Annotated in this window: 55 protein-coding genes and 8 tRNA genes (2 of these 63 only partly in view); 55 read left to right on the top strand and 8 right to left on the bottom strand. The window is 71.3% G+C overall.

The genetic code is table 11. The features are described from left to right. Window positions 1-370, bottom strand: the 5' portion of a protein-coding gene (locus tag IVW53_02695; protein ID MBF6604473.1) for a hypothetical protein. The gene continues 23 nt to the left of window position 1, outside the view; the window shows 370 of its 393 coding nt (coding positions 1-370); it begins with the start codon at window positions 368-370; the stop codon falls past the left edge of the window. 191 nt (window positions 371-561) lie between these two features. Here IVW53_02695 and IVW53_02690 point away from each other — a divergent pair, with 191 nt between their 5' ends. Further along, window positions 562-1,152: a hypothetical protein gene (locus IVW53_02690; protein MBF6604472.1), complete on the top strand. Its 591-nt coding sequence runs from the start codon at window positions 562-564 to the stop codon at window positions 1,150-1,152. Between the two features lie 181 nt (window positions 1,153-1,333). Next, window positions 1,334-1,840: a zinc-ribbon domain-containing protein gene (locus IVW53_02685; GenBank protein MBF6604471.1), complete on the top strand. Its 507-nt coding sequence runs from the start codon at window positions 1,334-1,336 to the stop codon at window positions 1,838-1,840. A 626-nt stretch (window positions 1,841-2,466) separates the two neighbouring features. Here the strand turns inward: IVW53_02685 and IVW53_02680 are convergent. From IVW53_02680 to IVW53_02665, 4 genes are all read right to left on the bottom strand, one after another. Continuing rightward, complete coding sequence (locus tag IVW53_02680) at window positions 2,467-4,536, bottom strand: winged helix-turn-helix transcriptional regulator (GenBank protein ID MBF6604470.1); 2,070 nt, start codon at window positions 4,534-4,536, stop codon at window positions 2,467-2,469. A gap of 663 nt (window positions 4,537-5,199) precedes the next feature. Further along, on the bottom strand, window positions 5,200-5,781 hold the full coding sequence (locus IVW53_02675) for a hypothetical protein (GenBank protein MBF6604469.1): 582 nt from the start codon (window positions 5,779-5,781) through the stop codon (window positions 5,200-5,202). A 46-nt stretch (window positions 5,782-5,827) separates the two neighbouring features. Continuing rightward, entirely contained in the window at window positions 5,828-7,243 is a 1,416-nt protein-coding gene (locus tag IVW53_02670) for a recombinase family protein (protein MBF6604468.1), read from the bottom strand. A 10-nt stretch (window positions 7,244-7,253) separates the two neighbouring features. Continuing rightward, window positions 7,254-7,397, bottom strand: a complete 144-nt coding sequence (locus tag IVW53_02665; protein ID MBF6604467.1) for a hypothetical protein — start codon at window positions 7,395-7,397, stop codon at window positions 7,254-7,256. A gap of 342 nt (window positions 7,398-7,739) precedes the next feature. Here IVW53_02665 and IVW53_02660 point away from each other — a divergent pair, with 342 nt between their 5' ends. The 26 genes from IVW53_02660 to IVW53_02535 all read left to right on the top strand — a co-directional run bounded on the left by IVW53_02660 (window position 7,740) and on the right by IVW53_02535 (window position 27,740). Further along, window positions 7,740-8,117, top strand: a complete 378-nt coding sequence (locus tag IVW53_02660; protein ID MBF6604466.1) for a hypothetical protein — start codon at window positions 7,740-7,742, stop codon at window positions 8,115-8,117. Window positions 8,118-8,163: 46 nt separating this feature from the next. Further along, window positions 8,164-10,014 carry an excinuclease ABC subunit UvrC gene (uvrC, locus tag IVW53_02655; protein ID MBF6604465.1) on the top strand — a complete coding sequence of 617 codons (1,851 nt, stop codon included), beginning with the start codon at window positions 8,164-8,166 and terminating at the stop codon, window positions 10,012-10,014. Window positions 10,015-10,103: 89 nt separating this feature from the next. Continuing rightward, entirely contained in the window at window positions 10,104-11,504 is a 1,401-nt protein-coding gene (gene secD / locus IVW53_02650) for a protein translocase subunit SecD (protein MBF6604464.1), read from the top strand. Beyond that, a complete protein-coding gene (gene secF, locus IVW53_02645) occupies window positions 11,476-12,690 on the top strand; it encodes a protein translocase subunit SecF (GenBank protein ID MBF6604463.1) in 1,215 nt (404 codons plus the stop codon). The genes secD and secF overlap by 29 nt, the downstream gene beginning before the upstream one ends. A gap of 60 nt (window positions 12,691-12,750) precedes the next feature. Further along, window positions 12,751-14,565, top strand: a complete 1,815-nt coding sequence (gene recJ, locus IVW53_02640) for a single-stranded-DNA-specific exonuclease RecJ (protein MBF6604462.1) — start codon at window positions 12,751-12,753, stop codon at window positions 14,563-14,565. Further along, the gene (locus IVW53_02635; GenBank protein ID MBF6604461.1) at window positions 14,562-15,809 is read left to right on the top strand and encodes a PD40 domain-containing protein; all 1,248 of its coding nucleotides are present in this window, start codon (window positions 14,562-14,564) and stop codon (window positions 15,807-15,809) included. The genes recJ and IVW53_02635 overlap by 4 nt, the downstream gene beginning before the upstream one ends. A 50-nt stretch (window positions 15,810-15,859) precedes the next feature. Beyond that, window positions 15,860-16,687 (top strand): orotidine-5'-phosphate decarboxylase, encoded by an 828-nt coding sequence (gene pyrF / locus IVW53_02630; GenBank protein MBF6604460.1) that lies wholly within the window; start codon window positions 15,860-15,862, stop codon window positions 16,685-16,687. Between the two features lie 64 nt (window positions 16,688-16,751). After that, entirely contained in the window at window positions 16,752-17,045 is a 294-nt protein-coding gene (locus tag IVW53_02625; protein MBF6604459.1) for a twin-arginine translocase TatA/TatE family subunit, read from the top strand. Window positions 17,046-17,066: 21 nt separating this feature from the next. Further along, window positions 17,067-17,855, top strand: a complete 789-nt coding sequence (tatC, locus tag IVW53_02620; GenBank protein ID MBF6604458.1) for a twin-arginine translocase subunit TatC — start codon at window positions 17,067-17,069, stop codon at window positions 17,853-17,855. 37 nt (window positions 17,856-17,892) lie between these two features. Beyond that, window positions 17,893-18,819: an RNase adapter RapZ gene (gene rapZ / locus IVW53_02615; GenBank protein ID MBF6604457.1), complete on the top strand. Its 927-nt coding sequence runs from the start codon at window positions 17,893-17,895 to the stop codon at window positions 18,817-18,819. Beyond that, a complete protein-coding gene (locus IVW53_02610) occupies window positions 18,816-20,195 on the top strand; it encodes a YvcK family protein (GenBank protein MBF6604456.1) in 1,380 nt (459 codons plus the stop codon). The genes rapZ and IVW53_02610 overlap by 4 nt, the downstream gene beginning before the upstream one ends. Continuing rightward, window positions 20,192-20,962 carry a DNA-binding protein WhiA gene (whiA, locus tag IVW53_02605; protein MBF6604455.1) on the top strand — a complete coding sequence of 257 codons (771 nt, stop codon included), beginning with the start codon at window positions 20,192-20,194 and terminating at the stop codon, window positions 20,960-20,962. The genes IVW53_02610 and whiA overlap by 4 nt, the downstream gene beginning before the upstream one ends. 8 nt (window positions 20,963-20,970) lie before the next feature. Further along, window positions 20,971-21,777, top strand: a complete 807-nt coding sequence (locus IVW53_02600) for a triose-phosphate isomerase (GenBank protein ID MBF6604454.1) — start codon at window positions 20,971-20,973, stop codon at window positions 21,775-21,777. A 17-nt stretch (window positions 21,778-21,794) separates the two neighbouring features. Then, window positions 21,795-22,568, top strand: a complete 774-nt coding sequence (gene gpmA / locus IVW53_02595; GenBank protein MBF6604453.1) for a 2,3-diphosphoglycerate-dependent phosphoglycerate mutase — start codon at window positions 21,795-21,797, stop codon at window positions 22,566-22,568. Between the two features lie 53 nt (window positions 22,569-22,621). Next, the gene (gene secG, locus IVW53_02590; protein ID MBF6604452.1) at window positions 22,622-22,861 is read left to right on the top strand and encodes a preprotein translocase subunit SecG; all 240 of its coding nucleotides are present in this window, start codon (window positions 22,622-22,624) and stop codon (window positions 22,859-22,861) included. Window positions 22,862-22,917: 56 nt separating this feature from the next. Then, window positions 22,918-24,738 (top strand): peptide ABC transporter substrate-binding protein, encoded by a 1,821-nt coding sequence (locus IVW53_02585; protein ID MBF6604451.1) that lies wholly within the window; start codon window positions 22,918-22,920, stop codon window positions 24,736-24,738. A gap of 30 nt (window positions 24,739-24,768) precedes the next feature. Further along, a tRNA-Leu gene (locus IVW53_02580) sits at window positions 24,769-24,855 on the top strand. 32 nt (window positions 24,856-24,887) lie between these two features. Then, window positions 24,888-24,972: transfer RNA gene (locus tag IVW53_02575), tRNA-Leu, on the top strand. Between the two features lie 370 nt (window positions 24,973-25,342). Beyond that, window positions 25,343-25,419, top strand: a tRNA-Val gene (locus tag IVW53_02570). Between the two features lie 65 nt (window positions 25,420-25,484). Then, window positions 25,485-26,045 (top strand): LemA family protein, encoded by a 561-nt coding sequence (locus IVW53_02565; protein ID MBF6604450.1) that lies wholly within the window; start codon window positions 25,485-25,487, stop codon window positions 26,043-26,045. A 46-nt stretch (window positions 26,046-26,091) separates the two neighbouring features. After that, window positions 26,092-27,075 carry a M48 family metalloprotease gene (locus IVW53_02560; protein ID MBF6604449.1) on the top strand — a complete coding sequence of 328 codons (984 nt, stop codon included), beginning with the start codon at window positions 26,092-26,094 and terminating at the stop codon, window positions 27,073-27,075. 98 nt (window positions 27,076-27,173) lie between these two features. Continuing rightward, window positions 27,174-27,249 (top strand) — tRNA-Phe (locus IVW53_02555). 26 nt (window positions 27,250-27,275) lie between these two features. Beyond that, window positions 27,276-27,351, top strand: a tRNA-Gly gene (locus tag IVW53_02550). Between the two features lie 43 nt (window positions 27,352-27,394). Beyond that, window positions 27,395-27,468, top strand: a tRNA-Gln gene (locus IVW53_02545). Window positions 27,469-27,522: 54 nt separating this feature from the next. Beyond that, a tRNA-Cys gene (locus tag IVW53_02540) sits at window positions 27,523-27,599 on the top strand. Window positions 27,600-27,653: 54 nt separating this feature from the next. After that, a tRNA-Leu gene (locus IVW53_02535) sits at window positions 27,654-27,740 on the top strand. A 16-nt stretch (window positions 27,741-27,756) separates the two neighbouring features. Here the strand turns inward: IVW53_02535 and IVW53_02530 are convergent. Further along, on the bottom strand, window positions 27,757-28,986 hold the full coding sequence (locus IVW53_02530) for an AAA family ATPase (protein MBF6604448.1): 1,230 nt from the start codon (window positions 28,984-28,986) through the stop codon (window positions 27,757-27,759). Between the two features lie 191 nt (window positions 28,987-29,177). On the opposite strand from IVW53_02530, the gene rpsF reads away from it, so the two are divergent. From rpsF to IVW53_02505, 5 genes are all read left to right on the top strand, one after another. Further along, entirely contained in the window at window positions 29,178-29,600 is a 423-nt protein-coding gene (gene rpsF / locus IVW53_02525) for a 30S ribosomal protein S6 (protein ID MBF6604447.1), read from the top strand. A 15-nt stretch (window positions 29,601-29,615) separates the two neighbouring features. Next, the gene (locus IVW53_02520) at window positions 29,616-30,122 is read left to right on the top strand and encodes a single-stranded DNA-binding protein (protein ID MBF6604446.1); all 507 of its coding nucleotides are present in this window, start codon (window positions 29,616-29,618) and stop codon (window positions 30,120-30,122) included. A gap of 25 nt (window positions 30,123-30,147) precedes the next feature. Further along, the gene (locus IVW53_02515) at window positions 30,148-30,417 is read left to right on the top strand and encodes a 30S ribosomal protein S18 (protein ID MBF6604445.1); all 270 of its coding nucleotides are present in this window, start codon (window positions 30,148-30,150) and stop codon (window positions 30,415-30,417) included. 46 nt (window positions 30,418-30,463) lie between these two features. After that, window positions 30,464-31,510: a sodium:calcium antiporter gene (locus tag IVW53_02510; GenBank protein ID MBF6604444.1), complete on the top strand. Its 1,047-nt coding sequence runs from the start codon at window positions 30,464-30,466 to the stop codon at window positions 31,508-31,510. 100 nt (window positions 31,511-31,610) lie between these two features. Beyond that, the gene (locus IVW53_02505) at window positions 31,611-32,609 is read left to right on the top strand and encodes a branched-chain amino acid transaminase (protein MBF6604443.1); all 999 of its coding nucleotides are present in this window, start codon (window positions 31,611-31,613) and stop codon (window positions 32,607-32,609) included. A 7-nt stretch (window positions 32,610-32,616) separates the two neighbouring features. Here the strand turns inward: IVW53_02505 and IVW53_02500 are convergent, their stop codons facing one another. After that, the gene (locus IVW53_02500) at window positions 32,617-34,422 is read right to left on the bottom strand and encodes an LCP family protein (GenBank protein MBF6604442.1); all 1,806 of its coding nucleotides are present in this window, start codon (window positions 34,420-34,422) and stop codon (window positions 32,617-32,619) included. Window positions 34,423-34,489: 67 nt separating this feature from the next. On the opposite strand from IVW53_02500, the gene IVW53_02495 reads away from it, so the two are divergent. The 9 genes from IVW53_02495 to IVW53_02455 all read left to right on the top strand — a co-directional run bounded on the left by IVW53_02495 (window position 34,490) and on the right by IVW53_02455 (window position 46,581). Next, entirely contained in the window at window positions 34,490-37,858 is a 3,369-nt protein-coding gene (locus IVW53_02495; GenBank protein MBF6604441.1) for a class I tRNA ligase family protein, read from the top strand. Beyond that, window positions 37,855-38,358, top strand: a complete 504-nt coding sequence (gene lspA / locus IVW53_02490; GenBank protein MBF6604440.1) for a signal peptidase II — start codon at window positions 37,855-37,857, stop codon at window positions 38,356-38,358. Before IVW53_02495 ends, lspA begins: the two co-directional genes overlap by 4 nt. 17 nt (window positions 38,359-38,375) lie before the next feature. Then, a complete protein-coding gene (locus IVW53_02485; GenBank protein MBF6604439.1) occupies window positions 38,376-39,308 on the top strand; it encodes an RluA family pseudouridine synthase in 933 nt (310 codons plus the stop codon). Next, entirely contained in the window at window positions 39,305-39,913 is a 609-nt protein-coding gene (gene gmk, locus IVW53_02480) for a guanylate kinase (GenBank protein ID MBF6604438.1), read from the top strand. The genes IVW53_02485 and gmk overlap by 4 nt, the downstream gene beginning before the upstream one ends. Window positions 39,914-39,923: 10 nt before the next feature. Next, entirely contained in the window at window positions 39,924-42,440 is a 2,517-nt protein-coding gene (gene priA / locus IVW53_02475) for a primosomal protein N' (protein ID MBF6604437.1), read from the top strand. A 64-nt stretch (window positions 42,441-42,504) separates the two neighbouring features. Next, entirely contained in the window at window positions 42,505-43,017 is a 513-nt protein-coding gene (def, locus tag IVW53_02470) for a peptide deformylase (protein MBF6604436.1), read from the top strand. Then, window positions 43,014-43,964, top strand: coding sequence for a methionyl-tRNA formyltransferase (gene fmt / locus IVW53_02465; protein MBF6604435.1), 951 nt, complete (start codon window positions 43,014-43,016; stop codon window positions 43,962-43,964). Before def ends, fmt begins: the two co-directional genes overlap by 4 nt. A 398-nt stretch (window positions 43,965-44,362) precedes the next feature. Continuing rightward, a complete protein-coding gene (gene rlmN / locus IVW53_02460; protein ID MBF6604434.1) occupies window positions 44,363-45,625 on the top strand; it encodes a 23S rRNA (adenine(2503)-C(2))-methyltransferase RlmN in 1,263 nt (420 codons plus the stop codon). Further along, window positions 45,625-46,581 carry a ribulose-phosphate 3-epimerase gene (locus IVW53_02455; protein ID MBF6604433.1) on the top strand — a complete coding sequence of 319 codons (957 nt, stop codon included), beginning with the start codon at window positions 45,625-45,627 and terminating at the stop codon, window positions 46,579-46,581. The genes rlmN and IVW53_02455 overlap by 1 nt, the downstream gene beginning before the upstream one ends. A 54-nt stretch (window positions 46,582-46,635) precedes the next feature. Here the strand turns inward: IVW53_02455 and IVW53_02450 are convergent, their stop codons facing one another. After that, complete coding sequence (locus IVW53_02450; GenBank protein ID MBF6604432.1) at window positions 46,636-46,845, bottom strand: 50S ribosomal protein L28; 210 nt, start codon at window positions 46,843-46,845, stop codon at window positions 46,636-46,638. A gap of 37 nt (window positions 46,846-46,882) precedes the next feature. On the opposite strand from IVW53_02450, the gene IVW53_02445 reads away from it, so the two are divergent. The 13 genes from IVW53_02445 to rnc all read left to right on the top strand — a co-directional run. Continuing rightward, entirely contained in the window at window positions 46,883-47,386 is a 504-nt protein-coding gene (locus tag IVW53_02445) for an Asp23/Gls24 family envelope stress response protein (GenBank protein MBF6604431.1), read from the top strand. After that, window positions 47,383-49,167 carry a DAK2 domain-containing protein gene (locus IVW53_02440; protein MBF6604430.1) on the top strand — a complete coding sequence of 595 codons (1,785 nt, stop codon included), beginning with the start codon at window positions 47,383-47,385 and terminating at the stop codon, window positions 49,165-49,167. The genes IVW53_02445 and IVW53_02440 overlap by 4 nt, the downstream gene beginning before the upstream one ends. Then, window positions 49,161-51,431, top strand: coding sequence for an ATP-dependent DNA helicase RecG (locus IVW53_02435; GenBank protein ID MBF6604429.1), 2,271 nt, complete (start codon window positions 49,161-49,163; stop codon window positions 51,429-51,431). The genes IVW53_02440 and IVW53_02435 overlap by 7 nt, the downstream gene beginning before the upstream one ends. Before the next feature lie 41 nt (window positions 51,432-51,472). Continuing rightward, entirely contained in the window at window positions 51,473-52,051 is a 579-nt protein-coding gene (gene rsmD, locus IVW53_02430) for a 16S rRNA (guanine(966)-N(2))-methyltransferase RsmD (GenBank protein ID MBF6604428.1), read from the top strand. Continuing rightward, window positions 52,048-52,563 (top strand): pantetheine-phosphate adenylyltransferase, encoded by a 516-nt coding sequence (coaD, locus tag IVW53_02425; protein ID MBF6604427.1) that lies wholly within the window; start codon window positions 52,048-52,050, stop codon window positions 52,561-52,563. Before rsmD ends, coaD begins: the two co-directional genes overlap by 4 nt. A gap of 191 nt (window positions 52,564-52,754) precedes the next feature. Next, a complete protein-coding gene (locus IVW53_02420) occupies window positions 52,755-53,174 on the top strand; it encodes a hypothetical protein (GenBank protein MBF6604426.1) in 420 nt (139 codons plus the stop codon). After that, window positions 53,171-53,746, top strand: a complete 576-nt coding sequence (locus IVW53_02415; GenBank protein ID MBF6604425.1) for a DUF177 domain-containing protein — start codon at window positions 53,171-53,173, stop codon at window positions 53,744-53,746. Before IVW53_02420 ends, IVW53_02415 begins: the two co-directional genes overlap by 4 nt. Window positions 53,747-53,939: 193 nt before the next feature. After that, window positions 53,940-54,143: a 50S ribosomal protein L32 gene (rpmF, locus tag IVW53_02410; protein ID MBF6604424.1), complete on the top strand. Its 204-nt coding sequence runs from the start codon at window positions 53,940-53,942 to the stop codon at window positions 54,141-54,143. Window positions 54,144-54,176: 33 nt separating this feature from the next. Next, window positions 54,177-55,244 (top strand): phosphate acyltransferase PlsX, encoded by a 1,068-nt coding sequence (gene plsX / locus IVW53_02405; protein MBF6604423.1) that lies wholly within the window; start codon window positions 54,177-54,179, stop codon window positions 55,242-55,244. After that, window positions 55,241-55,555, top strand: a complete 315-nt coding sequence (locus tag IVW53_02400; GenBank protein ID MBF6604422.1) for an Asp23/Gls24 family envelope stress response protein — start codon at window positions 55,241-55,243, stop codon at window positions 55,553-55,555. Before plsX ends, IVW53_02400 begins: the two co-directional genes overlap by 4 nt. Further along, complete coding sequence (gene nusB / locus IVW53_02395; protein MBF6604421.1) at window positions 55,555-56,019, top strand: transcription antitermination factor NusB; 465 nt, start codon at window positions 55,555-55,557, stop codon at window positions 56,017-56,019. The genes IVW53_02400 and nusB overlap by 1 nt, the downstream gene beginning before the upstream one ends. After that, a complete protein-coding gene (gene acpP / locus IVW53_02390) occupies window positions 55,920-56,336 on the top strand; it encodes an acyl carrier protein (GenBank protein ID MBF6604420.1) in 417 nt (138 codons plus the stop codon). Before nusB ends, acpP begins: the two co-directional genes overlap by 100 nt. A 16-nt stretch (window positions 56,337-56,352) precedes the next feature. After that, window positions 56,353-56,793: the 5' portion of a ribonuclease III gene (rnc, locus tag IVW53_02385; GenBank protein MBF6604419.1), read on the top strand. Its footprint extends 261 nt past the window's final position; the window shows 441 of its 702 coding nt (coding positions 1-441); its start codon is at window positions 56,353-56,355; its stop codon lies beyond the right edge, outside the window.

Here is a 56,793-nt window from a genome sequence, read left to right as displayed (position 1 = left end):
GCCAGAAGGACCCTCGGACGTGCATTGCCGCGCGGTAGAAGCCGGCGAATGCGCGAACCAGGCGGAGGAGCCGCAGGAGCCGGAGCAATCGAAACGCTCGGACCGGAGGGACGAGGGCCACCGCGTCGATCCAGTGCCCGCGCAGGTACTGCAGCCGATCGTGGGCGCAGACGATGCGGCTGACGAACTCGGCGATGAAGACGCCGGTCACGAGGAGCTCGATCGCCTCAAGCTCCGGGCGGATACCGGAGCCGATCTGATCGACGAGGAAGCCGAGGGCGACCCAGACCAACGCGAGCCCGCCCATCGCGAGCTCCCAGGCGATCTCGTGACGCTCGACCAAGGTGTTGTAGCGATCCCGGACGGTCACCGCTTCCTCCCACAGCTTGCGTGCAAGCCGATGCCAGAGGCGTACCGGACACGCGGGCTGATATAACCTGCCGTCGCGGGACGTCACCAGGTCGTGGCCCGGACCAGGGAGCAGCGGATCCCGAACGCCGCGGATGGTCCGAACGCGACCCGCTTTCGCGACTCGGGTAGCAAGCACGGGAGGGACGGTCGATGAGCGGAATCGGCAACGCTTGGCGTGCGGCCTCACGCGGGCAGAAGATCACGATCGCCGTCGCGCTGCTCGTCGCTCTTGGCGGCATCTCCACCCTCACGGCACCGGCGGGCTCCGTTGCTCCCGGTCAGCCGAGTGCCGCATCGGGGAGCCCCCTGGGTGGTGCGTCGCCTGCGCCGTCCGCGCTCGCCGCGGCGGCGACACCGACACAGCCGCTCGTCACGGCGACGCCGTCGAAGACATCCGTCGCGAAGGCCACTCCTCGGCCCACGGCGCAACCCACACCAGTGCCTACGCCGCGGCCGACTCCGAAGCCCACTCCGCGGCCGACTCCGAAGCCCACTCCCGCGCCCACCGCGGCTCCGACTGGGGTCTACGGGAATCCCTGGGGTTACAACTTCAGCCCGGGCCAACTCATCACGAGCCCACCGGCGAACTTCTGTGCCTACTTTGGCTGCATCGCGAGCTTCTGGACCAGCACGAACGGCTACGTCGTCCAGTGCGCCGACTCGACGTTCAGCCATTCCGGAGGTCGCCAGGGCGTCTGCTCGCGTCATGGCGGCTACTACCAGACGTTGTACAGCCACTAGCCGGGGCGCCGCGATGATTACCGCTGCGCCGTGCTCGGCCGACCGGATCACCGCGAGCTTAACGCGGCGGATGGGGGATCCCGACGGAGCCGCTTTCTTGCCGTGACGCCACGCACGTCAGGCAGCGTCGTGACGGGGTGGCGTAGACTCGCTGGGACTTACGCGAGACGAGGGAGACGTCATGCCAGCGTTCTGCTCCAGCTGCGGCGCGGCACTTGCCGACGGCTCGCGATTCTGCGCCTCATGCGGCACCGCATCCGATGGCTCGGCTCAGGTCGACGACGCTGCGACCGTGCCGGACTACGTCCAACCCCGTGTTCGGACCTCGATCCCCGATTTCGTGCGGCAGCAACTTCATCCGAGCGAACAAGTCCTGGCAGCCTTCCCCGCCTCGCTCTTCGACCACCGGCGGAAAGGGGAATTCCGCCACGACAAGTTCGTCTTGACGACCGAGCGGATCGTCTACTACCACACGGGCGTGATCCACAAGGGCATGGGCCAGATGCCCTACCGCGGGATCACGGGCGCCTCCTTCAACAAGGGCTTCCGACACGGCACCGTCGTGGTCGAGGCTGCCAATGCCGCCCTGACCATCGGCGGGATCAGCAATGACGATGCCGCCTTCGCCGAACGGGTCATCTCGGCCTTCGTCGGCGGTCGGCCCGTCGCCCTGGCACTGCCGACCTGATTGCGCGCACCGGACCGCTCCCGCCGCTGTCGCGGGACAGGTAGCGTGACGCTCGCAGGCTGACTCGTAGACTGTCCGGACTCCGGGACCGCCGGCCATCTCTGGGCCGACCCGGGTGGAACCGGCGATCGGTTCACACGCGGCGACGATCCGGGCCTGGCTCGTCGAGACCTCGTCGCCCCACGCAAGCAGCGCCACGCCGCCCGCCGGGTCTGGCAGCGGCTCGTCGATGAGCGGGGTGCCTTCGTCGCCGAGTCGACCTAGCCTTGCGGCCGGACAAGACCTAATCGTCAGGGGTCACTACCGGCAAACCTGCAAGGACGCCTTGACCGCCCCTCCTTCTGATCGCCCCCGAAGTGAGGCCGCGTGGAGCACGAATCGGACCGTCTTCGGGGGGTTCCCCTATTGGGACGGGGTCCTGGGTACCGCGCAGGGGGAATCGGCGGCCGAGGGTCCGCCTCAGCTGTCCTCACCCGACGCCGGCTGTTGATGATCGGCGGCGGCGAGGAGGCGGCCGAGGGTCGCGCTGCCGATGCTGGACCGCCTGCCCGAGAGCCGATCGGGCGCCGGCCTGGCCCGTCCTCCATCGCGGAGTCCCAGGGTCGTCGGCACGATCGCACGCATCGTCACGCCGACCGCCCAGACGCTCGGGCGGCCGTCACGGCCGGCGTCCTCGCCCGCCGCTTGGGCCAGCTCGATCTCGGCAGACCCACGGCTTCGGCCGCCGCCTCGAGGACCGCCCGGACCGCGTCGCTCTCCCAGGCGACGAGGTCGCTCGCGTAATACCGCTGGCCGCCGTGGTCCACGTACCACGTCGAGGTCTCCGTCTTGTAGTGGCGCGTGGGTTCGTTCGGCCGAGGATCCGCCACCACCGGTCGGAAGGCTCCCGGCGAGTAGAGCGCCCGGCGATCGAGCGCCCAGCGATCGACTGCCGCGGACGGCGGCGGCTTGGCCGGTGCAAGGCGCGCGCGGACGGCCCGGCCGATCGGCGAGTTGGCGACGACCGAGCCGATCGTCTCTACCCCGTGCCGTTCGTCGTGGCGGGTCAGGCAGTCGGCGTCGAGGAGCGCGCCGAGGACGTCCTCCCGGGGGCGCGTCGTGGTCCGCCGGCAGAGGGCCGTGACCGCGGCGCGGCGGCTCTTCGCGGCGCGTTGCGCGGCCTGCCTGGTCGCCTCCGCGACCTGCGCCGCCTCGTGGGCCCGTCGGCGCGCCTCCCGGTTGTCCTCCTGCCGCCGTTGCCGCTCCAGCTCGGCCTGCTGCCGCCGCGCCTCGCGCGCCGCGGCCACCGTGCCGATCGGGGTGAGGACCTCGCGCCCGAGGAGGACCTCCAGCTCATCGAGCGCCGCGTTGCTGCGAGCACCGGTGATCGCAGCGCGGAGGCGGTGGGCCTTGCGAAAGGCCGTGACCTTGGTCGCCCGTTCCTCGCCCGTGAGCTCCGTCCGTGGCGCGGACTTCAGCGCGTGGTCGAGGGCGTCGAGGAGGCGCGCCTGGGTCCCGGCGATCTCGAGCGAGGCCGCGAGGGACGCCCGCTCCTCGCTCACCTCGCGGGCCTCCCCGGCGGCCTGCCGATCGCGCGCCGTGGCCAGCGTCGCCGCGATCGGCCCGTCCGACCGTCCGCTGACGGCCTCGAAGCGGGCCGGCCAGTCGGGCTCGACGAGCCCCTCCCGCGTCTCGGTCACGAGGAGGTAGTCGGCAGCGACGGCGCGGACGGCCGCCTCGGGGGCGGTCGGCATCGTCGCCCAGCGCCCGAGGGCGAGTCGACTGATCGAGGTGCCATCAACGAGGCCCCAGCCACGGGCCGTCAGGCAGTTCCGGAGGATCGCCCGGAGGAGGCTGCGGGCCGTCTCCGGGAGGTCGGCCGCGGGTGGCGCCAGGTCCGTCGCAACCGGGGCGAGCCCAGCGAGGACGAGGTCCCACTCCACGAGGTCGAGATCGGCGGTCGCCTCAAGCAGACCGCTCGTGTCGAGGACGACGGAACGGCGGAGGACCGAGTCGGGCAGGAGCGCGCCGAGGTCACCCTCGAGGTTGAGCGTGATGATCGTCGTCGGGTGGACCGCGAGGGCATCGTCCGGCGACCGGCGGTGGGTGCCGGCGAGGTAGGTGAAGGCCGCCCGACGCAGCTCGAGGCCGACCTTGTCGTACTCGTCGAACACGACGAGCGGGAGGGCGAGGAGGCGACTCGGCTCGGTCCGCCAGACGCCACCGGCGTCCTGGACGCGCTGGCCGAGGAGGGTACCCGGCGTCTCCAGCCCGAGGGTGATGATCGCGGCGGCCGGATCGAGGCCGAAGCGGCGGGCGGCGAGCAGGCCGATGAGCGTCTTGCCGGTGAGGACCGGGCCGACGAGGACGAAGCCCGGCCAGCTCGTCGGGCGCACCGCCTCGAGGGCGCGCCGGGCGACGACCGCATCCTCGATGAGCCGGCGAACGGCCCGGTGCTGGGCGGGCAGCGCCGCGAAGGCGTCGGTCGCAGCGAGCGGCTCGGGCACGGTGACGGACAGAGCAGCGCGGTTGCCGGCGCCGGTGAGGTGCCATGTCCCTCGGGCGGGCGACTCGACGAGACCGGCGTCCCGCAGCCGCCCGAGCCGGTACTTGACCGTCCGGACCGGGCGCCCGAGCGCCGCAGCCATCGCCTCGCTCCGCGTCTCACCGGCGGCGAGGAGGGACAGGATCGCCACGTCGAGTTCGTCGTTCAGCATGGCAATGATCCAGCGGATCGGTTGCCCGAGCCGGACTGGCACCTTGCCCACGACGGGCTGACCGTTGCCCGGAGCTTGCCCGAGCTTGCCCGAGCGGTCGGCCGGCCACGCTCGAGCGCGGCGCCGACCTTGCCCGAACCTCGCCCGGGACCGCCGGGAGGAGGGGGAGGAGGGGGAGGAGGGGGAGGATGGATGGCGGTGCGGGCGGCCCTCTTGGCGGTGGGACCGGTGGCCGGGGTCAACAGGGTGGCCACCCTCGCGAGGGCGACCGGATCGTCGATGGAGAGCGGCAACCCGCGCGGGAGGGTCGTTCGCTCGACGAGCGCGTACGCGCCGGTGGCGCTCGAGATCGGCGTGCTCATGACACTGCGCCGAGGCCGAACGACTCGGGGCTGGCGGCCGTGCGGATCGACCGCCCGCTCGAGGTTCTCGCGGCGGGTGGCGCCCGCCGCGGCGGTGGTCGCACGCGGGCGGTGGCGCGCCTGGAGGGTGGCGGCGCCGAGCCGACCGCGGAGCGTTGCGGTTGCGGGCGATGTTGTGGACACGGTGGGACCTAGCGACCGCCCTGCTTGCGCGAGGGCGGCTTCCGTCTCTCCGGTATACAGCGGAAGACTGGGCCCGGTCCCGGGTTGTCGTGCCCCGGCCTAGGAATGCGCCTGAGGGCTATCCCTCAGTTCGCGTCTCGGAGTCTAGCACGGTGGCGGAAGGCACGGTGGCCGCCGCCAATTCCGCGTCGGACGGCCGACCGGCGACGAGGCAGCGCCGCCGCTGGCACGTCTCGCTGACACAGCTGACGACGAATGGGTGGCTGGCCTCCTCGCCGGTCAGGCCGAGCACCCACTCGCCGCCGCCCGTCCGGGCCCGGCGGGGATCGTGGCGGCCGACCTGGTAGGGATCGCCGACCGTCGGCAGGACGAGGCTCCCGCGGTGGAGCACGCTCCGTCGCCTCGCTCCCGCTGGAGCGGCCTTCCGCCTGAAGGCGCGGTGGGGGAGACCGAAGGCCCGCCCACCGCCGGGCAGCGAGGGGGTGCTGACAATCCCGTGCCGAAACTCGACCCGCTCGACCAGGTATCCGGTCACCCGGTACCCGGCATCCTCATCGAAGCCGACGACCGCCCGCAGCCGCTGCCGGCCGAGGGTCGTCCCGCAGAGCGGACAGCCGAAGGAGCAGAACCACGTCGCAGCGCCGTAGCCCGCGGCGGGCTGCGGCGGATCGAACTTCGCGAGGGGGTACGGGCGGGTCACGGCCGATCGTCGGGCCGCCGGTCGGCCACGACGACGATCGTCGTCGTCATACCCGCCACTCGACATCGATCCGCGCCGGGTCGAAGCGCGGCCCGCGACGCGGGGCCGGGTTGACGATGACCCGGTCGATGAGGAGGCCCGCCACGTCGTGCCGCCAGACGGCCGACCGGCCCTCCCACTCGGCCCGGATATCGCGCCCGGCGAGCCGCCCGAGCCCGGTCGTCGACGATGCTGCCTCGAGGCGCCGGCGGGCCGAGTCGATCCGGGCGTCGAGCAGCTCGCGCACTTTCGTGTACTCCGCTCGCGAGATCGTCCGATCGACGAAGTATGCCGCCGCCGCTTCCTCGAGCGCCGCTTCGTCGGCGCGGAGCTGGTCGAGGTCCGGCTCGGCCTTCGCGTTCGATAGCCGCTGCGCGACCACGGCCCGGAACTCGTCGCTGTCGAGCCGGATGGCGATCGCCTCGGCGATGAGCGGCTCGAGGTTGTGCTTCGCGATCGTGATCCCGCCGCAGCCGCGAGGGGACGCGCAGACGTAGCGCGTCGTGCCGCGCCAGTCGGGGTGAGCGACGAGCTTCGCGCCACAGCGGCCACAGCGGGTCAGTCCAGTTAGGTAGTGCCTCCGCACCGTCGCACCGGCGGAGGGGCCGCGTGGCGCTGCGAGGACGGCCCGAAGTCGGTCCCACGTCGCACGATCGAGCAGCGCCGGGATGACCCCGCCGCCGACCGTGGCGCCGTGCAGGGTCCGGTCGCCGACGATCCGCGGGGCAGTGAGCATGCGCTTGAGTGACGAGACCTCCCACTTCCGGCCTTCGGGCGCGCTCTTTCGACCTGGCGTCCGGACGCCCCGAGCGTTCCAGTCGACGACGACCGAGTGCACCGACCCGCCGGCAAGGATCCGCTCGGCGGCCTCTCGCACGAGGGCGGCCTCTGCCGGGACGATCGTGAGCTTGTCGGCAGTCAGGCCGAAGGATCGGATACCGCCGCCATTCGGGCGGCCGGTCTCGGCGATGTCGCGCGTCTTCCGCCGGATGCGGAGGCTCATGGTTTCGGTTTCGAGCTTCGCCCACGTGATGGTCATCCGGAACATCGCCCGGCCGGTCGGTGTGGTCAGGTCGATGCCGGGGTCGTTGAGGGAGACGATGCCGAACCCTCGCCGGTCGGCGAGCTCGATGATCCGCTCGGCTTCCTTCGGGTGACGGAGGAGCCGGTCGAGCTTGTAGCAGACGACCGCGTCGACGTGAACGCCATCGGATAGGTCGCTGAGCATTCGTTCGAAGTCCGGCCGCGGCCGTCGGAGGTTCGACGCGGAATGGTCCGGGTCCTCGTAGATCGCCAGGACGTTCCAGCTCTCGCGCTCCGCCCGAGCCCGGCAGTCGGCGATCTGCCGCTCCGTCGCCGTCGCTTCGCCTGGACGCGCGGCGCCATCCTCCTGGGAGAGCCTAGCGTAGATCGCGACGTCCATGCTGCGGACTCTAGCTCGAGTAGTGTCCTTTGTCAACATTCGGCCTGCCGGCCGGGGCGATGCAGAGGACGGGACCGGGCGGGGCGGTCGCGGCAGCCCGCTGGTCCGGGGTGAGCGCCGCGAGCCGGTGGGCGACGGGTGATGGGAGCGGCATCGTCCCATCGTGCCGTCGGCGGCTCACCCGGCGCTCCATCGCGCGCGGAGGACTACACTCGCGGACGTGGATATCCGCGGCCCCTTTCGAAGGCGGCGGGACGACGGTTCGCCGTGTCGTAGACCGTCGGCGACGCGCCTCCTCGGCCTCCCGCTCGTCGCGGCCCTCCTTGGCGCGTGCGTCGGGACGGCGGCGCCGAGTGCGAGCGGCGTACCGAGTGCGAGCGGCGTACCGGACGGGTCGTCGTACCCTGCCTCCTTCCCGCCGGCGCTGTCGACCGCATCCGTGCCACCCTCGCTCGCTGTCGGTGCTGTCACGCCGCCGGCCTCGGTCGGTGCCGCCGTGGCATCGCCGCTCGGGACTGCGTCGACGGGAGCGCATCAGACGCCCGCGCCCACCCCGCTGCGGACGCCCGAACCGGCCGCGGGCCTTCGCACGATCACCCTCGGCGACGATGAGAGCACGGTGGTGGTGGCGGTCGGCGAGCGCGTCCTCGTCGAGCTCGGCGTCGGTCTCGTCTGGAACGTCCGGGTGGCGGACCAGACCGTCCTCGTCCGGGTCCCGGGCGTCGCCCTCATCCTCGGCGCGCAGGGGTTGTACACGGCCGCGAAGCCCGGCTCGACGCTCGTCGCCGGGGTCGGCGACGCGGCGTGCCGCACGGCGGTACCGCCGTGTATGGTGCCGTCGCGAGCGTTCTCGGTGACCGTGGTCGTCCGCTGACGGCGTCGTCGCGGGACCGCCGGGACGCGGCTCGTAGAATCCCGCCGTGACCCCCGACCTCCAGGCGACCCTCGACAACCTGCCCGACCGGTCGGGCGTCTACCTCATGAAGGACGATCGGGGCCAGGTCGTCTACGTCGGCAAGGCCCAGAGCCTCCGGAATCGGGTCCGGAGCTACTGGCAGAAGGCGATCCCGACGGGCGAGGTCCACCGCATCCGCTCGGTCATCGAACGGGTGGTGGACGTCGAGTACACGGTCACCGACTCGGAATCGGAGGCGTTCCTCCTCGAGGCGAACCTCATCAAGCGGTATCGGCCGCGATTCAATGTCCGCCTCAAGGACGACAAGAGCTACCCGTACATCAAGATCACCCTCACCGACGACTTCCCCCGAATCGAGCGGACGCGGCGCCTCCCGGCGGACGGGAGCCGCTACTTCGGGCCGTACGCGTCGGCGACCTCCGTCGACGAGTCGATGAACCTCGTGCGGCGCCTCTTTCCGTTCCGCACCTGCACGATCGACATCCACGACGGCGTCCGCGCACTCCAGCGGCCTTGTCTGCTGTACCACATCAAGCGATGCCAGGGTCCGTGCATCGGCGCTATATCGAAGGACGCCTACCGGGTGGACATCGGCCAGATCGAACTGTTCCTCGAGGGCCGCCAGGACGCGCTGCTCACGGCGCTTCGGACGGAGATGGCGGCCGCCTCCGAGACGCTGGCGTACGAGCGGGCCGCCGTCCTCCGCGACAAGGTCCGGGCGATCGAGCGGACGATGGAGAGCCAGAAGATGGCCGCCTTCGCGCGAACGGAGCTCGATGCCGTGGGACTCGCCCGGCGCGACAACCAGGCGGCGGTCCAGCTCTTCGCCGTCCGGAGCGGGAAGCTCGTCGGTCGCGACGTCTTCCTCCTCGAGGCGGCGCGGGAGGCATCGGACGACGAGGTAGTCGGGAGCTTCATCGAGCAGTTCTACGCCCGGGCGACATCGATACCGCCGATGGTCCTCGTGCCGACGAGGCTCCCGGACGCCGCTGCGGTGGAGGGCTTCCTTGCCGGGCGTCGCGGTGGCCCGGTCCACCTCCGGGTCCCCCAACGTGGCGAGAAACGCGAACTCATGGAGCTCGCCAGGCGGAACGCCGCGGAGACGCTCGCCCGCGAGCACGCCCGATGGCTCGCCGACGAGGGTCGGACGCTCGGTGCCCTCGAGGAGCTCGCCGCGGCACTGGATCTGGCCGGGCCGCCGGCACGGATCGAGTGCTACGACATCAGCAACTTCCAGGGAGCCCAGTCGGTCGGCAGCATGGTCGTCTTCGAGGACGGCCGGCCGCGCACGGGGGAGTACCGGCGGTTCCGGATCCGCACGGTCGAGGGCGCGAACGACTTCGCCAGCCACCAGGAGGTCCTCCGCCGGCGATTCCGGCACTCGAAGGCCGGCGACGAGGGCGCCGAGGAGGAGCTCCGCTGGCGGCTGCCTGACCTCGTCATCATCGACGGCGGGAAGGGCCAGGTCGCGGCCGCCAGGGAGGTCCTCGAGGAGCTCGGTCTCTGCGATATGCCCCTCGTGGGCCTGGCGAAGGAGCGCGAGGAGCTGTTCCTGCCCGGTTCGAGCGAGCCGATCCTCCTGTCCGTGACCTCGCCGGCGCTCTACCTCGTCCAGCGCCTCCGCGACGAGGCGCACCGGTTCGCGATCGCGTACCACCGCGACCTCCGGGCGAAGAAGGCCGTCCGATCCGTGTTCGACGATCTGCCGGGCGTCGGCCCGAAACGTCGGCGGGCACTGCTCCGTGTCTTCGGGTCGGCGAAGCGCGTCCGGGAAGCCCCGCTCGAGCAGATCGCGGCGGTGCCGGGGATCGGCTCGCGCCTCGCCGCCACGATCAAGGCCGGCCTCGCCGATTGACCTCGACGCAGGCCGGGCGCCGGGACGGTTCGCGGTCCGTCCTCGGCCCGGCGGCGGCTCGGGGCTCGCTGCTGGTATAGTCCGCCGCGATGCGTAGAGCCGCCCCCTTCATCATCGTCATCATCGGCGCGCTCGCCCTCTTCTTCGACTTCTGGCCCAACGTCACCGTGCCGCCGTTCGGGGACACGACCGGCACGGCGGCGCCGCGCCGGCTCGAATGGAAGCTCGGCCTGGACCTCCAGGGTGGGTTCCGCGTCGAGTACCAGGCGCAGCCGGTCGGCGGGAAGGTGCCGACCTCCGCCGACATGAACACCATCCGCGACATCATCGAACGCCGCGTGAACTCCACCGGCGTCTCCGAGCCGGTCGTCCAGACCCAGGGCTCGGACCGTGTCGTCGTCGAGCTCCCCGGCGTCCAGGACAGCGCCCAGATCGAACAGCTCGTTGGTTCGACCGGCCGCCTCGACTTCGTGCCGCTCCCGCCGGCGCAATACGGCACCGGCTCCACGACCGGCAACCCGACCGCCGTCGTCGTCGGCCAGCCCCTCCCGATCCCGGAACCGGCGCTCTTCAGCGGCGACCAGGTCTCGAGCGCGAATCCGAGCACCGACAGCATCGGCAATCGGGCCGTCGCGTTCAGCCTCAAATCCCAGGGCTCGACGTTGTTCGCGACCTACACGAGCCAGCATGTCGGCCAGTTCTTCGCCATCGTCCTCGACAACAACGTCGTCTCGGCTCCGGTCATCCAGAGTGCGATCACGGGCGGCAACGGCATCATCACGGGCGGGACGGGCGGCTTCACCGCGGCATCCATGAACAGCCTCGTGACGATCCTCCGTTACGGCTCGCTGCCGTTCCCGATCCAGGCGATCCAGCGGGACGACATCCCGGCGACCCTCGGCGCCCAGTTCCTCCAGCAGACGCTCCTCGCGGCAGCGATCGGGATCGCCCTCGTCTTCGCCTTCATGCTCATCTACTACCGGCTGCCGGGCGTCGTCGCGAGCTTCGCGCTCGCCTACTACACGCTCGTCGTCCTCGCCGTCTTCCGGCTCATCCCGGTGACGCTCACCCTGGCCGGCATCGCCGGCTTCGTCTTATCCGTCGGCATGGCGGTGGACGCGAACATCCTCATCTTCGAGCGCTCGAAGGAGGAAATGCGGCTGGGCAAGCCGCTCACCGCGGCGATCGAGGCCGGCTTCGCCCGGGCCTGGAACTCCATCCTCGACTCGAACGTGTCGAGCCTCATCACCGCGTTCATCCTCTACTGGTTCGGCACCTCGACGATCAAGGGCTTCGCCCTCGTCCTCATCATCGGCGTCCTCACCTCGATGTTCACCGCGATCACCGTGACCCGGACGATCCTCCGATTCGTCGTCCGCCAGGACTGGGCGCGGACGCCCCGGATGTACGGCGTGCGCGAGGATGAGTTCGCAGGCGGCCGTCTCACGGGACGCCCCGCGTATGGCGGAGGGTCCCGCACGCGTGGTTGACATCATCGGGCGACGGCGCTGGTTCTACGCGTTCTCGCTCCTCATCACGATCCCCGGCCTCCTCTTCATCCTCCTCACCCCGCTCACGAACAGTGCCCTCGGCCTGAAGTTCTCCATCGACTACACCGGCGGGACGGAATGGGAGATCAGGTTCGCGAACCCGAATGTCACCGCGGGTCAGATCAAGGCCGTGCTCGTCGCCCAGAACCTCGCCGACTCGACCGTCACGCCCACCTCGAACGGCTTCTACGACATCCGGACGAAGCCGATCGGCCTCCCGCCGATCATCGTCGCGAGCGCGACGCCGGTCCCCACGATCCCCCCGTCGGGCGCATCCGCAGGCACCTCCGCGAGTGGCGGAGCGAGCGCCGCCGCGAGCGGAGCGTCGTCGGCGCGTCCCACCGCATCCGCGACCCCGCCGTCCTCCGCCAGCCCGGCCGCATCCGGCTCGGCGGCGGCTTCAGGGACGGCTCCCGCCCCGAGCGCATCGCCGACCGTCACGGCAGGTGGCTCGACCATCCCGACGACCGGCAAGATCGGCGAGCTTGCGGCGGCCTTCCAGAAGACCCTCGGACCGATCGCCGACCAGCGTCGCCTGACGACGGTCGGGCCGGTCGTGAGCTCGGACCTCATCCAGCAGGCGATCATCCTCATCTTCGCCGGATCGATCGGGATCCTCGCCTGGATCACCGTCCGGTTCCACGACGTGCGCTTCGGCGTCGCGGCGCTCACGGCGCTGCTCCATGACGTGATCGTCGTTGTCGGGAGCTTCGCCGTCCTCGGCACTCTGTTCGGCGTCGAGATCGATGCCCTGTTCGTGACGGCGATGCTCACGGTCATCGGCTTCAGTGTCCACGACACGATCGTGGTCTTCGACCGGATCCGCGAGAACCGTGCCCGCCACGTCGGCGAGCCGTTCGACCGGATCGTCAACCACTCGGTCCTTCAGACGTTCGGACGCTCCATCAACACGAGCTTCACGGTCGTCCTCACCCTCCTCGCGCTGCTCCTGTTCGGGGGCTCGGCGATCCGCTTCTTCGTCCTCGCCCTCCTCATCGGGATCATCTCGGGGACGTACTCCTCGGTGTTCAATGCGAGCCCGATCCTCGTGACGTGGCACGAGTGGGACGCCGCCCGCAAGGCACGGGCGGCCGGCCCGCGCGGCGTCCGGCGCACGGCTTCCTGACGGACCGGGCGACATGCCCGGCGAAGTCGGCGTAGAGCGCCACGTGTGACGATGACCCCGATGCTCGAACCACGGACTCGCTGGATCTTCCCATCGCCCGTCGTCGTCGACGAGGCATCCGTCGCTGCCGGTGCGGCCGCCGGCCTCTCCCGCCGCGTGGTCGAGGTTCTCGCCCGACGAGGGATCGCCGACCACGACGCGCTTCGGGCGTTCCTCGCCCCGCCGGACCGTGCCCTCCACGATCCGCGGCTCCTGCCCGATGCCGACCGATTGCTCGAGCGCCTAGAGGCCGCCCGAACGGCCGGCGAGCGGGTCATGGTCTTCGGCGACTTCGACGCCGACGGGCTCTCGGGGCTGGCGACGATGACGATCGCCCTCCGTGCCCTCGGCCTCAGCGTGGACCCGTACGTCCCGAGCCGGCTCGACGAGGGCCACGGCCTGTCGATGCGCGCCGTGGAGGTGGCCACGGAGGCAGGTGTCGCCGTCATCGTGACGGTGGACTGCGGCTCGACGAGCGGGCCCGAGATCGCGGCCGCGGTCGCCCGCGGCATCGACGTGCTCGTCACGGACCACCACCGCGTGCCGGCGGTCCTGCCGCCGGCGACGGCGATCGTCAATCCTCACCGGCCTGACAGCCGCTACCCGGACGATCGGCTGTCCGGGAGCGGCGTCGCGTTCAAGATCGCCGAGCTCGTCCTTGCCGACGTCCCGAACGGCCCCGAGCTCGCCCGTTCCCTGGCCGAGCTCGCGATCATCGGCACCGTCTCGGACGTGGCGCCGATCCTCGGTGAGAACCGGGCGATCGCCCAGCTCGGGCTGCGCCGACTCCGCGCCGCGCCGCGCCCCGGCATCCGGGCGCTGCTCCTCCGGGCTGGCGTCGAGCCCGCGTCCGTCGATCTCGAGACCATCGCCTTCGTCATCGCTCCGCGGATCAACGCGGCCGGACGGGTCGGCGAGGCGATCGACGCCGCGACCCTCCTCCTCACGGACGATGACGAGCAGGCCACCGAGCTCGCGGCCCGGCTCGAGGCCGCGAACGGCTCGCGGCGCGAGCTCACCCGATCGGCGTTCGAGGAGGCCTCCGCCCTGATCCGTGAAACGACCGCGGACGGATCGGCCGCGAGACCGGTGGGCGGACCGGCGATCGTCGTCCGTGGTCCATGGCCGGTCGGGATCGTGGGCCTCGTCGCGGCACGGCTCGCGGAGGCGCATGGCCGTCCGGCGATCGTCGGGGCGACGATGGGGGATCTTGTCCGAGCCTCGTGTCGCGGGTCCGGGGAGCTCGATCTCGGCGCCGCCCTCGATGCCTGCGACGACCTGTTCGTTCGCCACGGCGGGCACGCCGGCGCCGCCGGCTTCGAGATCGCGGCGTCCCGCTGGGAGGAGTTCCAGGTACGGTTCCTCGAGCTGGCTGAAGCGATCGCCGGGCCTCCCGAGCGGCCCTCCCTCAGACTCGATCTGGCCCTCCCGGCGAGCGAGCTCGACTACCCGCTGCTCCGCGAACTCCGCGCCCTCGAGCCGACCGGTACGGGCAACCCGGAACCGCTCGTCGCGGCCCTTGGAGCGACGGTGGGCCGCATCCGGAGCGCGAGCGGCGGTCACACCCAGCTCACGCTCCGCCGCGAGCGGGACGTCGTGGACGGCATCGCGTTCGGGCGGGACGATCTCACAGCGCTACTCCACGAGGGCGATCGCGTCGATGTCGTGGTGCGGCTCACGTCCCGGGTCTTCGCCGGGTTCGAGTCGCTCCAGTTCGACATCCGCGATGTCGCCCCGTGCGGCAGTCACCCCGAGGCGGCGGCGATCCTCGCCGGAACCGGAACCGGAACCGGAACCGTGGTCGGGCCCCGGATCGGGGCCCAGGCGACACCGTGACGCGGAGACCCGCACCGGCGCCCGTACGTCCGCCGCGAGCTGGAGACCCGTACGGCATCCGGCCGTCCGCCGCGCTCGTCGCTCCGGCCGCCGCGCTTGTCGGACTCGCCGTCGTCGCGGCGCTGAGCTTCGGCATCCTCACCGGCAACCTGCCGTTCCACCTCGGCGGCCGGGGTTCGGGCGGCGGTCCCGCCGGCGCGAACCGGACGCCGACCCCGTCGAACGTCGTCATCGTCCCGAGCCAGCCGCCGGAGGCGACCCTCCTCGGTCGCATCGTGTACTCGAAGGACGGCAACATCTGGATCGAGGACTCGGGCGGCGCACGGCAGGTGACGAGCGCCGGGACCGATTCGATGCCGTCGTTCACGCCAGACGGGCAATGGATCCTCTACATCGAGACGCGCGATCAGATCGTCACGTACCGCCTGCCTGGCGGCGCGCCTACCCACTACGAGGCGACGTATCCGATCCTCTACAAGATCCACCCCGACGGGAGCGGACGGATCAAGATCACGGACGGCCTGTTCACGAACGGGTCAGGGACGTGGTTCTACTGGCTCCGCCAGCCGGTCATGCGGCCTGACGGGCGGACGATCGCCCTCTTCTCGGATGGTCCGGACCCCGTCAACAGCGACGTCGTGCTTCAGTTCCTCGATGCGGTGACCGGCAAGCTCACCAACGCCGGCGTGCCGGAGTCGCCGCCGCTCGGCCAGCAGGACGCGGCGTGGAGTCCCGACGGCAAGTCGCTCCTCTACGTGAAGAACGGTCGCGACGCCGCACGCGGTGCCCCGCAGATCTACCGCTTTGACTGGGCGACCAAGGCCTATCGAGCCGTGACGGGGCCGGGCTACAACGCGCCGCGCTGGTCGCCGGACGGGCGCTACATCGTCGCGACGAGGACGAGCACGCTCGGGACGGACGTCGTGATCCTCGATCCGCGGACCGGGGCGGAGATCGTCCGCGTCACCAATGGCCTCCATTCATGGGGCGCCGTCTGGTCGCCGGCCGGCGACTCGATCGCCTACCTCCATATCGAGGGCGGCGTCACGGACCTCCGCGTCGTCCGACTCAGCGGCCCCGCCGGGCGGTGGACGGTGAGCGATCCGGTGTCGCTCACGGTCAACGCCGGACTCGACGGCGCGTCGCATCCGGACTGGTACATCGCCCCGGCCGATCTGCCGGCGCCCACGCCGGCACCGTCGCTCGCCCCATCCGTTCCGGCGGCATCGCCGACAGGCTCGTAGGAGAAGCCACGGCGACGTACCTCGACCGGCTCGCGGCGCGATCCGTCGCTGTGAGGACGGTCCTCTGCCTCGGCATCGACCCCGATCCGGCCGCGCTGCCGCCGGGGTTCCGCGCGGACGTCCGGGGGATCGAGGCATTCGCTCGCCTCCTCATCGAGGCGGCAGGACCCCACGTCGCGGCGATCAAGCCGAACGTTGCCTTCTTCGAGGCGTTCGGGAGCGCCGGCCTGGCGGCGCTCGAGCGCCTCCGCGGTCTCGTTCCGCCGGAGGTGCTGGTCGTCATCGACGCGAAACGCGGCGACATCGGGTCGACCGCCGCCCGGCAGGCGATCGCCCTGTTCGATCGCCTTGCGGCCGACGCGGTGACCGTCAGCCCGTATCTCGGCGGAGCGGCGATCGGTCCGCTCCTCGAACGAATCGATCGCTTCGCCTATGTCCTCTGCCGGACATCGAATCCCGGGGCCGGTGAGCTCCAGGATCTCGTCGTCGCGGCAGAATCCGGCCGCGGCGCGCCGTCCGAGCCGCTCTGGGCGAGGGTCGCCCGGCGAGCCGGCGGATGGGGATCCGGTGCGACCGTCGGTCTCGTCGTGGGTGCCACCGGTCCGACCGAGCTCGCCGCGATCCGGACGATCGCGCCCGGCCTCGCGTTCCTCGTGCCTGGTGTCGGGGTCCAGGGCGGCGAGATCGGGCCGGTGCTCGCCGCGGGACCGGCGACTTCGCCGCCCGCTGGCGGCCGCCCGGGCGGCGGGCTCCTCGTCAACGTCTCGCGCGGCATCGCCGCGGCTGCCACGAAGCCCGATCCGGTCCGGACCGATCCGGGCGAACGGATCGCGGCCGCCGCGGCGTCATGGTCGGCGCAGCTCCCTGTGCTATCGTAGGCCGCCCGAGCGGCCCGCCCATGGCGCTGCCTCGGATGTCGAAGCAGAGGTCTCGGCACCTGTCATGCCGTTCGGTATCGGGCCCGTCGAACTCATCATCGTGCTCGTCATCGCCCTCCTCATCCTCGGCCCCGGGAAGCTTCCCGACGTCGGGGCTGCCCTTGGCAAGAGCATCCGCGAGTTCCGCAAGGCGGCTACCGACGTCGAGGACGCGACCAGGCTTGACGTGAAGCCCGCCACTCCGCCCGCGATCGCCACGCCACCGGCTCCCGCGGCCCCGGCTCCCGGCCCCGCGGCCCCGGCTCCCGGCCCCGCGGTGAGCGCGGCACCGGAGCCGCCGACCGCCCCACAGGCCTGATCGGCCGCCCGGGACATCCTCATGGCCGACGCCGACGCGGCCCGGGAGGCCGGAGCGCCGGCGCCACGGACGATCGCGCCCGATCCGGGTCCGCCGCCGCCCGCCGACCGCGTCGACGAACCGGCGATGTCGCTCGTCGACCACCTGACCGAGCTCCGCAACCGGGTCTTCAAGACAGTCGCGGCGATCCTCGTCCTCTCGGTGGTCGGGTATCTCCGGGCCGGCGCGATCATCGACGTGCTGCGGGGCCCGATCGGCGACCGCAAGCTCGTCTCGCTCAGTGCCGGCGGTCCGTTCTTCCTCTACATCAAGATCGCCCTCGTCGTCGGACTCATCCTCGGCATGCCGGTCATCCTCTACCAGATCTGGGCCTTCGTCTCGCCCGGGCTGACCCCGGAGGAGCGGCGGATCGTCCGCCCGTGGGTGCCCATCGCGCTCCTCTTCTTCGGGATCGGCGTCGCGGTCGCCTGGGTCATCCTCCCGTTCGCGCTCGGCTTCCTCTTCAGCTACGAGTCCGCCTCCATCCAGATCACCCTGACGATCGACAACTACTTCGGGTTCATCACGACGCTCTTCCTCGCCTTCGGGCTGACCATGCAGTTCCCGATCGTGCTCTATGTCCTGTCGCGGGTCGGGATCATCAGTTCGTCGCGACTTCGATCGGCTCGCCGCTACGTGATCCTCGGCATCGCGGTCTTCGCGACGGTCGTCACCCCCGGGGGGGACCTCGTGAGCCCCACCGTCCTCGGCCTGACGATGTACCTCCTCTTCGAGATATCGATCATCGTCATTCGGCGCAGCGGGCGGTGAGCGGACACCGAGCGATGCCGCGGTAGACTGGCCGACGATGGTCGCCTCCGATGAGCGCCGCGATGGGATGGACGCCTCGGCGGCCGATGCCGCGGCCGACCCGACGCCGCACGTCGTCCTGCTGAGCGGAGTGTCCGGCGGGGGCAAGACCGCCGCTGCGAAGCTCTTCGAGGACCTCGGTTATGTCGTGGTCGACAACCTCCCGAGCGATCTCCTGCCGGAGCTCGCCGAGCTCGTGTCGAGTGATCCGGAACGCTACGCCCGGGTCGCGATCGTCCTCGACATCCGCTCCGGCGACGCGCCGCTCGCCTTCGCCGCGATGCGGGGCGCGCTCGAGGGGCGAGACATCCGGCCCCAGGTGTTCTTTCTCGAAGCGCGCGACGAGGTGCTCATCCGGCGGTTCTCGGAGACCCGGCATCGCCATCCGCTCGCCGATCAGCGCGGGATCCAGAGCTCGATCGCCGAGGAGCGTCGCGTGCTCGAGCCGGTCCGCTCGGAGGCGGACATCGTCCTCGACACGTCCGACCTCTCGCTGCGGGAACTCCGGGAGACGCTGTTCGCCCACCTGAGCGATCACGTCGAGCCGGAGCAGCTCGTGGTCCAGCTCATCAGCTTTGGCTACAAGTACGGTGTCCCGCTCGAGTCGGACCTCGTCTTCGACGTCCGCTTCATGGAGAATCCGTACTACGTTCCCGAGCTGCGTCAGCTGTCCGGCCTTACCGACGCGGTCCGCGCCTACGTGCTCGATCAGCCTGTCGCCGAGCGGTTCCTCGGCTTCATCCGCGAGTTCCTCGACTTCGTCCTGCCAGCCTATGAGGCGGAGGGGAAGACGCGCCTGACGATCGCCGTCGGGTGCACCGGCGGCTATCACCGGTCGATCGTCGTGGCCGAGGAGATCGCGGCCTGGCTCCGCGATCGCGGAGCTCCCGTCGCGATCTTCCATCGCGAGCTCGACCGCTCGTGAACCCGCCCGGCCGCCATCGACCAGGGAGCGGCTCCGCCGGCCTGTCGGCCAACCTCCGGGCGTGGCTGCGGCCCGGGATGGGGATCAAGCGATGGTTGTTCTTCGTCTTCGTCGGCGAGCTCAGCCTCGCCCTCGGCGGAGCGCTCGCCCTTCGCCAGCTCTACCGCGACACGGAGGTGGCCGGGCCGCTCCAGGCGGTCGCCTACGTCGCGACGCTGCAGTTCCTGCCGTACCTCGCCCGTGGCCTCATCCTCGGCGGCCTCGGGCTCGCGATCTTCCTGTTCGGCTCGTTCCGCGTCATGCGGGCGATCATGGACCCGCTCCGGGCGCCGGATGCGGACCAGCCGCTCGTCGAGGTCATCTACCAGAAGCGGTTCCTCGCCCGAGGGCCGAGGATCGTCGCCATCGGCGGTGGGACAGGCCTCTCGACCCTCCTCCGCGGCCTCAAGCAGCAGACGAGCAACCTCACGGCGGTGGTCACCGTCGCCGACGACGGTGGCTCGTCCGGCAAGCTCCGCGCCCAGCTCGGGATTCCTGCCGTCGGAGACATCCGGAACTGCATCGTCGCCCTCGCGGACGCAGAGCCGCTCATGGCGGAGCTCCTCCAGTATCGGTTCCCGGAGTCCGAGGTCATGGGCCGCGAAGGCGAGGCGGGTTCGCTCGGTGGTCATGCCGTCGGCAACCTCCTCATCGCCGCGCTCACGGCGGTCGAACACGGCGATTTCGAGGAGGGGGTCCGCAAGATGAACCGGGTCCTCGCCGTCCGCGGCCAGGTCCTGCCGGTCTCCCCGACGCCGATCGTGCTCCATGCCGAGACGACCGCCGGGATCGTCGTCGACGGGCAGTCGCGGATCGCCCGGACGCCGGCGCTCGATCGGCTGTGGATCACGCCCGCCGACGTCTCCGCCTCGGCCGACGCGCTGCGGGCGATCGCCGAGGCGGAGGTCATCGTCCTCGGGCCCGGCAGTCTCTTCACGAGCATCCTCCCGAGCCTCCTCATCCCGGCGATCCGCGACGCGGTGCGCGCCTCGCCCGCGCTCCGTCTGTACGTCTGCAACGTCGCGACCCAGGACGGCGAGACGAGCGGCTACGATCTGGCGGACCACATCGAGGCGCTTGAGCGGCACGCGGCGCCCGGGCTCATCGACATCGTCCTCGCCAACAGCGCCCTCGCGGAGGGAGCGGACGGCGACGAGCCGGTCCGCCTCCGCTGGCCCCCCGCGTCCGATCCCGCACCGAGGCTCGTCCTCGACGAGGTGGTCGATCCGGCCCGGCCGCATCACCACGACCCCGCTCGACTCGCCGCCGCGATCGGTCGCATCGTCGACCGCGAAGGCGTGCCCAGGCGCCGGACGGGGGTTTCCCGGACCGCATGACGCATGCCGAGCGCGACCTCGTCGCGGCGCTGCGGACGGAGCTCGCCGCGATCGACCCGCTGCGTCCGTGCGACCGTCGTGCCCTCGCCGCCGGGCTGGCGACCGCCCGCGCGGCCCCACGGGCCACCGCCACCGGGCGTCTCGCGGTCCGCCTCGCGACCGAACCGCGGGCGTCAGACCGGCCGGACTTTGCGTGGGATGACGCAGCGGACCACTGCCGTGCCGCGTACCTCCGCGGTCTCTTCCTCGCACGCGGTTCACTGAGCCTCGCCGGCGGCCGGACGCACCTCGAGTTCGTCGTCGGCGTGGACGAGGCACCGATCCTCGCCCACCGGCTCGCGGGATTCGGCCTGCCCGCCGGTCATCGCGTCCGACGCGGTCGGGGCGTCGTGACCTGGAAGGGCGGCGACGTGGTCGGCACGTTCCTGCGGCGGCTCGGCGCCGGGGCCACGCTCCTCGAGCTCGAGGCCCGGAGCGTATCGCGAGCGGTCCGTGGCGACCTCAACCGGGTGATCAACGCCGAGTCGGCGAACCTGACCCGGTCCGTCGAAGCGGCAGGAAGGCAGCTGCTCGCCATCGCGGAACTCGAGGCCGACGGGCGCCTCGCCCGGCAGCCGCACGTCGTACGGGTCGTGGCGGCGGGCCGACACGAGACGCCGGAGGCCACGCTCGGGGAGCTGGCCGATCGGCTCGCGATCCACCGGTCGGCGGTCCAGCGGGCGCTTGAGCGGATCGAGCGGCTCGCGTTCGGCACCGCTCTGGCATGATTCCGGGCATGCGACCGGTGATCATCGCGGCGAACTGGAAGATGCACACCGTCCCGCGCGAGGCGGCCGAGCTCGCACGGACGATCGCCGCCCGCACGGACGACCGGACCGTCGTCCGGATCGTCTGCCCGCCGTTCGTCGCCATCCCCGCTGTCCGGGACGCCCTGTCCGGTACCGGCGTCGCGGTCGGGGCCCAGAACGTCCACCAGGAGACCGCCGGCGCGTTCACCGGCGAAGTGAGTGCCCCGATGCTCGTCGGGCTCGTCGAGTGGGTCATCGTCGGGCACTCCGAGCGTCGCCGCGACGCTGGCGAGACGGATGCGCTCATCGCCGCGAAAGTCCGCCGGACCCTCGAGGCCGGACTTCGGCCCATCCTCTGCGTCGGCGAGCAGCTCGCCGAACGCGAGGCGGGGTTCCACGAGGCGGTCGTCGAGACGCAGCTTAGGGGGGCCCTTGCGGGCCTGGCGGACGCACCGCCGACTGGCGGCGGCCGCGCGCCGTTCGAACGCCTCGTCGTCGCCTACGAACCGGTCTGGGCGATCGGGACCGGTCGGAGCGCCCGCGGTGTCGACGCCGCCGAGATGGCCGACCTCATCCGCCGCACCCTCCACGACATCGGCGCGCCGGCCGCGGGCGAGGGCGTGCCCGTCCTCTACGGCGGGAGCACGACCGCGGCGAACGTCGGCGAGTTCCTCGGCGAACCCGGCATCGACGGCGCCCTCGTGGGCGGCGCCTCGCTCCGGCCGGACGAGATGGCCGGCATCGTCGGCCGCGCCGGCGTCACGGCGCGGGCCCGCCTCGCGGCGAGCCGCTGAGGCCGAGCGGAGTCCCGGTGCCGACCCTCGTCCTGCTCCGCCACGGCGAGAGTGCGTGGAACCGGGAGAACCGATTCACCGGCTGGACGGACGTCGATCTGTCCGAGTCGGGGATCGCCGAGGCCCACGAGGCCGCCCGACTCCTCGGTGCCGAGGGGCTCGGCTTCGATATCGCCTACACGTCCGTTCTCAGGCGGGCGATCCGGACCCTCTGGATCGTGCTCGACGACCTCGACCTCATGTGGCTGCCGGTCCATGGCTCGTGGCGCCTGAACGAGCGCCACTACGGGGCGCTCCAGGGTCTCGACAAGGCGGAGACGGCGCGGACATACGGCGAGGAGCAGGTCCGACGCTGGCGTCGGAGCTATGACACGCCGCCGCCGGCGCTCGAGATCGACGATCCGAGGTTCCCCGGCCGCGACGCGCGGTATGCGGGCCTCTCCGCGACGGAGCTGCCGCGCACCGAGTCCCTGCGGGACACCGTGGCCCGGTTCCTCCCGTACTGGCAGGCGGAGATCGCCCCGGCGGTCCGGGCCGACCGCCGGGTGCTCATCGCGGCGCACGGCAACAGCATCCGGGCGCTCGTGAAGTATCTCGACGATGTCGGCGATGCCGAGATCGTCGGGCTCGACATCCCGACCGGGGTGCCGCTCGTCTACGAGCTCGACGAGGACCTCCGTCCGAGGTCGCATCGATTCCTCGGCGATCCCGCCCGGATCGCGGCGGCGATGGCCGCCGTCGCCGCGCAGGGAACGACGGCGACGAGCCCCGGGGCCGCGCGACCGGTCTGATCCGGAGGCTGTGCTACCATCCGGCGGCTGAACCGACAGGAGGATCTCCGCTCGTGAACCCGTTCCTGGCCATCGGCCAGATCATCGTCGCCTTCGCCCTCATGGCGTCCATCCTCCTCCAGGCGCGAGGCACCGGGCTGTCCGGCACGTTCGGCGGCGACTCGGCGGTCTTCAGGAGCCGGCGAGGGATCGAACGGCGGCTCTTCCAGTTCACGATCGCCCTCGGCATCCTCTTCGTCGCCTTCTCGCTCGTCACGTACGCACTCGCTCCGGCGACGACCACCGCCCGTTGAGCGTGCGGCGCGACCTCCCGCGCGGCGAGGTGGGGAGGGGCGCCGGAACGGGGACCATGACGACGCGGGACCGGCTCATCGTGGCCGCTCTCGCCAGCCTCTTCGTCGGGTTCGCCGCGGCGATCGGCCTTCCGACGCTCGTCCCCGGCGGAGGCGCTGCATCGAGCCCCGCCGTCTCGCCGAGCCCGTCGGCCGCCGCGGTCGCCTATCGCGAGGGGATCCTCGGTCGTCCGACTTCGATCGACCCGCTCACCGCCACGAGCCAGGCGGATCGCGACATCGTCGCCCTCGTCTTCAGCGGCCTGGTGCGGCTCGGGCCGGACGGCTCGGTCGTGCCCGATCTCGCGAGCGGCTGGACGGTCGGCGGCGCCGGCTCGACGTACACATTCACGATCCGCTCGGACGCGATCTGGCAGGACGGCGCGCCGGTAACCGCGGCGGACGTCGTCTACACGATCCACACCCTCCAGGATCCGGCATACACGGGACCCGCTGCGAGTTCGTGGCGCGAGGTCACGGTCGCGGCGATCGACGCGACGACCGTCCGCTTCACGCTCAAGACGCCGGTGGCGAGCTTCCTCCAGGCTGCTCGCCAGCCGCTGCTTCCCGAGCACCTGCTCGGCGGCGTGAGCGCTGCCGGGCTCGCCACGGCGACGTTCAACGATGCGCCCGTGGGGACCGGTCCCTATCGACTCGTGTCGTGGGATGCGACGGCCGCCCGGCTCGAGCCGTTCGCCGCAGCCGTCGGTCGGCTGCCGGCCGCTTCGGCGTCGCCCGCTTCGTCCGCTGCGCCCTCGGCGTCCCCCGAGCGGTCGGCGTCCCCGGTCGGTGCCTCGCCGTCCGCGACCGCGTCCGGGACACCGTCCACGTCGCCCGCGACCGTGGCGAGTCCGACCCCGATGCCGCCACCCGGCTACATCGCGCTCCCGGCGATCGAATTCCACTTCTACGCGGCCGCGGGATCGCTCATGGCGGACTACCGGGCCGGCAGGCTCGATGCCGCCTCCGGCCTGACGCCGACCGATGCCCTGGCGCTCGCGGCGACCCCCGGCTCACGCCTCGTCGACTACCCGCGGACCACCTACACGGGCGTCGTCCTCAACGTTCGGCCGGGGCACCCCCTCCTCGCCGAGCTTCCCGTGCGGCAGGCCCTCCTCGAGGCGATCGATCGGCCCGCGATCATCGCCTCCGTCCTCGCCGGAACGGGTCGCCAGGCCGACACTCCGATCCCCCCGTCGTCGTGGGCGTACGATCCGACGGCGGTGACGCCCGTGGCCTACAGCGCGACCGCGGCGGCGAAGACACTCAAGGCGGCGGGCTGGACGAAGACAACGAAGGGCTGGTTCGCGCCGAGATCGAAGACGGCGTTCTCGATCGAGCTCATCACCCCGGACCAGGTGTCCAATCCGATCGTCTTCGCCACCACCAACGCGGTCGCGGCGGATTGGCGGCGCTTCGGCCTGAAGGTGACGGTCACAGCGCTCACCCCCCATGACTTCGTGGACAGCCGCCTCGCACCCGGCAAGTACGACGCAGCGGTCGTCGACGTCGACGTCGGCCTCGATCCGGACCTGTACCCGTTCCTCGCCTCGACGCAGACGACGACCGGCGGAGCGAACGTCTCGGGTGTCCAGATCCCGGCCCTCGACGCGAAGCTCATCGCGGCCCGGGCGTACGGCCCGGCGGCGAAGCGCGCGGCGGCCTTCCGGAGCCTCCAGACGTATCTCGGGCAGACGGTCCTCAGCCTGCCGCTCTTCTTCCGCGACGAGCCCGTGGTGGTGTCCGACCGGGTCTGGGGGCCGACTCCACGCGAGATCGCCGACCCGAGTGGGCGATTCTGGGACGTGCTAACATGGCGCCTCGCATCCGGGCGGTGAACCTCGGTCCGCTGTCCGGAGGGGCTCCCGGCCGAGGTGGCGGAACTGGTAGACGCGCTAGCTTCAGGAGCTAGTGCCCGCAAGGGCGTATGGGTTCGACTCCCTTCCTCGGTACCAGAACCCGCAGGCCGGGAACCCTCGGGACACCTGCCCAGGTGGCGGAATTGGTATACGCGTACGTTTGAGGGGCGTATGAGGCAACTCATCCGGGTTCAAGTCCCGGCCTGGGCACCACCCATCCGAACCATCCGAACGACGATCCAAGGCGGTACACCCGGACCGCCTTCGCGATTCGCGGCGCCCGTCGGCGGCGGCGAAGCGGCCAGTCGTGCCTCACGCGGACGCGGCGCCGCCTGACCGCCGGTTCTGCCAGATGTGCGTCAGGCGCGCACTGGTCCGCCATCGACGGCCCGACACGAGGTACTGCGAGTTTGCGGACGGTCATCGATCCTGGCAATCGTCCGAGTTGTTGATCATGTGGCGGTTTTCGGCCGACGAGTGCCCGGCTGGGGGACAGATGGCAGGATCCGCCCTCGACCGCCCGCGTCGCGGCGCCCGTCGGCGGCGGCGAACGGTTCGGCGCGGCGGGTATGCTGGCGGGCGCGGGCGGTTAGCTCAGTCGGTCAGAGCGCCTCGCCTACACCGAGGATGTCGCAGGTTCGAGTCCTGCACCGCCCACCACCCGCTGCGGTCGGCTAGACTGGCGGACCCGGGCACCGCCCGACTCGCCACTCGAGGGATCATCGATGCTGCCGCTCCTCATCGTCATCGTCATCCTCGTCCTCGTCGCCGTCTTCCTCGTCGGGCTCTACAACGGGCTCGTCCAGCGTCGCCTCCGGATCGACGAGGCCTTCGCCCAGATCGACGTCCAGCTCAAGCGCCGCCACGACCTCATCCCGAACCTCGTGAACGCGGTCAAGGGCTACATGGACTTCGAACAGGATGTCCTCACGAAGGTGACGGAGGCCCGCGCGAACGCGGTCGCGGCCGGTGCCCAGGGTCCGGTGGTCCAGGCGCAGGCGGAGAACATGCTCACGGGGGCCCTCCGATCGCTGTTCGCGGTCGTCGAGAACTACCCCACGCTCAAGGCGAACGAGAACGTCCTGAGCCTGCAGGAGCAGCTGACCACGACGGAGAATCAGATCGGGTTCTCTCGCCAGCACTACAACGCGACCGTCCTCGACTACAACCAGGCGATCCAGACCTTCCCGGCCGTCCTCATCGCGGGCTCGCTCGGCTTCACGAAGCGCGATTTCTTCGAGGCGGAGGCGGCCGCCCAGGACGTGCCGGTCGTCGCCCTCCGGTGACGGTCCGCCGGGAGCGGTCGTGCCGGACGCTCAGCGGTCCCGGCCGATGACCACCACCTTCTACAGCGAGATCGCCCACAACAAGCGGCAGTCGGTCCTGCTCGCGATCGTCGTCGCGGCGCTCCTCGGCCTCCTCGGCTTCGCCATCGGCTATGCCTTCACGGGCACGGCGACCGGCGGCCTCGCGGCGACGCTCATCGCCGTCGCCATCGCCGGTCTCGCCTCGATCGGGTCGTACTCGGCGGGTGACAAGCTCGTGCTCGCCACGTCCCAGGCACGGGAGGTCGACGAGGCGGGTGCGCCGCAGCTGTTCAACATCGTCCGCGAGCTGACGATCGCCGCCGGCCTCCCGATGCCGCGCCTCTATGTCATCGACGACAGCGCTCCGAACGCCTTCGCGACCGGCCGCGATCCCCAACACGCATCGATCGCCGTCACCTCCGGTCTCGTCGAGAAGATGAACCGCGAGGAGCTCCAGGGCGTTCTCGGCCACGAGCTGTCGCACGTCCGGAACTACGACATCCGGTTCACCCTCCTCGTCGGCGTGCTCGTCGGCGGCGTCGCGCTCCTGTCCGACTTCTTCCTGCGCTGGACGTTCTGGTTTGGCGGCGGCCGGCGCTCGCGGAACGACAACCAGGGCGGCGGCGGGGGAGGGCTGCAGGCGATCTTCTTCGTCATCGCGATCGTCCTCGCGATCCTCGCTCCGATCGCCTCGCAGCTCGTGCAGCTCGCGGTCAGCCGTCAGCGGGAGTACCTCGCGGACGCGTCGTCCGTGCAGCTGACCCGGAATCCGCACGGCCTCGAGCGGGCCCTCGCCACGATCGCAAGCGATCGCGATGTCCTCGAGGTCGCGTCGCGGGCGACCCAGCACCTGTACTTCACGAACCCGATCAAGAAGTTCGAATCCCGATCCGCCGGGCTGATGTCCACCCACCCGCCGATCGTCGACCGCATCAACCGCCTCCGCGAGCTCACCGGTGAGGCACCGCTCGACCCGGCCGACACGACCGCCCTCACGGGGCTCGACTGACGGCGCGGCCCGCTCGGCCCGGCCCGCGTTGAAGGGCCGCCGGAGCGCGTGGTATCCTCCGCCACGCCGACGGGCGGCCAGCCGTGGTCGGTCATCGGGCCGAGATAGCTCAGTTGGTAGAGCACGCGACTGAAAATCGCGGTGTCGCCAGTTCGATCCTGGCTCTCGGCACCATCTCGTCAGGTGGTCGTGATATCCGGGCGGAAGTGGCTCAGTTGGTAGAGCATCACCTTGCCAAGGTGAGGGTCGCGGGTTCGAGTCCCGTCTTCCGCTCCATCTCCCATCGCCGTCCCACCCGAGTTGCCCGTCGAGCCGCCGCTGCCCCTTCGTCTAGCGGTAGGACAGCGGACTTTGGATCCGTGAACCGAGGTTCGAATCCTCGAGGGGCAGCCACATATCGTGCGGAGCCGTGCTCCGCCCCGCCGGTCCCCGTCGGCGAGCGTCCGAGGCGACGTACCCAAGTGGCCTAAGGGGGAGGTCTGCAAAACCTCTATTCAGCGGTTCGAATCCGCTCGTCGCCTCCACCACACGCGACCCGCGCGCCCCACCGCGCGCCTGGGCGCGTACGCTGTCCTCGCGCCGAGGTGGCGGAACCGGCAGACGCAGCGGTCTTAAACACCGCGGCCCGAAAGGGCGTGTGAGTTCGAATCTCACCCTCGGCACCACGTCCACGGTGGGCGCTCAGGTCCGGCGGAGGAGTCCCCCGAGCCGCTTCGCCTTCCTGTCGTCTGCGGACGGCGTGGCGACCGTGGCGCCGGCGCCTGCCTCGAAGACGAGGTCCGCGAGCCGGGAGAGTCGCTCGGCGGCGAGCGATCGCGGGGCGCCCCGGATGATCGGCACCCCCTCGTTCACCGCCTTGAGGTAGAGGAACGGATCGTACGGGAGCTCGGCGGCGATCCTCGTGCCGAGTGCGCCCTCGATGTCGCGCATCTTGAGGATCTCCTTGGCGAACGCGTCGTTGAGGACGAACGTCGCCTTCGCCCCGACCGAGCCGAGCTCGCCGAGGACGTCGAGGAGGGAGTGGAGGGCCTTGAGGGCGGCGATCTCCGGGTGGACGGCGAAGATGACGCTGTCCGCTCCGTCGAGGGCGGCGAGCGCGGGTTGGTCGAGGACCGAGCCGCCGTCGACCACGACAGCGTCGTAGGCGCTCGCCGCCGTCTCGAGCAGCGCCTCCACGTGGGCCGCGGTCACGAGGTTCGTCAGGTCGGGATAGGTGATCGCGGGGAGGACGTCGAGGCCACCGTCGTAGTGGGTGACGAACGAGCGGAGCGTCTCCGGCTCGCGGAGCGAGGACTCGGCCCGGACTACATCGGCGAGCGTGTGACGCACGGTGAGGTCGAGGTGGGTCGCGACCTGTCCGAACTGGCGCACGAGGTCGATGAGGAGGGTCCGCTTCGGGTGCCTGCGGGCCGCGGCCAGGGCGACATTGACCGCGATCGTCGTGGTCCCCACACCGCCCTTGGGCGAGAACACGGTGACGATCCGCCGGACCGGGTGGTCTGCGGGCGCCACGGCGGCGCTCGGGGCGAGATCCCGCGTCCGCCGGAAGCGGAGGAGGAGGGCCTCGACCCGCGCCTCGAGCTCGCGGGCATCGAAGGGCCTGGCCATGACGTCGTCCGCGCCCGCCTCGAGGAACCTGATCCGATCCTCGACGTCGTCGGTCTGGCTGATGCACAGGACCGGGACGGCCGCGAGCGACGGAGTCGCCCGGATCTCCCGGCATACCTCGGTGGCGGTCGGCTCCGCGGCGACGACATCGATGATGACGAGATCGTGCTCGCGGGCCTGGCGGAAGGCATCCGAGCTGTCGGTGACGGCGACGACCGTGTGGCCGACGGCGGTCAGGACCCCGGAGATGACGAGGGACGAGCCCGGATCGGTGTCGAGGAGGAGGATGCGGTTGGCCGGCACGCGGTCTCCAGGGACTGGACGGGCGATCCGAGAGGTCGCGCGACCGCCCCGGAGAGGATACATCGCGGACCGTCCGTGACGGCTCGTGCTAGACTCCGGCCGTCGTCCTTTCGGCTCCGCCATGGCCGACGCCCTCGCCGGCGTCGATCTCGAAACGGGGCGATTCCCAGAGGAAGGAGTTGTTCAGGCGCATGCGTCGCTATGAGCTCATGCTCGTGATCCGGCCGGACGTGCCGGACGAGCGGTCCCAGGTGGTGATGGATCGCACGACCCGCGGCATCGTCGCCGCCGGTGGCTCGATCGTCAAGGTCTCGCCATGGGGCCGCCGCCGCCTCGCGTACCAGATCGACCGGTTTCGCGAAGGTTCCTACCACATCATCGTCTTCGAGGCACCGGCCGATGCCATCGCCGAGCTCGAGCACGGCCTGCTCATCACCGAGGAGGTCATCCGCCACCTCGTCACCCGTGACGAGCGCCCGATCCGGGCATCGCGTCGCGATGGCGGCCCCGACGAAGTCGATGCCGGCCCGCCGGTCGACGAGCCCGACGACGAGGACGTGACTGAACGGATCGACGAGTCGGAGAGCGAAGCCGCTCCGGCCGCGATCGACTGACGAGGGTCGCCCACGATGTCGCTCAACAAGGCGATGATCATCGGCAATCTGGGCCGGGATCCCGAGATGCGGTACACACCGAACGGTCAGGCCGTCACCCAGTTCACCGTCGCCGTCAACCGCAACTTCAAGGGCCAGGACGGCGAATGGCAGGAGGAGACGGAATGGTTCCGGGTCGTCGCCTGGGGCCAGACGGGCGAACGAGCCGCGGAGCATCTCCGCAAGGGTGGGAAGGTCTACGTTGAAGGCCGGATCCAGACCCGCCAGTGGGAGGATCAATCCGGCCAGAAGCGGTACACGACGGAGCTTATCGCGGACCGCGTGACGAATCTCGAACGACGCCCGCGCGAGGACGGCGACCCCGGCTTCGCGCCGCGGAACGCCAGCCGGCCGGAGGGTTCGAGCGGCCCGAGTGCCTCGCCCGGCGAGGCTGCCTCGAGCGGGCCCGGCGCCTCGAGCGGCCCGGCCGGGGCGCCCGCCGACGATCTCGACCGGGCCGACCTCGACGACCTCCCATTCTGACGACTGAACGAAGGGAACCCCACCGATGCCACCCGCCCCACGCGCGAAGAAGCGCGACTCGTACTTCCGCGACAGTCGCCGCCGCAAGGTCTGTGCGTTCTGTGCGGACAAGACGGCGCTGATCGACTACAAGGAAGTGAACCGTCTCCGCCGCTACCTGTCGGAGCGAGCGAAGATCGAACCGCGCCGCAAGACCGGCACGTGTGCCGGACACCAGCGCGAGCTCGCGGTCGCCCTGAAGCGCGCCCGCATCGTGGCCCTGCTGCCGTACGCCCCCCAGCACCTCCGCCCGTGATCCGTCGTCGATGACGACGACACGAACACGCGCCTGACGAGGACCGATGGATCTCGTCATCCTGGCCATCGCGTTCGCGACGATCCTCCTCGGCGCGGAACTGTTCACGAACGGGATCGAGTGGTTCGGTCACAAGCTCGAGCTCGCCGAGGGAGCCGTGGGCTCGGTCCTCGCCGCCGTGGGGACGGCGCTGCCCGAGACGATGATCCCGCTCATCGCGATCCTCGTCACCGGCTCGGAGGCGTCCAACGAGGTCGGCGTCGGAGCGATCCTCGGCGCGCCGTTCATGCTCTCGACGCTCGCGATGTTCGTCACCGGGATCGCCGTCCTCGTCACCGCCCGGGGCCGGTCGAGCGGGGATCTCATGCCCGTCTCGACCGAGGTCCTCGGCCATGACATGCGGTACTTCGCCGTCGCGTACGGGCTCGCCGTCGGTGTGGCATTCGTCCCGGCGGGTGTCGAGTGGCCGCGCTGGGTGGCGGCGATCGTCCTCGTCGGCCTGTACGGCCACTACGTCTGGGGGCATCTCCGGGCCGAGGCGACCGTCGGCGACCCGGAGCTCCTCGCGCCGCTTCGGCTCCATCGCCTCGATCGAACCGCCCCGGCGCACCTCACCACGCCCCGCCTGCGGATCGTCAGTCTCCAGGTTCTCGTGGCGCTCGCGTGCATTGTCCTCGGCGCCTACGCGTTCGTGGGGGCCGTCGAGGACCTCGCCCGCACGCTCGGCGTCCAGCAGGCGCTGCTCGCCCTCGTCATCGCCCCGATCGCGACGGAGCTGCCGGAGAAGTTCAACAGCGTGATCTGGATCCGGCAGGGCAAGGACACCCTGGCGATGGGCAACATCACCGGGGCGATGGTCTTCCAGGCGACGATCCCGACGGTGGTCGCCCTCGTCTTTGCCTCGAGTCACTGGGCCGTGACGGCCGGCTCGACGCTCGCCTTCGCGTCGGCCGGCATCGCCTTCCTCTCGTCGGCGCTGATCTTCATCCCGATGACACTGCGCGGCCGACTCCGTGGCCGGCACCTCCTCACCGGCGGCGTGTTCTACCTCGGCTACATCGCACTCGTCGTCGCCAACCTTCGGACCGGCTGAGCTCGCCGGACCCGGCGGTATACTGCGGCGCACGTCGGGCGGTGAGGTGGCGGGATCGCCGTCCGATCGGCCGTCCGGCCCACAGAACGGGAGCGACCCGATGATCACCGACCACGCCCCGGCGGCGGCAGCCGCGACGACGCCTGCATCCGCAGCGGCGGGCGCCCCGCGCGACCTCGACGATCTCATCGCCTATTTCGAGGGCGCGCATGTGCCGCTGCGTGAGGCGAAGGTCAGCATCATGACCCACGCCTTCATGTACGGGACGGCCACCTTCGAGGGAATCCGGGCGTACTGGAACGCGGAGCGCGGCCAGCTCTACGGCGTCTTCGTCCGCGAGCACGCCGAGCGGATCCGCGACTCGGCGAAGATCCTGCTCATGGACCCCGTGCCCTCGGCGGACGACCTGACCGCCATCATCGTCGAGACGGCGGGTCGGAACCGGTTCCGCGAGGACGCCTACATCCGCCCGTCGTTCTACAAGAGCACGCGGGCGATCGGCGTGAAGCTCCATCATCTCGCCCACGAGCTGTACGTCATCGCCGTGCCCTTCGGCGACTATGTCGATACCGCGCGCGGGATACGGATCATGACCTCTTCGTGGCGCCGCAATGCGGACGAGGCGCTCCCCGCCCGTGGCAAGATCGTCGGCGGCTACGTGAACATGGCCTTCCAGAAGAGCGAGGCGGAGCTCAACGGCTTCGACGAGGCGCTCGTTCTCACGCCGAGCGGTCACGCGTCCGAAGCGTCGGCGGCGAACCTGTTCGTCGTCCGCGACGGAGTCCTCCTCACGCCGCCGGTGTCCGATGACATCCTCGAGGGGATCACCCGCGCGGCACTCCTCCGGCTTGCCGCCGACCTCGGGATCCCGACCGAGATCAGGTCGATCGACCGTTCGGAGCTCTACGTGGCGGACGAGGTCTTCCTGTGCGGCACCGGAGTCCAGGTGAGTCCCGTCGTCGAGGTCGATCACCGGGCCGTCGGCAACGGCGCGGTCGGACCGATCGCGGCCGCGATCCGGAGCCGCTACTTCGAAGCGGTGCGCGGGCGGCTGCCCGAGTATCAGGACTGGCTGACCCCGATCGACGAGGTCGACTGAGCGAGGACTACGGCGCGGGCGGCGGCGTCAGATCCGGCGTCGTCCGGCCCGTCGTGACGACGATGTTGACCCGCGCGGTCGGATCGTTCACGAGGGTTGCCTTAACGCCGAAGACCTTCTCGAGGAGCGCCACCGTGGCCGGATCCTTCTGTTCGGCACCGTTGTAGACGACGATCTCCGTCGCCGAGGGGCTCGTCGGCGGCTGCTGACTCGGCGCTGACGCGTTCACGCCCTGGAAGGTGAGATAGCCGGCGACGTTGGCCGCCTGTCCATTCCGGCCAGAGCCGTTGAGGACCCAGACGGTGGCTCCCTCGGCGGCGACCTGCTCCTTCTGCGCCTCGTTCGTCGGATTGGCGCTGAAGGCGTCCTTCACCGCCTGGCGCACCTTGGCGACGTACAGCGTGTTGCTGTCGCCGCACGTGTCGAAGACGTGCTGGCCGTAGAGGGGCGGCGAGAACACGTACGAGCGGACATTCGTCGTGTCGACGCCGCCCGCGAGCTGGAGCAGCGCCGGAAGCTGGCTCACCGGGATGTCCGTGTGGACCGTCTGCTTCAGGGCCGCGACGAGGTCGGGGATACGCGGGATGAGGGCGTTGACGTCCGTCTGATCCTTCAGCGAGAGCAGGACCCGCTGCTGGCGCTGCGACCGGTCGTAGTCCGTCGACCCGTGCCGCGATCGGGCGTAGACGAGGGCCTGGGCACCGGTCATGTGCTGGATCCCGGCCGGGATGTAGACCCGGATCGGGTCCCCCCGGTCGCCCGGGAAGTTGTCGTCGAGGACCGGGAACTGGACATTGATCGTCACCCCGCCGACGGAGTCCACGAGCTGCCGGAAGCCGTTGAAGTTCACCTCGACGTAGTACGGGATGTCGAGGCCGAACACGTAGCCGAGCGTGTCCTTGAGGGCGAGGAATCCCCGCTGCTGGTCATTGCCGGGGAAGAGGTCGGGGCGCTGCTGGGCGGCGGTCCAGAGGCTGTTGATCTTGCATTGGAACGTGGCACCGAAGACGGCCTGTGCCGGGCCGGGCGGAAGCGGCACGCCGACCGTGTCGCGGGGCAGGCTGAACAGCGCGACCTGCTTCGTCGTGGGGTCGATGCTCGCGACGATCATCGTGTCCGTGTTGAATGTCGCGTCCTTCGGCCGCTGATCGACGCCGAGCAGCAGGATGTTGAGCCGGCCGCCGGTCCACAGCTTCGCCGACTCCGCCGGAGCCGGCATGGCTCCGGGGGCGGCCGAGCCGGCGATCGATGCCGCGCTCGGTGCGGACGACGGGTTCCCGCTTGGGGCGGCCGAGCCGGTGGCGTTCCCGGTCCGGCTGCTGTCACAGCTGGCGGTGCCGCTCGGATCGAACACGCAGTTCACGAGGTCCTGCGCCTGGACGTCGTAGTAGGCGACCGCGACGTGGACCCCGGACATGACGATGAGCACCGCCGCGAGGCCGGCGATGGACAGCGGATCGCGGCCGAGCCGCGGCCGTCCGAGGCGGCCGCCGCCGGAGGTCTCGAGGGCGTTCATGTATGTCGCCACCTGGTGGGCGTCGACGGCGGCGACGATCCGGTAACCGAGGGTAAGGACGTTGAGGAGCTGGATGAGCCAGAGGTACTGGAGGGCGACGCCGGCGAGCTCGAAGAGACTCACCCGCAGGCCAATGCCGAGGGCGAGCGAGAGGCCGAGCAGCGGTGCCGCAGCGAATCCGAGCGCCCGCGCATAGGCGCCGGCATACGCGTGACCGAGCCCCGGGAAGACGAGGGAGAGGAACGCCGCCGCGAAGGCTGACCGGTGGCGGGGCAGCTGGCCCTTCGGTTGCGACATCGTCGGGTAGGATAACCGGACTCCGGCGAACGAGCCGCCCAGCCCCGACCCGAGGACGAGAGACCGATTGTTCGAGCCGGTCAGCCCCAAGCCCGACCTCATCGCCCAGGAACACGAGATCCTCGCCCAGTGGACGGAGCGCCGGACCTTCGCCCGGCTGCGCGCTCAGAACGCCGGCGGGCCGCGCTGGAGCTTCCTCGACGGTCCGATCACCGCGAACAACCCGATGGGTGTCCACCACGCGTGGGGCCGGACCTACAAGGACGTCTTCCAGCGCTTCCACGCGATGCTCGGCGAGGACGAGCGCTGGCAGAACGGCTTCGATTGCCAGGGCCTGTGGGTCGAGGTGAACGTCGAGCGAGATCTGGGCTTCACCTCGAAGCGGGACATCGAGGCGTTCGGCATCGCTGAGTTCGTGTCCCTGTGCAAGCAGCGCGTCCTCACGTTCGCCGCCCGCCAGACCGAACAGTCCATCCGCCTCGGCTACTGGATGGACTGGAACGACCCGGACGAGCTCCGTCGTCTGCGCGACCTCCTCGCCGCCGAGCCGGCGGCGGTCGTGACGATCGACGGCCCGGACGGGCCGGTCACCGATTCCGTCGAGATGCTCGTCGGGCGACTCGGCATGCCCGAGCTCGGCGGCAGCTATTTCACCTTCAGCAACGAGAACAACGACCTCATCTGGGGCTTCCTCGCCGAGTGCCACCGACGCGGCTGGCTCTACAAGGGCCACGATTCGATGCCGTGGTGCGCGCGCTGCGGGACGGGCCTCTCGCAGATGGAGATGAACGAGGGATACCAGGACCGTGAGGACCCCGGCCTCACGGTGAAGCTTCCGCTCGTGGACCGTCCGGGCGAGGCACTCCTCGTCTGGACGACCACCCCGTGGACGCTCACCTCGAACGTGGCCGCGGCCGTGGGACCGGATCTGCGCTACGTCCGGGTCCGCCAGGGGGACGACGTCTATTGGATCGGGCGCGGGACGATCCGGACGGCCCTCGACGGCGCGTTCGAGATCCTCGAGGAGCGATTCGGTCGCGAGCTGGTCGGATGGCGGTACGAGGGGCCCTTCGATGAGCTCCCGGCGGTCCGCGAGGCCTTCGCCGCGGGCACCCGCGACCTGCCCGGCGAGCCGTACGTCCATCGGGTCGTCGCCTGGGACGAGGTCGGTGAGGCGGAGGGCACCGGAATCGTCCACGTCGCTCCCGGTTGCGGATCGGAGGACTTCCAGCTCGGACGAGCCCTCGGCCTGCCGGTCGTCGCGCCACTCGACGACAACGGGATCGTGGTCCACGGGTTCGGCGCCTTCACCGGTCGCGATGTCCGCGACGTCGCCGAACCGATCGTCGAGCGCATGCGGCACGATGGCCGCTTCTATCGCCTCGAGACCATCGTCCACCGCTATCCGCACTGCTGGCGCTGCGGCACGCCGCTCGTCTTCCGACTCGTCGACGAGTGGTACATCAGCATGGGACCGGTGTACGACCGGCCGCGCGAGCAGCTGACCCGCGACGAGATCGAGGCGAGCCTCCGCTACCAGATCATGGAGGTGGTCGACGGCATCCGCTGGATCCCCGGGTTTGGCTACGAGCGGGAGCTCGACTGGCTCCTCAACATGCACGACTGGATGATCAGCAAGAAGCGGTACTACGGGCTCGCCCTGCCGATCTACGACTGTCGCGGCTGCGGCACGTTCGACGTGGTCGGCGGGCGGGACGAGCTCCGGGAGCGGGCGATCGACGGCTGGGAGGCCTTCGAGGGGCACACACCGCATCGACCGTACATCGACGCGGTGCGCATCACCTGCCGGGGCTGCGGCGCGCCCGTCGAGCGGATCCGCGACGTGGGGAATCCGTGGCTCGACGCCGGCATCGTGCCGTTCTCGACGCTCCATTTCCGCGAGGACCCGACGTACTGGGCGCAGTGGTTCCCGGCGGACTTCATCACGGAGAGCTTCCCCGGCCAGTTCCGCAACTGGTTCTACGCGATGCTCGCCATGGGCACCGTCCTGCGCCGCGAGGCGCCGTTCACGACGATCTTCGGCTATGCGACCCTCTTCGGCGAGGACGGCCGGCCGATGCACAAGAGCGCCGGCAACGCGATCGAGTTCGACGAGGCGGCCGAGCGGATGGGCGTCGACGTCATGCGCTGGATGTACGCCGCCGCCCGCCCCGAGGACAACATCCCCTTCGGCTGGCACGCCGCGGACGAGGCGCGTCGCGGACTGCTCATCCTGTGGAACGTCTACGCCTTCTTCGTCACCCACGCGCGACTCGCCGGCTGGGAGCCGACCAGTGGCGTTCCGCCGGTGGTCGAGCGGAGCGCGCTGGACCGCTGGATCCTCTCGCGAGCCGCCGGCACGGCCGCCCGGGCGGGAGACCGGCTCCGCGCCTACGACGCGCGCGAGGCCACGATCGCGATCGAGCAGTTCGTCGACGACCTCTCCACCTGGTATCTCCGCCGTTCGCGCCGACGACTTGATAGGGCGGAGGCCACGGCGGACCGCGACGCGGCGTTCGCGACGCTCCACGCGGCGCTCGTCGCCGTGGTTGGTCTCCTCGCCCCGATCCTGCCGTTCCTCACCGAGTCGATCTACGGCAATCTCGTGGCCCGGCTGGACCCGGCCGCCCCGGACAGCGTCCACCTCACGGCCTGGCCGGAAGCGGCCCTCGCATCCGCTCGCGACGAGCCACTCGAGTCGGCGATGGCCACCGCCCGTCGGGCCGCCGAGCTCGTCCGGACCCTCCGCAGCGGTGCCGGCATCCGGCTCCGCCAGCCCCTCGCCCGGATGTGGCTGGCACTGCCTGGCGGCGATCTCGTCGAGCGCGAGGCGCTCCTCGGCCTCATCGCCGATGAGGTGAATGTCAAGCGGATCGAACTCATCAAGGACGGTTCGGCCCTCGTCGACCGACGGGTCAAGCCGCTCCTGCCGCGGATCGGCAGGCGCCTCGGAGCGATCATTCCGGCGGTCATGGCGGCGGCCCGGACGGGCGACGTCGAGTTCGTCGCCGACGGTTCGGTCCGGCTCGCCGGCGTGACGCTCGCGCCGGATGAAGTGGAGATCCAGGCGGTCCCGCGGCCCGGTACCGCGGTGGCCGACGACGACGGGCTCGTCGTCGTCATCGACACCGAGCTCACCCCGGAGCTCATCGCCGAAGGCGACGCGCGCGAGCTCCAGCGGGCGATCCAGGACCTTCGCAAGGATGCCGAGCTCGCGCTGACGGATCGCATCGAGCTCTGGCTCGATGGGGTGACGTCCGCCGTCGTGCCGCACCTCGACGCCGTCGCAGCCGAGACGCTCGCGGACCTCGTCACGATCGGGCCGGCCCCGACCGGCGTTGCGACGGCGAGCGTGCACCTCGACGACGGCGACGTCCGGATCGGGCTCGGGAGGCACCGCTCCGCCGCCTCCGGTCGCGCGGGTCGGCCCGCATGACCCCTGCAGTGGGAATCGTTCGGCGGCCACGCTGGCCGCTCTTCGCCGCGATCGGCATCGTCGTCGTCGTCGTCGATCAGCTCGTGAAGGCGGCGATCGCGTCGACCTACGAGGTGGGCGTCCCGGTTGCGGTCCTCGGCGACCTCGTCCGGATCGACGTCTCGCACAACGAAGGCGCGCTGTTCGGCCTCTTCCAGGGATCGGCGCTCGTGTTCGGCGTCGGCAGCCTGGCCGTCGTCGGCCTCATCGTCTGGTACGAGGCGCGGGCGGGCGACAGCCTCCTCGTGACCTTCGCACTCGGGCTCCTCGTCGGCGGCGCGGTCGGCAATCTCCTCGATCGACTGCGCCTCGGCTACGTCATCGATTTCGTGGATGCGGGTGTCGGTGGCTGGCGCTGGTACACCTTCAACATCGCGGATGCGGCGATCAGCACGGCGATCGTCCTCCTCATCATCCTTGCCCTGCTGCCGCCCGAACGCACACGACCGGGTCGAGGGTGATCGGGACGGGCGAGCGGGTGACGGACGTGATCGTCCCCGACGGCAGGGCGGCGATCCGGGCCGACCGATTCGTCGCCGATGCGACCGGGCTGTCGCGGAGCCACGTCCAGAAGCTCATCGCGGCGGGCCACCTCACGGTCGACGGGGATGCGATCCGCGCGAACACGATGGTCGGCGGCGGGGTGCGGCTCCGCCTCGTCGTCCCCGAGGCCGAGCGCGCCACGCTCATCCCGGAACCGGAGATCCAGCTCGCCGTCGTCTACGAGGACGCCGAACTCCTCATCGTCGACAAGCCCGCCGGGCTCGTGGTACACCCGTCGCCCGGCCATGAGACGGGAACGCTCGTCCACGCCCTCCTCGGCCGCCGCGACGCCGCGGAGTACGGGGGGATCGCCGGCGTGCGCCGGCCGGGCATCGTCCATCGTCTCGATCGGGATACGAGCGGCCTGCTCATGGTCGCCAAGGGCGACGTCGCGCAGTCGAGCCTCATGGCCCAGCTCAAGGCCCGCCGGGTCCGCAAGACCTACCTTGCGCTCGTCCAGGGGTCGGTCGCCGCGGCGGTCGGTCGGATCGAGGCACCCATCGGACGGGACCCGAAGCACCGGACGCGGATGGCGGTGGTGCCGGACGGTCGGGCGGCCACGACGGGCTACCGCGTCCGCGAGCGGTTCGCCGCCTGGACCCTCCTCGAGCTCGACCTGGTGACCGGACGGACACACCAGATCCGGGTCCATCTCGAGGCCATCGGCCACCCGGTCGCCGGCGATCCCGTCTACGGGACCGGAACGTCACGGAAGGGCCCGGACGGTCTGGAGCGGCTCTTCCTCCATGCCTGGCGACTCGAGCTCGCATCACCGGCGGACGGGCACCTCATCCGGGCGGAGGCGCCCCTGCCGGCCGACCTCGAACGCGCGCTCTCCGGGCTGCGCAGCGCGGCGTCCGCTCGATGACGGGCCCGCCGGTACCGCTCCTCGTCATCGTCAGCGGGCCGTCCGGCGTCGGCAAGGACACGATCCTCGACGCCCTCAAGCGGCGGCCGCATCATCCCGACTATCACTATGTCGTGACCTGCACGACCCGTGCGCCGCGGCCCGGCGAGCTGCCGGACCGCTCGTATCACTTCCTGAGCCGGGAGCGGTTCGTCGAGCTCCGTGATGCCGGCGAGCTCCTTGAGGCGAACGAAGTCCACGGGAACTGGTACGGCACGCCGCGGACGGAGGTGCGCGAGGCGCTCGCCGCCGGTCGCGACGTCATCCTCAAGATCGACGTGCAGGGCGCCCAGATCGTCAAGGAGCGGGTCGCGGAGGCGCTCCTCATCTTCCTCGTCCCACCGTCCCTCGAGGCACTCTTCCACCGCCTGCGGACCCGAGCCACGGAGACCGCCGACGAACTCGAGCTCCGGCAGCGGAACGCCGCGATCGAACTCGCCCGCCAGGAGGACTACGACCATGTGGTCGTCAACGAGACCGGCCAGGTGGAGTGGACCGCCGAGCGGATCGACGAGATCATCGCGACCGAGCGCGCACGTCCCGGTCGCCAACCGGTGGTCGTCTGACGGCGCTCCCGTGATGTCGGACGAGGAGCTGCGCCGTGACCCGGCCGCGACGCCGACGCAGCGGCCGCTCGTCGAGGTCGCGATCGACGCGGCCGGGGGATCCGCAGACCGGGCGTACACCTACGCCGTCCCGCCCGCCCTCGATGGACTCGAGGCCGGAGAGGCAGTCCTCGTCGAGTTCGGGCGGCGCCACGCGCTCGGGATCGTGCTCGGCCCTGGTGCGATGGCGCCGGGCATCGTCAGCAAGCCGATCATCGATCGGGTCCGGACGGACGGCCCACTCCTGCCGGCGCGAAGTGTGGAGCTCGCCCGCTGGATCGCCGAGCGGTATCTCGCTCCGACGTCGCTCGTCATCCGGGCGATGCTCCCGCCGGGCATGCTCGAGCGCCTCGAGCTCGTCGTCGAGCGGACGCCCGGGGGCGAAGGCGCGGGCGGCGACGGCGACGACGCCGGCATGGAAGCGGTGGACGGAACGGACCGCGAGCTCCTCGATCGGATCGGCTTCGCGCCGCGGGTCGTCCGCGACCTCGAGACGCCGAGTGGCCGGGCCGCCCTGATCCGCCGTCTTCGGACCCTCGAGGCAAGCGGCCGGGTGACCCTCGACTGGACGCTCACCACGGCTGGGGCCGGTCCCCGCTTCGAGCGGCGGATGCGTCTCACGGACGACGGCCGCGTCGCGGCGGCGAACCTGGCCGCGGGCGTCCGACCGCCCGGGCGACCACTCGGTCCGCACCAGATCGAGCTCCTCGTGGCACTGGAGGGGGATCGCTCCATTGACGGCGGCCGTCCGACCGCGGGAACGAGCGCGGGTGTCGGAGCCTCGACCGTCACGAGCCTCGCGCGGCGGGGTCTCGTGGCGATCTCCGTCGTCGCGGTCGAGCGACGACCACTCGCCCGCCGCCGGCCCGGGCACCGTGGCGCCCGACCGTCCGGATCGGACCTCACCGGCCCGCAGGGGACCGCCCTCGACCGCATCCGGGCCGCCATCGCCGAGGGCGACCCGACACCGCTCGTCCTCGACGGCGTGACCGGGGGCGGCAAGACCGCCGTCTACGTGGAGGCGATCGGCGCCTGTCTCGACGCGGGCCGACCCGTCCTTATCCTCGTCCCGGAGGTCGCCCTCGCGCTGCCACTGGTCGACCGACTCCGCCGCGACCTCGACGCCGAGATCGCGCTCGTCCATTCCGGCCTCGGTGAAGGTGAGCGAGCCGACGAGTGGCGGAGGATCCGACGCGGCGAGATCGACATCGTCGTCGGCACCCGCCTCGCCGTGGTCGCGCCGCTCGCCGAGGTCGGCCTCGTCATCGTCGACGAGGAGCACGACGGCGCGTACAAGAGCGACCGGACGCCCCGGCTCCAGGCCCGTGACACGGCCGTCGCCGTCGCCCGGCTTGCTCGCGCTGCCTGCGTCCTCGGCTCGGCGACCCCCGCGGTCGAGACGATGGGGCGGGTCCGCGACGGGACCTACCGGCGCGTCGTCCTGCCGCTGCGCCCTGCGGGCGCGCCGCCGACGATCGAGATCGTCGACCTGCGAGCCGAACTCGCGGCCGGGAACCGCGGTCTCATCTCCCGCCGGCTCGAGGTGGCGATCCGCGATCTCCGGTCGGCCGAGGGCGAGCGGGGCATCCTCGTGATCAACCGGCGTGGCTCTGCGTCGGCCGTCCTGTGCCGCGATTGCGGCGCCGTTCAGACGTGCGACGAATGCGCGCGACCACTCGTCTTCCATCAGGCCGGCATGTCGTTGCGGTGCCATCACTGCGGTCGCGCCGCGCCGCTCGCGACGCGCTGCCCGGCCTGTGGCTCGCCGCGCATCCGCTACCTCGGCGGCGGGACCCAGCGGGTCGAGGCGGAGGTCCGCTCCCGGTTCCCTGGACTCCGGGTCGGACGTCTCGACCGCGACGTCGTCGAACGCCGTGGCGGCGCCGAACGGGTCGTCGACGCGTTCACGGACGGCCGGCTCGATCTGCTCATCGGGACGAGCCTCGTGACGAAGGGGTTCGACATCCCGGAGGTGGCGCTCGTCGGCGTCGTCTCCGCCGACATCGCCCTCAACCTGCCGGACGAGCGGTCGGCCGAGCGGACGTACCAGCTGCTGACCCAGGCGGCGGGCCGGGCCGGACGCGGCGATCGACCGGGAGTGGCGATCATCCAGACGTATCAGCCGGATCATCCGGCGATCCGGGCCGTCGCGGAGGGGGACGCCGCGGCGTTCTACGACGCCGAGCTTACGGCCCGCCGGCGGTACGGAGCACCGCCGTTCGGGCGGTACGTGAAGCTCACCGTCGGACTCCCGGATCCGACCGTGGCGGAGGCGATGGCGACGGCGACGGCCGATCGCCTCCGGATCCTCGCGGCGGAACGGCGGCTCTCCGTCGAGGTCATCGGGCCCGCACCCGCGTACATCGCCCGGCGCGCCGGGCGATGGCGCTGGAACGTGGTCCTCCGCGGGACGGACCCGGTCGCACTGCTCGACGGTGGACTCGGGCCAGCATGGAGCGTGGACGTCGACCCGGAGACGCTGCTCTGATGGCCTGCCGCTGTCGGTCCCGGCCGAGCGGCGGCGCAGCCGCCCTCCGATATACTTCGCGGCCATGAGCGTCAGACCGATCGTCCTTCTCGGCGACCCGAGGCTTCGTCTCCAGGGCCTTCCCGTGGACAGCTTCGGTCGCTCGCTCCACGAGCTCCTCGACGACCTCACCGAGTCGATGCGCCACGCTCCGGGGGTGGGACTCGCCGCGCCCCAGCTCGGCGAGCCGCTCAGGGTCTGCGTCATCGAGGTCGAGGACCAGCTCCACGAGCTCATCAACCCGGCGATCGTGCGCGCGACCGGCGACGACCGCGATCTCGAGGGCTGTCTCTCGATCCCCGGCTACGTCGCCTATATCACCCGTCGCGAGCGGGTCTGGGTCGTCGCCCAGAACCGCTTCGGCCGCGAGGTCCGGGTGGCCGGGTCGGGGCTCCTCGGTCGGGCGCTCCAGCACGAGCTCGATCATCTCGACGGGAAGCTGTACATCGACTACCTCGATTCGATGGACGAGTTGATCGCGGTGGGACCCGGGGACGAGGACGAGCAGATCGAGGCGCGCGCCACCGCACTCGCGTGAGCGAGCCCGCGGGGGTCGTGTTCTTCGGGTCGGGCGGCTTCGCGGTCCCGATCCTTGAGCGGCTCGCGACGTCACCGGGGATCCGCCTCGTCGGCGTCGTCACCATCCCCGAGCGACCGAGCGGTCGAGGCGGCGTCCTTCGACCGGCGCCGGTCCGGGTTCGGGCCGACGACCTCGGCCTCCCCATCATCGCCCCGACCACCCTCCGCGATCCGGGCGTGGCCGCAGCGATCGCCGAGCTCCGGCCGGATGTCGGCGTCCTGGCCGACTATGGGTTGATCGTGCCCCTGACGATCCTCGACCTCCTCGGCCACGGGATCCTCAACGTCCACCCGTCGCTGTTGCCGCGATGGCGCGGCGCGTCGCCGATCCCGGCCGCGATCCTCGCGGGCGACCCGGAGACCGGGGTGACGATCATCGCCATGGACGCGGGCATCGACACGGGACCGATCGTCGCGGCCGAGCGCTGGCCGTTGACGGGGCGCGAGCGGGCGCCGGAGGTCGAGGTGCACGCAGCCCGCGTCGGCGTCGCTCTCGTCGGCCGGACGCTCGGGCCGTGGCTGGCAGGCGCGCTGGTGCCCCACGTCCAGGATGCCGCGGCGGCGACGATGACGCGGCCGCTTCGACGGGCCGACGGCCGGCTCGATCCGACGGTCCCGGCCCGCGATCTCGAGCGTCGGGTCCGGGCGTTCGATCCGTGGCCCGGCACCCACCTCGAGACGTCGGTCGGACGCCTCATCGTTCGTCGAGTCGAGGTCATCCCCGAGACGGGCGAACACGACCGTCCGCCGGTCGGGACACTCGTCGCCGCGACGGCCGGCCTCGAGCTCGTGACAGTCGAGGGCCGGCTCCGTCTCGAGGAAGTCCAACCTGCCGGCGGGCGGCCGATGACAGGATCGGCGTTCGCTCGAGGGCGGCCGGCGGTCGCCGGTGGTCGCGTCGTCTGAAGGGGCTCGGGACGTCTGAGCAGGGCTCGGGGTGCATCCATGCGCGGAAACCCCCGGTTCGGTCCGCCTCTGGGAGTGGCGCAGGCCGGATGGCGTCTCAAATGCTCATCGGGGGAACGTTGGTGCGGCGGGCAGGTGATCCGAGAGGTGTCAGGCGCCGCCGAGCGCCGGATCCGTCTCGCTCGTTCGGTGGATGAGCTGATGAGACGATGGTCACGGCGCCACCGCTCCATCCCGGACCGAGCGTTCGGTGGATGAACAGATGAGACGGCAGGCGGTCGGTCGAAGCCGGTCGGTCGCAGGCGGCGAGACGCAGGGTGGGTCGGGCTTCGCGGCTGCCCTCTGGCAGGATGCCGGCCGCCGGAGTCCGGGGTCGGCTCGTGCGACAATCCGCGCCCATGACGAGCATCCTGACACCGCCCCCCGCGCCCGGCCCGCACGTCGAAACAGATCGACCGGGACTTGCCGGCGTCCACCCGGCGGCCCTCGCCGCGTGGCTGGCGGAGAACGGCGCACCAGCCTACCGCCTCGCGCAGCTCGGGGAGGCGTTCTGGCGTCGCCACGCGCTCGTCGCGGCAGATCTCCATCCGCTGCCGGGTGCGCTTCGGGAGCGGATCGCAGGCGCGTACCGCCTCGACACACTCGAGGCGACGGAGGTCCTGCCGTCGGACGGAGGGGCCACCGAGAAGGCGCTGCATCGACTCGACGACGGCGCCCTCGTCGAGTCCGTCCTCATGCACTACCCGCCGCGGGTGGGTCGCCGGGAGCGGCACACCGTCTGCATCTCGAGCCAGGTCGGCTGTGCCGTCGGCTGCCCGTTCTGTGCGACTGGCGAACTCGGCTTCGGGCGCGACCTGACCACCGCGGAGATCGTCGACCAGGTGCGCGCGGCGGCCCGTCGTCTGGCGGCCGACGGGCGCGTCGTCACCAACGTCGTCTTCATGGGGATGGGAGAGCCGCTCCTCAACCTCGACCGTGTCCTTGAGGCGGTCCAGGCCCTCGCCGACCCGGAGCGGTTCGGTCTCGGGGCGCGGCACATCACCGTCAGCACTTCGGGCGTCGTGCCGGGGATCCGTCGGCTCACGGCGCTCGGTGCGCGCTTCACCCTCGCGGTGAGCCTCCATGCGGCGCGCGACTCGCTCCGTGACGTCCTCGTGCCACTGAATCGGCGCTGGCCGGTCGCCGAGGTCGTGTCCGCCGCCCGAGACCACGCCGCGGCCACGGGACGACGGATCAGCTACGAATACACGATGATCGCCGGCGTGAACGACACCCCGGCCGATGCGGACGCGCTGGCGACGCTCCTCCAGGGCGATCTCGCCCATGTCAACCTCATCCCGATGAACCCCGTCGCGCACACGCCGTGGACGGCGAGCCCGATGCAGACGATCGAGGCGTTCGCCGGGCTGGTCGCGGCTGCCGGCATCCCGGTGACGATCCGGCGGAACCGTGGCCAGGAGATCGGCGCGGCATGCGGCCAGCTCGCGGCCGAGCATGCCGGTGAGCCGCCGGCACGGGCCGTCGGACGCCGCCGCGAACTGCTCGTCATCGCGAGCGCCGCGGCACTCCGCGGGGAACGCAGCCGCGAGCCCTCGCCGGTCGTCGACGATGGCTCGGGCCGGGGCGGCTCCCGGGTCGCGGTCGCGGCGGATGCCCCCTGATGGCGGAGGGGCGCGCTCGCGTGGCCGCGAGCATCCTCGATGCGGACTTCGGGAACCTGGCGAACGCGATCAGGCGGGCAGAGCGGGCCGGCACGGATCGCTTCCACCTCGACGCGATGGACGGCCACTTCGTGCCGAACCTCACGTTCGGGGCGAAGACGATCAAGGCGCTGCGACGGCGGACTGAACTCCCGTTCGACGCTCACCTCATGATCACCGACCCGGGCCGCTACCTCGACGAGTACCTCGAGGCCGGCTGCGACTCGATCACGATCCACGTCGAGATCGACGAACCCATCGAGCCGACGCTCCGGGCGATCCACGCCGCCGGCAGGGCCGCCGGGCTGGCGATCAAGCCCGCGACGCCGCTCACGGCGCTCGAGCCGTACGCGGAACTCCTCGACATCGTCATGATCATGACCATCGAACCCGGCTTCGGTGGGCAGCCGTTCATGCGCGATATCGCGGCCGGGAAGCTCCTGGCGGCGCGACGCTATCTGCGCCACCGGGCGCACGGGGGCGAGATCCATGTCGATGGGGGAGTCAATCGCGAGACGGCTGAGTTTGTCGGCGCGCAGGGGACCGATATCCTCGCCGTCGGGTCCGCGCTGTGGGTCAAGGGCCATGACATGGCCCGCGAGATCCGCCTCATCCGCACCCTCGCCGACGAGGGGTACCAGTTCAGCCTGAACGATGGGAAGGCGCCGGTGTCGCGCGATCGGTGGACGCCGTTCGTCCGCCTGCCGCGCCCGATCGCCGCCCGGGCGATGGCGGACATCGAGGAAGGCGGGATCCCGGTGATCATGCTTCGTGGGGACGGGCCGGCCGGGGCCGATGGTGAGCGGGACTACGACCTCAGCGTGCCGCTCGCCGCAGAGCCGCTCGTCGAGGAGCGATTCGGAGCGGCCCGCGCCGCCTGGCTCGACGAAGCCCGGGCGTGGCGCGAGGCGCGCTGACGACGGATAGACGAGCCGGCCACCGCCGGTCGGCTCGCCGCGTCGACAGCGACGCTACCGGACGTTCTTCAGCTGGGTGCGGCGGCAGCGGGTGCAGACGAGACGCCTGGACACGACCCCTCCCTCGGAGACGAGGAGCGGCTGGAGGTTGGGCTGGTAGCGACGGTGGGCGCGGACGCGGTTCATCCCGGACGACTGGGGGTTGTAGCCACCCATCGAGACTTTCGCGCAGATCGCACAGGCGCGGGCCATACTGGTCCTCAAGATTGCGGAACGTGGGACGTTCGGGGCCGAGTCGGTCGTGGACGAGCGCGTACCATACCACGGGTCGGTCCGAGTCCCGACCGAACCGAGGGTGCTCATCGTCATGGTCCACCGTCCCGCGACCGGTCGCTCGGTCGTGACCCGGCGGGCGATCGAGGAGATCGTCGCCGCAGCGGTCCGCCACAGTTATGGCGTCGTCGGGTTCGCCGATCGCGGCATCCGGGCCAGCGTCGTCCGTCGCGTGACCGGCAGGGAACCCGGGATCGACATCGCGATCGACGGCTCGCTGCGGATCGGGCTCGCGCTCGAAGTCGCCTCCGGGTTGCCGGTCGCCGAGGTGGCTCGGCAGGTCGATTCGGCGGTGCGCTACGCGGTCCGTCGCGACCTCCGGCGCGAGGTGGGAGTCGTGTCGATCACGGTGGCCGGCCTCGAGTATCGGCCGGGCCGGATCCCGGAGGTCCCCGTCGCGACCCCCACCGACACTGCGAGCGAGTCATCCCCGGCGGCCGACGCCGGAACCGTCGTCGGGGGTGCGGCGTGACGCGGGTGTGGTGCGATGGTTCCGGGCTGCGGTCCGCCCTCGCTGCGGCCGCGGCGAACCTCGAGCGCCACGTCGACGAGGTCAACGCGCTCAATGTCTTCCCCGTCCCGGACGGTGACACCGGCTCGAACATGCTCACGACCGTGCGCGGTGCCCTGGCGGCGGCGGACGCGGTCGCGGGCTCGACGGCCGGCGAGGTCGCGTCGGCGATCAAGCGCGGGGCCCTCCACGAAGCACGCGGCAACTCCGGTGTCATCGTCAGTCAGATCTTCGGCGGCATGGCGGACGGTCTCGCCGGCAAGGTCCGGTTCAACGCGCTGGACCTCGCCTACGCGCTCGGCAAGGGCGTCGAGCAGGCCTATCGTGCGGTCAGTCAACCGGTCGAGGGGACCATCCTCACCGTGATCCGGGACGCGGCCGAGGCGGCGCGGACGGTGGCTGAGCGTGACCAGGACATTGAGACGGTCCTCGCCGCGGCCGTCGACGCCGCGGCCCGATCGGTCGAGCGGACACCATCGCTCCTGGCGGTCCTTCGCGACGCGGGCGTCGTCGATTCCGGTGGTCAGGGGCTATATCGGCTGTTCCAGGGGGCGCTCCTCCATCTCGTCGGCGAGGCGCCTGTCGACGGCGGCCGGGCGGGATCCTCCGCGCGGCTCTCGCACCTCGTCGCCCATGCGGATGACGGTCACGGGTACGAGACGGTCTTCTTCGTGCGGCCGAACGGTCATGGTCCGCTCGACCTCGACGCGATGCGCGGCCGGCTCTCGAGCCTCGCCGAGTCGGTCATCGTCGCCGGGGATCTGAACGAGGCCAAGGTCCACGTCCACAACGAGCGACCCGACGAGATCCTCGCCTACGGGCTCGCGCTCGGCGATCTCACGGACATCACGGTCGTCAACCTTGACCACCAATCGCGCGCGATGCTCGATCGCCGGGTGGACGATCTCGTCGGCGCAGGCGCGCTCGCCGCCTCCGCCGCGATCCCGGCCCCAGCGGATGATGACGTCGCGGGTCGCGGCCTGACCGCGGACGGGCGGGCGCGTCACGGGGGGGCAGATCGGCCGGCGGTGGCTCCGACACCCGCATCCATGTGGATTGATCCGCGGGCGCGGAATGGGACGACGATCGCGCTCGCCGTCGTGGCCGTCGTCTCCGGCGAGGGTCTCGAGAAGGAGTTCCGCGATCGTGGCGCTGCCGCGATCGTCCGCGGAGGACCGTCCGTGAACCCGTCGACCGGAGAGCTCCTGGCGGCGATCGACCGTCTCAACGCGGCCGAGATCATCATTCTTCCGAACAACCGGAACGTCATCCTCGCCGCCCATCAGGTGGCTGAGCTCGCGACGCGGCCGGTCCACATCGTCCCGACCCGCAACCCGATCGAGGGCCTCGAGGCGATCCTCGCGGTGGCGCCCGGCCTCGATGTCGCGGCCAACCTCAGGCGGATGCTCGAGCAGAGTCGGGCGGTCCGCACGTTCCAGGTGACGACGGCGGTCCGCGACGCTCGGCTCGGCGGCCACAAGGTGCGCCAGGGTCAGACGATCGTCCTCGACCCGGACGATGGCGTCGTGGCGGCGGATCGCGATCGCGCGAAGGCGGTCGTCAGCGCGCTCGAAGCACTCGGTCGTCCGTTCGAGCTCGTGACCCTCCTCTATGGGGAGGGGGTGGACCTCGGCGATGCCGAGGCGCTCGCCGGGCAGCTCGGCGCAGCCTTTCCGTCCGTCGAGGTCGACATCGCCCACGGTGGACAGCCGCTCTACCCGTACCTCATCGCGGTTTGGTAGGGAGCCCCGACGGCTCCGGGACGCGGCGCGCCACGCGTTCGGCGGCGCGCGGGAGTCCGGCGGCCGAAGCGCCCGGCGTCGCCCGATCGCCACTCGCGCCCGCCGCGCTGCTTCGGGCACCGATAGCGCAGAGCGGTCTCGCCGCCCAGCGGGTCCTGCGGCGGACATTGCCGCGACTCGGTGTCGCGACGGTCCGCGATCTCCTCTTCCATCTGCCGCGCCGCTATGACGATCTCCGCCGGATGCGTCGGATCGCCGAGCTCCGATCGCTCGACGACGGCGAGATCGTGAGCGTGCGGGCGACGGTGTCGGACCTCCACGTGCAGCCGACGTTCCGCCGACGGGTCCAGCGGACGATCGCCCGACTGGTCGATGAGACCGGTGAGGCGGAGGTGGTCTGGTTCGGTCGGCGCTATATCGAGCGGCGGCTGGCCCCCGGCGCGCCGGTCATCGTGTCGGGACGGGTGAGCCAGCGTGGTTTCGCGCCGCTCATCGAGAACCCGGACTTCGAGGTCGACGACGGCAGCGCGATCCTCTCCGCCGGACGGATCGTCCCGGTATATCGGCTCACGACCGGCCTCAACGCAGCGCGCCTGCGGTCTGCGATCCGCGATGCACTCGATCGCGCAGGACCGGGCTTCGAGGAGTATCTGCCGAGCGGGATCCGGGCCACGGAGCGCCTGGTCGGGATTGCCGAAGCGGTCGAGGCCGCGCATTTCCCCGAATCCTTCGAGACTCGCGACCGGGCGCTGCGGCGACTCGCCTTCGACGAGCTGCTGGCGCTCCAGATCGGCATGGTCGGGCGCCGGCGCCAGCGAGGACGAAGCCGCGGGGCGGCGATCGAGGCCTCCGACGAGACGGATGCCCGCGTCCGGATGGCGCTCCGGGCGGCCCTCGAGCGGCGGGTGGGTCGACCCCTCGAGCTCACGCCCGACCAGACGTCGGCCATGGACGCGCTGCGGGCCGATCTCGGCCGGACCGAGCCCATGCTCCGCCTGCTCCAGGGCGACGTCGGTTCCGGGAAGACGGCGGTCGCCGCCCACGCTCTGGCACTGAGCGCCCTCGACCATCGGCAGGGTGCGCTCCTCGCCCCGACGGACCTGCTCGCCCGGCAGCACGCCGAGACGATCGGCGACCTCGTGTCGGACCTGGGGGTCCGGGTCGTGCTCCTCACGGCCTCCCTTGCCGCGGACGCCCGCCGGACGGCCCTCGCGGCGATCGCATCAGGAGAGGCGCAGATCGTCATCGGGACGCACGCCCTCCTGTCCGAAGGCGTGACATTCGCCCGGCTCGGCCTGGCGATCATCGATGAGCAGCACCGGTTCGGCGTCGAGCAGCGTGGCCGGCTCGAGGCCAAGGCCGGCTCCGAGGCACCGCACGTCCTTCTCATGACCGCGACACCCATCCCGCGGACGGTCGGCCAGGTGCTGTACGCGGATCTCGACGTGTCCGATCTCCGCACGCCACCCGCGGGCCGGGTGCCCGTCCGGACCGGCATCCGTCGTCCCGACGGCGTCGCGGGTACCTGGACCCGGGTCCGGGACGAGGCCGCGAACGGGCACCGCACGTTCGTCGTCGTGCCGCTCATCGCTGCCGATGCCGGGGACGTCGCGCCCGGCGAGGCCGAAGAGGATGTCTCGTCGGCCGCCGTCGCGGCCGAGTCCGAGGCCGAGCGCCTCACCACGCTCCTCGCGCCGCTGCGGGTGGGACTCGTCCACGGTCGGATGCGGGCGCTGGACCGCGACGCGGTCATGACCCGCTTCCGCGACGGCGACCTCGACGTGCTCGTCGGCACGACCGTCGTCGAAGTCGGCGTCGACGTGCCGGCGGCCACGATGATGATCATCGAGGGTGCCGATCGGTTCGGTCTCGCCCAGCTCCACCAGCTCCGCGGGCGAGTCGGCCGCGGGACGGCGGAGTCCTTCTGCGTCCTCGTCTCCGACACGACGGACGCCGTGGCCCGCGCGCGTCTCGAGGCGCTCGCGGAGACGCGCGATGGATTCGCCCTCGCCGAGAAGGACTTCGCCCTTCGCCGCGAGGGGGACGTCCTCGGCTTCGCCCAGAGTGGCTTCCCGCGACTTCGGGTCGCATCGCTCGAACGCGAGGAACACCGGGAACTCGCGATCGCCGCGCGAGCGCATGCGGAGCGCCTCCTCGATGCGGACGGGGCGCTTCGCGGGCCGGAGACCGCCGCGCTGGGGCGCGAGATCGAGAGCGGCTGGCTCGCCCGGCTGTCGACGGCCGAGCCAGCGAGCGGCACCTGAGGTGTGGTCTTCCGACCGATCCGCCGGGGCAGCGTCGGGCCGTGGCTGACGCCGGGCGGGTGGTTGCCGGATCGGCGGCGGGCCGTCGACTCCGCGCTCCGGGGCCCGGGACCCGTCCGCTCGCCGACCGCGTCAAGCAGACGCTGTTCGCGATCCTCGAGCCCGACCTGCCGGGAGCGGACGTCCTCGACCTGTTCGCCGGGAGCGGGGCGGCCGGCATCGAGGCGCTGTCGCGCGGCGCCCGTCGGGTTGTCTTCGTGGAGCTCGACATCGGCGCGAGCCGGACGATCGAACAGAATTTGCAGACGACCGGTCTCGGCGGATCGTCTGCCGTCGTCGTCCGGGACGATGTCCTCGGGTGGCTGCGGCGCGCCTCGGAGCGGGGACCGTTCGACCTCGTCATCGTCGATCCGCCGTACGCCGACGTTGACGTGCTCCGCGCCGTCCTCGACCTCCTTGGCGAGCCGGACGCACCGCTCGGTCCGGGAGCCCGGGTCGTGAGCAAGCACTTCTGGCGGGATCGGCCCCCGGAGCGGATCGGGCTGCTAGCATCGGAACGCGAGCGGCGCTTCGGTGAGACGACGCTCACGTTCCACCGTCGGATCGAGGAGAGGGAATGAGCGCCGCCACCGTCGCGGTCTACCCGGGTTCGTTCGATCCGGTGACCAACGGGCATCTCGATGTCGTCCGTCGATCGGCCGCCGTCTTCGACCGCCTCGTCATCGGCGTCCTCGCCAATCCGCGGAAGCAGCCGCTCCTGCCGGCGGCCCGTCGCATCGAGATCATTCGGCACGCACTTGACAGCGGGTTCGACGCGTCGACCGCCGGCCGCGTCTCGGTCGAGGCGTTCGACGGGCTCACGGTGGACCTGTGTCGGAGACACGAGGCGGGGTTCATCGTCCGCGGCCTCCGCGCGATCTCCGACTTCGAATCCGAGATCCAGCTCGCCCACAACAACCGCGTCCTCGCGCCGTCGATCGATACCGTCTTCTTCATGACCTCGCTCGAGCACGGCTACGTGAGCTCGAGCCTCGTCAGGGAGATCGCCGCGTTCGGGGGCGACGTGTCCGGGATGGTTCCGTCGGCGGCGCTCGAGGCGCTCGCATCGCTCGGTGGGCGGAGGACCGGCTGACGGAGCCTTCCTCCGTGCCATAATCCCGACAACCCGCGTCGCGCACCCGCAGACAGGAGGGCGGTTCCATCGACATCATCTTCCTCGTCGAGCGCCTCGAGTCGATCATCGCGAACGGCAAGAAGCTGCCCCTGACGAGCAGCGTCGTCGTCGATCAGGCCGCCGCGCTCGACCTCGTCGACCAGCTGCGCGTGGCCGTGCCCGAGGAGGTCCGAGCCGCGAAACGGATCAACTCCGAGGGCGAGCGGATCATCGAGAAAGCGCAGGAGGAGGCGGAGCAGATCATCGCCAGGGCCCAGGAGCAGGCAGCCTTCCTCATCGACGAACGTGGACTGACCCAGGTCGCGGAGGCCGAGAGCCGTCGGATCGTCGGCGAGGCCGAGGCCGACGGCGAGGAGATCAGGCGAGGAGCGGATGAGTACGCCGCGTCCGTCCTCATCGGCCTGGAGGGAGACGTCGTGAAGACCCTCCAGAGCATCAAGCGCGGCATCGCCCTGCTCGATGAGCGGCGGTCCGCGCTCCAGGACGGCGAAGCGTCGCCGGACGACCGCGACGACGAACCGTACGACGATCCCCGTGCGGCCGAGGTGGGGCCGGCCCGACGCGCGTGATCGACACCGATCGCCGACCGGATCCGGATCCGGCGGGAGCCCTCACGTTCAACGTCGCCAGACTCATGTCCGAGCCGGCCGGATCGCGGCGCACGTTCCCGGTGCGTGGTGTCGTGCTCACTCTTGCTGATGGGCTCCGCCAGTCCGGACCGCTCGAGGGCACGATCGAGGCGATCCGCACCGAGCGCGGGCTTTTCGCGACCGGTCGGCTGACGGGGCGGCTGTGGGCCGAATGCAGCCGCTGCCTCCGGGCGATCGACATCCCGGTCACCGTCGATCTCGAGGAGGAGGTGCGGCCCTCCGTCGACATCGCGACCGGCCTCGTCCTGCCGATCGGCACGGATCCCGAGATCGTCCGCCTCACGGACCACCATGAGCTGGCGCTCGGCGGCCCGGTCCGCGACCTCCTGTCGCTTGCGGAGCCGATCGCTCCGCTGTGCCGGCCGGATTGCCCGGGCCTCTGCCCGATCTGCGGCGTGGAGCTCGCGACCGGTCCCCACGAGCACCCGGACACGGAGATCGACCCACGGCTCGCGGCGCTGGCGGCCTTCCGGGAGGCGTCCCCCTCCTGAGCGCCAGAGAGCCCCCGCGGGCGACGGTGCCGCCCGCGGGCCGGTGACGTCGGATCGCGGGACCGGGTAGACTCTCGCCTCAGCGCATCCTGCTGCCGACCTCGCCCGTCCGCGGCCGGACGATGATCCTCGATCAGGGGCGACCGGCCGTGCGTTCCGCCCGGCGCACGCGCTCGAAAGGAGTCTCCACGTCATGGGTGTCCCGAAGCGACGCGTCTCGCACGCGCGACAGGGGGAGCGGCGAGCGCATCTCGCGATCAGTCTCCCGCAGCTCGATGCGTGCCCGCACTGTCACGAGCCCAAGCGGCCGCACCATGCCTGCCCGAACTGCGGCTACTACGACGGACGCCCGGCGATCGAGCTCAAGCGATCGAGCGACGAGCACGCCTCGTCGTAGTCCGCGCGTCCGAGACCACGTCGGCGGGCCCCGGTGGATCTGAGCGCCGTCCGGACCATCGCACCGGATCGGGTCGTCCGTGTCGCCGTCGACGCGATGGGCGGCGACCATGGTCCGACCGAAGTGGTACCAGGAACCGTCACCTACGCCGAGGGGCACCCGGCCGACCGGATCATCCTCGTCGGTGACGAAGAGCGCGTCCGCGGTCTTCTCGGTCCGTCAGCGCCGCGGAACGTCGAGGTGGTCCATGCGGCGACCGTCGTCGACATGGACGAACACCCGGCCGCCGCGGTCCGTCGGAAGCGTGACGCCTCGATCAACGTCTGCATGAACCTGGTCCGCTCGGGCGAGGCGGACGCCGTCGTGACGGCCGGCCACACCGGCGCCGGGGTGACATCGGCGATCCTCCACCTGCACCGCCTGCCGGGCGTCGATCGGCCGGCCCTCGCCGTCCAGATGGTCACCGCGAAGGGTCCGTTCGTCCTCCTCGACATCGGCGCGACGACCGACTCGACCGGCCTCAATCTGGCCCAGTACGCGCGGATGGGCGCGCTGTATGCCGAGCGGGTCCTCGGGGTCGCCCGGCCGTCCGTCGCGCTGCTCTCGATCGGGGAGGAGGCCGGCAAGGGCGAGGCACGGGTCCAGGAGGCGACGGAGCGGCTGCGGGGGACCGACCTCGACTTCATCGGCAACATCGAGGGACGCCACCTCGTCGACCACGTGGCCGATGTCGTGGTCTGCGACGCGGCGGTCGGCAACGTGACGATCAAGTTCTTCGAGGGCCTCTCGAGCTTCATCCTCCGCGGCCTCCTCCGCGACGAGTTCGAGCGCGATCTTCGCGGCCGGCTCGCCTACCTCCTCCTCAGACCGGGGATCGCCCGGATCCGCGACGTTTTCGATTACGAACGACTCGGCGGATCGCCGCTCCTCGGGGTTCGCGGCACGGTCCTCATCACCCACGGCCGGGCCCGGCGGCGGATGATCTCGTACGCCGTCGCGGTCGGGGCCGCGGCCGCGCGGACCGGCATCCCGGACGCGATCGCCGATGCATTCAGGGCCGCACCGTCCGCGACGGACGCCGCCACGGAGGACCCCCGGTGAACGCACCTCGGCTGGCGGTGGAGCGCGACGTCGTCGTCGAGATGGTCCGCCGGGCGGCCCTCGAGGTACCCGGTGTGATCCGCGTCGCGTATGGCGGACCCGTCGCGCGACGAGCCGTGGCCGGGCGTGCCGTGCGCCTGACGATGGTGGACGGGATCGTCACCGTCCGGGTGACGATCGTGGCTCGCGCGTCCGAGCCGCTCGAGCCGCTCACCCGCGCCGTCCGGGCCGCGGTCGCCGCCACGCTCGAGCGCCTCCTCGATCTGACGGTCGGGACGATCGACGTGGTCGTCGACGGCGTCGACGGCTGATGCCGGAGGGACGGCCCGGTCAACGGGCGGGGGCCGGCCCTCGGACGGATCGGAGTCGGGCCGCCCGAGCCGCCCGGCGGCTCGCCCTCGCGGCGATCTTCGAGGCCGAGTTCGGCCAGCGCACCCCGTCGGCGGTCCTCGAGCGGCACCTCGCCGAGGCCGAAGGCGATGCGGCGACTGCGGAGCTCGCGCGCCGGATCGTGTCGGCCGTGGTCGAGCATCGCGAGGAGATCGACGCGGCGATCGCGGCGGCCGCCCCGCAGTACCCCGTCGTGTCCCTCGCCCGGATGGATCGCGCACTGCTCCGTTGCGCGCTCGGCGAGGTGCTACACTCGGCGACGCCGGCCCGGGTGGCGATCGCCGAATGGGTCGAGCTGGCACGGATCTACAGTGGAGACCCGATGCGCCGTCTCGTGAACGGCGTCCTCGGGCGGATCTCGCGGGAGACGGCGCCGCGCAGCTGAGCGCGAGCCGGGCCGACGACCGCACCACGACCCCGCGACCCGAACGAGACGACAGCCCACCCACGAGGAGAGCATCAGTGGCCAGCGATACGTACGAGCGCCTCAAGAAGATCGTCGTCGAGCAGCTCGGGGTCGACGAGGACGAGGTGAAGCCGGAAGCCTCGTTCGTTGACGACCTCAATGCCGACTCGCTCGACCTCGTTGAGCTCATCATGAGCCTCGAGGAGGAGTTCGGGACCGAGATCTCCGACGAGGACGCCGAGAAGATCCGGACCGTCGGCGACGCGGCCGAGTACATCGACGAGCGCTCGGCCTGATCCTCGGGCGAGCCCGATGCGCCGGGCGGGCGATCTCGCCTCCCATCTCGGGCTCGACGTCGCGGACCTGGAGCTTCTGCACCAGGCACTCGTTCATAGCAGCCACCTCCACGAGCATCCCTCGGCGGCGGTCGACCACAACGAGCGTCTCGAGTTCCTCGGCGACGCCGTCGTGAATCTCGTGATCAGCCAGGAGCTCTACACTCGACACCCGGTCGACGACGAGGGCGTCCTCTCCGCCCGACGCGCTGCGATCGTCTCGACGACGGGGCTCGCCCGGCTCGCGGGCCGGATCGACCTCGGCGACTCGCTCCTCCTCGGCGAGGGCGAGGCGACCCGCGGCGGCCGGCGCCGCCCGTCCCTTCTCGCCTCGTCGTTCGAGGCCCTCTGCGGAGCGCTGTACATCGATCGCGGCTTCGATGCGACCCGGCGCTGGCTCGTTGCGCTCGCGGAGCCC

The organism is Chloroflexota bacterium (genome assembly GCA_015478725.1).
GTDB lineage: Bacteria > Chloroflexota > Limnocylindria > Limnocylindrales > CSP1-4 > C-114.
Note: the sequence above shows the minus strand (reverse complement) of the source record. Positions and strands in the feature narration are given on the sequence as shown.

What these genes read in the sequence shown, in the direction of transcription:
- IVW53_02670 (MBF6604468.1), bottom strand. Translation starts at nt 7,243, where the DNA reads ATGGACGTCGCGATCTACGCTAGGCTCTCCCAGGAGGATGGCGCCGCG.
- IVW53_02505 (MBF6604443.1), top strand. Translation starts at nt 31,611, where the DNA reads ATGATCACCGACCACGCCCCGGCGGCGGCAGCCGCGACGACGCCTGCA.
- IVW53_02665 (MBF6604467.1), bottom strand. Translation starts at nt 7,397, where the DNA reads ATGCCGCTCCCATCACCCGTCGCCCACCGGCTCGCGGCGCTCACCCCG.
- IVW53_02510 (MBF6604444.1), top strand. Translation starts at nt 30,464, where the DNA reads ATGGATCTCGTCATCCTGGCCATCGCGTTCGCGACGATCCTCCTCGGC.
- IVW53_02585 (MBF6604451.1), top strand. Translation starts at nt 22,918, where the DNA reads ATGACGACGCGGGACCGGCTCATCGTGGCCGCTCTCGCCAGCCTCTTC.
- def (MBF6604436.1), top strand. Translation starts at nt 42,505, where the DNA reads ATGAGCGTCAGACCGATCGTCCTTCTCGGCGACCCGAGGCTTCGTCTC.
- coaD (MBF6604427.1), top strand. Translation starts at nt 52,048, where the DNA reads ATGAGCGCCGCCACCGTCGCGGTCTACCCGGGTTCGTTCGATCCGGTG.
- nusB (MBF6604421.1), top strand. Translation starts at nt 55,555, where the DNA reads ATGCCGGAGGGACGGCCCGGTCAACGGGCGGGGGCCGGCCCTCGGACG.
- IVW53_02690 (MBF6604472.1), top strand. Translation starts at nt 562, where the DNA reads ATGAGCGGAATCGGCAACGCTTGGCGTGCGGCCTCACGCGGGCAGAAG.
- IVW53_02520 (MBF6604446.1), top strand. Translation starts at nt 29,616, where the DNA reads ATGTCGCTCAACAAGGCGATGATCATCGGCAATCTGGGCCGGGATCCC.
- IVW53_02455 (MBF6604433.1), top strand. Translation starts at nt 45,625, where the DNA reads ATGGCGGAGGGGCGCGCTCGCGTGGCCGCGAGCATCCTCGATGCGGAC.
- tatC (MBF6604458.1), top strand. Translation starts at nt 17,067, where the DNA reads ATGGCCGACGCCGACGCGGCCCGGGAGGCCGGAGCGCCGGCGCCACGG.
- IVW53_02680 (MBF6604470.1), bottom strand. Translation starts at nt 4,536, where the DNA reads ATGCTGAACGACGAACTCGACGTGGCGATCCTGTCCCTCCTCGCCGCC.
- rapZ (MBF6604457.1), top strand. Translation starts at nt 17,893, where the DNA reads ATGGTCGCCTCCGATGAGCGCCGCGATGGGATGGACGCCTCGGCGGCC.
- IVW53_02515 (MBF6604445.1), top strand. Translation starts at nt 30,148, where the DNA reads ATGCCACCCGCCCCACGCGCGAAGAAGCGCGACTCGTACTTCCGCGAC.
- IVW53_02625 (MBF6604459.1), top strand. Translation starts at nt 16,752, where the DNA reads ATGCCGTTCGGTATCGGGCCCGTCGAACTCATCATCGTGCTCGTCATC.
- secD (MBF6604464.1), top strand. Translation starts at nt 10,104, where the DNA reads ATGCGTAGAGCCGCCCCCTTCATCATCGTCATCATCGGCGCGCTCGCC.
- lspA (MBF6604440.1), top strand. Translation starts at nt 37,855, where the DNA reads ATGACCCCTGCAGTGGGAATCGTTCGGCGGCCACGCTGGCCGCTCTTC.
- rlmN (MBF6604434.1), top strand. Translation starts at nt 44,363, where the DNA reads ATGACGAGCATCCTGACACCGCCCCCCGCGCCCGGCCCGCACGTCGAA.
- whiA (MBF6604455.1), top strand. Translation starts at nt 20,192, where the DNA reads ATGACGCATGCCGAGCGCGACCTCGTCGCGGCGCTGCGGACGGAGCTC.
- recJ (MBF6604462.1), top strand. Translation starts at nt 12,751, where the DNA reads ATGCTCGAACCACGGACTCGCTGGATCTTCCCATCGCCCGTCGTCGTC.
- IVW53_02500 (MBF6604442.1), bottom strand. Translation starts at nt 34,422, where the DNA reads ATGTCGCAACCGAAGGGCCAGCTGCCCCGCCACCGGTCAGCCTTCGCG.
- rpsF (MBF6604447.1), top strand. Translation starts at nt 29,178, where the DNA reads ATGCGTCGCTATGAGCTCATGCTCGTGATCCGGCCGGACGTGCCGGAC.
- IVW53_02560 (MBF6604449.1), top strand. Translation starts at nt 26,092, where the DNA reads ATGACCACCACCTTCTACAGCGAGATCGCCCACAACAAGCGGCAGTCG.
- acpP (MBF6604420.1), top strand. Translation starts at nt 55,920, where the DNA reads ATGGGTCGAGCTGGCACGGATCTACAGTGGAGACCCGATGCGCCGTCT.
- IVW53_02565 (MBF6604450.1), top strand. Translation starts at nt 25,485, where the DNA reads ATGCTGCCGCTCCTCATCGTCATCGTCATCCTCGTCCTCGTCGCCGTC.
- gmk (MBF6604438.1), top strand. Translation starts at nt 39,305, where the DNA reads ATGACGGGCCCGCCGGTACCGCTCCTCGTCATCGTCAGCGGGCCGTCC.
- secF (MBF6604463.1), top strand. Translation starts at nt 11,476, where the DNA reads ATGGCGGAGGGTCCCGCACGCGTGGTTGACATCATCGGGCGACGGCGC.
- rpmF (MBF6604424.1), top strand. Translation starts at nt 53,940, where the DNA reads ATGGGTGTCCCGAAGCGACGCGTCTCGCACGCGCGACAGGGGGAGCGG.
- IVW53_02685 (MBF6604471.1), top strand. Translation starts at nt 1,334, where the DNA reads ATGCCAGCGTTCTGCTCCAGCTGCGGCGCGGCACTTGCCGACGGCTCG.
- IVW53_02600 (MBF6604454.1), top strand. Translation starts at nt 20,971, where the DNA reads ATGCGACCGGTGATCATCGCGGCGAACTGGAAGATGCACACCGTCCCG.